General features: G+C 66.1%; 49 protein-coding genes (1 of these 49 running past the window's edge). 36 read left to right on the top strand and 13 right to left on the bottom strand.

Annotated features, from left to right (window positions below):
* From tsf to ACOGJB_RS05305, 19 genes are all read left to right on the top strand, one after another.
* Positions 1 to 746: the 3' portion of a translation elongation factor Ts gene (tsf, locus tag ACOGJB_RS05395; protein WP_419839787.1), read on the top strand. The gene continues 61 nt to the left of window position 1, outside the view; 746 of the gene's 807 nt are visible here — the last part of the coding sequence; its start codon lies off the left edge, out of view; its stop codon occupies positions 744 to 746.
* An 8-nt stretch (positions 747 to 754) separates the two neighbouring features.
* Complete coding sequence (pyrH, locus tag ACOGJB_RS05390; protein WP_419839786.1) at positions 755 to 1,522, top strand: UMP kinase; 768 nt, start codon at positions 755 to 757, stop codon at positions 1,520 to 1,522.
* Between the two features lie 68 nt (positions 1,523 to 1,590).
* Positions 1,591 to 2,157 (top strand): ribosome recycling factor, encoded by a 567-nt coding sequence (gene frr, locus ACOGJB_RS05385; RefSeq protein WP_419839785.1) that lies wholly within the window; start codon positions 1,591 to 1,593, stop codon positions 2,155 to 2,157.
* Between the two features lie 20 nt (positions 2,158 to 2,177).
* The gene (locus ACOGJB_RS05380; RefSeq protein WP_419839784.1) at positions 2,178 to 3,629 is read left to right on the top strand and encodes a phosphatidate cytidylyltransferase; all 1,452 of its coding nucleotides are present in this window, start codon (positions 2,178 to 2,180) and stop codon (positions 3,627 to 3,629) included.
* Positions 3,630 to 3,698: 69 nt separating this feature from the next.
* Positions 3,699 to 4,853, top strand: coding sequence for a 1-deoxy-D-xylulose-5-phosphate reductoisomerase (dxr, locus tag ACOGJB_RS05375; protein ID WP_419839783.1), 1,155 nt, complete (start codon positions 3,699 to 3,701; stop codon positions 4,851 to 4,853).
* A complete protein-coding gene (locus tag ACOGJB_RS05370) occupies positions 4,850 to 6,091 on the top strand; it encodes a M50 family metallopeptidase (protein ID WP_419839782.1) in 1,242 nt (413 codons plus the stop codon). Before dxr ends, ACOGJB_RS05370 begins: the two co-directional genes overlap by 4 nt.
* 129 nt (positions 6,092 to 6,220) lie before the next feature.
* Entirely contained in the window at positions 6,221 to 7,432 is a 1,212-nt protein-coding gene (gene ispG, locus ACOGJB_RS05365; RefSeq protein WP_419839781.1) for a flavodoxin-dependent (E)-4-hydroxy-3-methylbut-2-enyl-diphosphate synthase, read from the top strand.
* Between the two features lie 176 nt (positions 7,433 to 7,608).
* The gene (rimP, locus tag ACOGJB_RS05360; protein WP_419839780.1) at positions 7,609 to 8,229 is read left to right on the top strand and encodes a ribosome maturation factor RimP; all 621 of its coding nucleotides are present in this window, start codon (positions 7,609 to 7,611) and stop codon (positions 8,227 to 8,229) included.
* Positions 8,226 to 9,488, top strand: a complete 1,263-nt coding sequence (gene nusA, locus ACOGJB_RS05355; RefSeq protein WP_419839779.1) for a transcription termination factor NusA — start codon at positions 8,226 to 8,228, stop codon at positions 9,486 to 9,488. The genes rimP and nusA overlap by 4 nt, the downstream gene beginning before the upstream one ends.
* A 99-nt stretch (positions 9,489 to 9,587) precedes the next feature.
* Positions 9,588 to 12,455, top strand: a complete 2,868-nt coding sequence (infB, locus tag ACOGJB_RS05350) for a translation initiation factor IF-2 (RefSeq protein WP_419839778.1) — start codon at positions 9,588 to 9,590, stop codon at positions 12,453 to 12,455.
* A gap of 15 nt (positions 12,456 to 12,470) precedes the next feature.
* Positions 12,471 to 12,914, top strand: coding sequence for a ribosome-binding factor A (locus ACOGJB_RS05345; protein WP_419839777.1), 444 nt, complete (start codon positions 12,471 to 12,473; stop codon positions 12,912 to 12,914).
* 5 nt (positions 12,915 to 12,919) lie between these two features.
* Positions 12,920 to 13,798: a tRNA pseudouridine(55) synthase TruB gene (gene truB, locus ACOGJB_RS05340; RefSeq protein ID WP_419839776.1), complete on the top strand. Its 879-nt coding sequence runs from the start codon at positions 12,920 to 12,922 to the stop codon at positions 13,796 to 13,798.
* 138 nt (positions 13,799 to 13,936) lie between these two features.
* A complete protein-coding gene (locus tag ACOGJB_RS05335; RefSeq protein ID WP_419839775.1) occupies positions 13,937 to 14,881 on the top strand; it encodes a bifunctional riboflavin kinase/FAD synthetase in 945 nt (314 codons plus the stop codon).
* Between the two features lie 195 nt (positions 14,882 to 15,076).
* Positions 15,077 to 15,349, top strand: coding sequence for a 30S ribosomal protein S15 (rpsO, locus tag ACOGJB_RS05330; protein ID WP_419839774.1), 273 nt, complete (start codon positions 15,077 to 15,079; stop codon positions 15,347 to 15,349).
* A 177-nt stretch (positions 15,350 to 15,526) separates the two neighbouring features.
* Positions 15,527 to 18,079, top strand: a complete 2,553-nt coding sequence (locus ACOGJB_RS05325; RefSeq protein WP_419839773.1) for a polyribonucleotide nucleotidyltransferase — start codon at positions 15,527 to 15,529, stop codon at positions 18,077 to 18,079.
* A gap of 171 nt (positions 18,080 to 18,250) precedes the next feature.
* Positions 18,251 to 19,018, top strand: coding sequence for a 4-hydroxy-tetrahydrodipicolinate reductase (gene dapB / locus ACOGJB_RS05320; RefSeq protein WP_419839772.1), 768 nt, complete (start codon positions 18,251 to 18,253; stop codon positions 19,016 to 19,018).
* 43 nt (positions 19,019 to 19,061) lie between these two features.
* Positions 19,062 to 19,373, top strand: a complete 312-nt coding sequence (locus ACOGJB_RS05315) for a hypothetical protein (protein WP_419839771.1) — start codon at positions 19,062 to 19,064, stop codon at positions 19,371 to 19,373.
* 237 nt (positions 19,374 to 19,610) lie between these two features.
* On the top strand, positions 19,611 to 20,393 hold the full coding sequence (locus ACOGJB_RS05310) for a hypothetical protein (RefSeq protein ID WP_419839770.1): 783 nt from the start codon (positions 19,611 to 19,613) through the stop codon (positions 20,391 to 20,393).
* A 153-nt stretch (positions 20,394 to 20,546) separates the two neighbouring features.
* Positions 20,547 to 21,023, top strand: a complete 477-nt coding sequence (locus tag ACOGJB_RS05305) for a hypothetical protein (RefSeq protein WP_419839769.1) — start codon at positions 20,547 to 20,549, stop codon at positions 21,021 to 21,023.
* Positions 21,024 to 21,046: 23 nt separating this feature from the next.
* On the opposite strand, the gene ACOGJB_RS05300 is transcribed toward ACOGJB_RS05305, so the two are convergent.
* From ACOGJB_RS05300 to ACOGJB_RS05270, 7 genes are all read right to left on the bottom strand, one after another.
* Positions 21,047 to 21,385: a DUF5615 family PIN-like protein gene (locus ACOGJB_RS05300; RefSeq protein ID WP_419839768.1), complete on the bottom strand. Its 339-nt coding sequence runs from the start codon at positions 21,383 to 21,385 to the stop codon at positions 21,047 to 21,049.
* On the bottom strand, positions 21,382 to 21,603 hold the full coding sequence (locus tag ACOGJB_RS05295) for a DUF433 domain-containing protein (protein ID WP_419839767.1): 222 nt from the start codon (positions 21,601 to 21,603) through the stop codon (positions 21,382 to 21,384). Before ACOGJB_RS05295 ends, ACOGJB_RS05300 begins: the two co-directional genes overlap by 4 nt.
* A 77-nt stretch (positions 21,604 to 21,680) precedes the next feature.
* The gene (locus tag ACOGJB_RS05290; RefSeq protein ID WP_419839766.1) at positions 21,681 to 21,869 is read right to left on the bottom strand and encodes a hypothetical protein; all 189 of its coding nucleotides are present in this window, start codon (positions 21,867 to 21,869) and stop codon (positions 21,681 to 21,683) included.
* Between the two features lie 5 nt (positions 21,870 to 21,874).
* Positions 21,875 to 23,611, bottom strand: coding sequence for a ribonuclease J (locus ACOGJB_RS05285; protein ID WP_419839765.1), 1,737 nt, complete (start codon positions 23,609 to 23,611; stop codon positions 21,875 to 21,877).
* Entirely contained in the window at positions 23,608 to 24,492 is an 885-nt protein-coding gene (dapA, locus tag ACOGJB_RS05280; protein WP_419839764.1) for a 4-hydroxy-tetrahydrodipicolinate synthase, read from the bottom strand. The genes ACOGJB_RS05285 and dapA overlap by 4 nt, the downstream gene beginning before the upstream one ends.
* A gap of 72 nt (positions 24,493 to 24,564) precedes the next feature.
* On the bottom strand, positions 24,565 to 25,332 hold the full coding sequence (locus ACOGJB_RS05275) for a transcriptional regulator (protein WP_419839763.1): 768 nt from the start codon (positions 25,330 to 25,332) through the stop codon (positions 24,565 to 24,567).
* 7 nt (positions 25,333 to 25,339) lie between these two features.
* Positions 25,340 to 26,965 (bottom strand): long-chain fatty acid--CoA ligase, encoded by a 1,626-nt coding sequence (locus ACOGJB_RS05270; protein WP_419839762.1) that lies wholly within the window; start codon positions 26,963 to 26,965, stop codon positions 25,340 to 25,342.
* A gap of 219 nt (positions 26,966 to 27,184) precedes the next feature.
* Here ACOGJB_RS05270 and ACOGJB_RS05265 point away from each other — a divergent pair, with 219 nt between their 5' ends.
* Positions 27,185 to 30,319: a sacsin N-terminal ATP-binding-like domain-containing protein gene (locus ACOGJB_RS05265; RefSeq protein ID WP_419839761.1), complete on the top strand. Its 3,135-nt coding sequence runs from the start codon at positions 27,185 to 27,187 to the stop codon at positions 30,317 to 30,319.
* Between the two features lie 282 nt (positions 30,320 to 30,601).
* Here ACOGJB_RS05265 and ACOGJB_RS05260 read toward each other — a convergent pair whose 3' ends face one another.
* Positions 30,602 to 32,305, bottom strand: a complete 1,704-nt coding sequence (locus tag ACOGJB_RS05260) for an IS1634 family transposase (protein WP_419837700.1) — start codon at positions 32,303 to 32,305, stop codon at positions 30,602 to 30,604.
* A 188-nt stretch (positions 32,306 to 32,493) separates the two neighbouring features.
* On the opposite strand from ACOGJB_RS05260, the gene ACOGJB_RS05255 reads away from it, so the two are divergent.
* The 5 genes from ACOGJB_RS05255 (at position 32,494) to ACOGJB_RS05235 (ending at position 38,932) form a co-directional block, all read left to right on the top strand.
* Positions 32,494 to 33,879 (top strand): HNH endonuclease, encoded by a 1,386-nt coding sequence (locus tag ACOGJB_RS05255; protein ID WP_419839760.1) that lies wholly within the window; start codon positions 32,494 to 32,496, stop codon positions 33,877 to 33,879.
* Between the two features lie 245 nt (positions 33,880 to 34,124).
* Positions 34,125 to 34,892 carry a hypothetical protein gene (locus ACOGJB_RS05250; RefSeq protein WP_419839759.1) on the top strand — a complete coding sequence of 256 codons (768 nt, stop codon included), beginning with the start codon at positions 34,125 to 34,127 and terminating at the stop codon, positions 34,890 to 34,892.
* Positions 34,893 to 34,948: 56 nt separating this feature from the next.
* Positions 34,949 to 37,351, top strand: coding sequence for a DNA translocase FtsK 4TM domain-containing protein (locus ACOGJB_RS05245; protein WP_419839758.1), 2,403 nt, complete (start codon positions 34,949 to 34,951; stop codon positions 37,349 to 37,351).
* Positions 37,352 to 37,504: 153 nt separating this feature from the next.
* A complete protein-coding gene (locus tag ACOGJB_RS05240) occupies positions 37,505 to 38,071 on the top strand; it encodes a Uma2 family endonuclease (protein WP_419839757.1) in 567 nt (188 codons plus the stop codon).
* Positions 38,072 to 38,398: 327 nt separating this feature from the next.
* Entirely contained in the window at positions 38,399 to 38,932 is a 534-nt protein-coding gene (locus tag ACOGJB_RS05235; RefSeq protein WP_419839756.1) for a Uma2 family endonuclease, read from the top strand.
* Between the two features lie 111 nt (positions 38,933 to 39,043).
* Here the strand turns inward: ACOGJB_RS05235 and ACOGJB_RS05230 are convergent, their stop codons facing one another.
* Positions 39,044 to 40,282 carry a cytochrome P450 gene (locus ACOGJB_RS05230; protein ID WP_419839755.1) on the bottom strand — a complete coding sequence of 413 codons (1,239 nt, stop codon included), beginning with the start codon at positions 40,280 to 40,282 and terminating at the stop codon, positions 39,044 to 39,046.
* 113 nt (positions 40,283 to 40,395) lie between these two features.
* Between ACOGJB_RS05230 and ACOGJB_RS05225 the strand changes: the two genes are divergently transcribed.
* From ACOGJB_RS05225 to iolG, 8 genes are all read left to right on the top strand, one after another.
* The gene (locus tag ACOGJB_RS05225) at positions 40,396 to 41,340 is read left to right on the top strand and encodes an MBL fold metallo-hydrolase (protein ID WP_419839754.1); all 945 of its coding nucleotides are present in this window, start codon (positions 40,396 to 40,398) and stop codon (positions 41,338 to 41,340) included.
* A gap of 208 nt (positions 41,341 to 41,548) precedes the next feature.
* Complete coding sequence (locus tag ACOGJB_RS05220; protein ID WP_419839753.1) at positions 41,549 to 42,478, top strand: sugar phosphate isomerase/epimerase family protein; 930 nt, start codon at positions 41,549 to 41,551, stop codon at positions 42,476 to 42,478.
* A 27-nt stretch (positions 42,479 to 42,505) separates the two neighbouring features.
* Positions 42,506 to 43,537, top strand: coding sequence for a substrate-binding domain-containing protein (locus ACOGJB_RS05215; RefSeq protein WP_419839752.1), 1,032 nt, complete (start codon positions 42,506 to 42,508; stop codon positions 43,535 to 43,537).
* A gap of 6 nt (positions 43,538 to 43,543) precedes the next feature.
* A complete protein-coding gene (locus ACOGJB_RS05210) occupies positions 43,544 to 45,823 on the top strand; it encodes an ABC transporter permease (protein WP_419839751.1) in 2,280 nt (759 codons plus the stop codon).
* Complete coding sequence (locus ACOGJB_RS05205; protein WP_419839750.1) at positions 45,820 to 46,611, top strand: ATP-binding cassette domain-containing protein; 792 nt, start codon at positions 45,820 to 45,822, stop codon at positions 46,609 to 46,611. The genes ACOGJB_RS05210 and ACOGJB_RS05205 overlap by 4 nt, the downstream gene beginning before the upstream one ends.
* A gap of 78 nt (positions 46,612 to 46,689) precedes the next feature.
* Entirely contained in the window at positions 46,690 to 47,907 is a 1,218-nt protein-coding gene (locus tag ACOGJB_RS05200; protein WP_419839749.1) for a Gfo/Idh/MocA family protein, read from the top strand.
* A gap of 47 nt (positions 47,908 to 47,954) precedes the next feature.
* Entirely contained in the window at positions 47,955 to 49,880 is a 1,926-nt protein-coding gene (iolD, locus tag ACOGJB_RS05195; protein ID WP_419839748.1) for a 3D-(3,5/4)-trihydroxycyclohexane-1,2-dione acylhydrolase (decyclizing), read from the top strand.
* A 33-nt stretch (positions 49,881 to 49,913) separates the two neighbouring features.
* Positions 49,914 to 50,936 carry an inositol 2-dehydrogenase gene (gene iolG / locus ACOGJB_RS05190; protein ID WP_419839747.1) on the top strand — a complete coding sequence of 341 codons (1,023 nt, stop codon included), beginning with the start codon at positions 49,914 to 49,916 and terminating at the stop codon, positions 50,934 to 50,936.
* A 73-nt stretch (positions 50,937 to 51,009) separates the two neighbouring features.
* Here the strand turns inward: iolG and ACOGJB_RS05185 are convergent, their stop codons facing one another.
* The 4 genes from ACOGJB_RS05185 to ACOGJB_RS05170 form a co-directional block, all read right to left on the bottom strand.
* Positions 51,010 to 52,026 carry a LacI family DNA-binding transcriptional regulator gene (locus ACOGJB_RS05185; protein WP_419839746.1) on the bottom strand — a complete coding sequence of 339 codons (1,017 nt, stop codon included), beginning with the start codon at positions 52,024 to 52,026 and terminating at the stop codon, positions 51,010 to 51,012.
* A gap of 76 nt (positions 52,027 to 52,102) precedes the next feature.
* Complete coding sequence (locus ACOGJB_RS05180; RefSeq protein ID WP_419839745.1) at positions 52,103 to 53,026, bottom strand: SMP-30/gluconolactonase/LRE family protein; 924 nt, start codon at positions 53,024 to 53,026, stop codon at positions 52,103 to 52,105.
* Positions 53,027 to 53,087: 61 nt separating this feature from the next.
* Positions 53,088 to 54,194 carry a hypothetical protein gene (locus ACOGJB_RS05175; protein ID WP_419839744.1) on the bottom strand — a complete coding sequence of 369 codons (1,107 nt, stop codon included), beginning with the start codon at positions 54,192 to 54,194 and terminating at the stop codon, positions 53,088 to 53,090.
* A gap of 4 nt (positions 54,195 to 54,198) precedes the next feature.
* Entirely contained in the window at positions 54,199 to 55,005 is an 807-nt protein-coding gene (locus ACOGJB_RS05170; RefSeq protein ID WP_419839743.1) for an SDR family NAD(P)-dependent oxidoreductase, read from the bottom strand.
* 142 nt (positions 55,006 to 55,147) lie between these two features.
* Between ACOGJB_RS05170 and ACOGJB_RS05165 the strand changes: the two genes are divergently transcribed.
* From ACOGJB_RS05165 to ACOGJB_RS05155, 3 genes are all read left to right on the top strand, one after another.
* On the top strand, positions 55,148 to 55,240 hold the full coding sequence (locus tag ACOGJB_RS05165; RefSeq protein WP_419839742.1) for a hypothetical protein: 93 nt from the start codon (positions 55,148 to 55,150) through the stop codon (positions 55,238 to 55,240).
* A 232-nt stretch (positions 55,241 to 55,472) separates the two neighbouring features.
* Positions 55,473 to 55,991, top strand: coding sequence for a hypothetical protein (locus ACOGJB_RS05160; RefSeq protein ID WP_419839741.1), 519 nt, complete (start codon positions 55,473 to 55,475; stop codon positions 55,989 to 55,991).
* 182 nt (positions 55,992 to 56,173) lie between these two features.
* Positions 56,174 to 57,271 (top strand): DMT family transporter, encoded by a 1,098-nt coding sequence (locus tag ACOGJB_RS05155; RefSeq protein WP_419839740.1) that lies wholly within the window; start codon positions 56,174 to 56,176, stop codon positions 57,269 to 57,271.
* The last annotated feature ends 400 nt before the right edge of the window (positions 57,272 to 57,671 follow it).

Below are 57,671 nucleotides of genomic sequence, written 5' to 3'. Positions count from 1 at the left end.
TGGATGCAAAGAACGCGCTGACGCGATGCGATGGAGATGCCGCTGCGGCGGCGCAATGGCTTCGAGAGAACGGCATCGCCAAGTCCGCGGCACGATCCGACCGCGACAACAGCGACGGTGTCGTCGTGGCTCGCGTGGTCCGCAGCGGGGACGGTTCTGTCGGCGCCATCGTGGAGTTGCGCTGCGAGACAGACTTCGTCGCCAAGTCCGAAGGATTCCTCTCGATGGCCGACACATTGCTCGGCGACGTGATCGCCAGCGGCCCCTCAGCCGTTGCCGACGCCGCGGGCGTCATCGACGATCTCAAGATCACCCTCAAGGAGAACATCGCGATCGGCACGGTCGAGCGCTTCGCGGCCCCCAGCGGTTCGTGCATCGACGCCTACGTCCACCAGCAGAACGGCCGCGGCGTCAATGCCGTGCTCGTGGAGCTCGAAGGGGGGACTCCGGAGCTTGCGCACGATGTCGCGCTGCACATCGCGAGCAATCGCCCCACCTATACCCGCCGTTCCGATGTGCCGACGGGAGTTCTTGATCGCGAGAGGGCCACCTTCGAGGCCATCAGCCGCAATGAGGGCAAGCCGGAGGCGGCGCTGCCCAAGATCGTCGAGGGCCGCCTCACGGGCTACCTGCGCGAGCACACGCTCATGGAGCAGAAGTTCGTGAAAGACGAGAAGCGGACGATTGCCGATCTCCTCGGGTCGGCCAACGTGACACGTTTCGCCCAAGTCGAGATCGGCCGCTGAGCCCAGCCGTGGCTGCGGCTGAGTCCACCGACCCGCGGCGGGCCCGCCGTTGGGAAGGCCCGCCGAAGTGGAGGCGGGTGGTGCTGAAGCTGTCGGGCGAGGCCCTCGCCGAGGCTGGTGGTCACAACGTCAGCGCCTCGATCGTCGATGCGCTGGCTTCGGAGATTGCCGAGGTGTGGACTTCGCTGGAGGTCGACATCGCCGTCGTCGTGGGGGGCGGCAACATCTGGCGCGGCATGGCGGGTTCGGTCGGCGGCATGGACCGCGCGCAGTCTGACCACATGGGAATGCTCGCCACCGTCATCAATGCGCTCGCGCTCCAAGATGCGCTCGAACGCTCCGACGTGCCCACCCGGGTGATGACCGCCATCGGCATGGCGCAGATCGCAGAGCCGTATATCCGGCGCCGTGCCGTGCGTCACCTTGAGAAGGGCCGCGTGGTGATCTTCGCGGCCGGCACCGGCAACCCGTTCTTCACGACCGACACGGCAGCAGCGCTGCGCGCCGCGGAAGTCGACGCCGATGTCGTGCTCAAGGGCACTCATTCCGGTGTCGACGGCGTCTACACGGCCGATCCGCAGACGGATCCGAGTGCTCAGCTCCTCAGCGAGGTCACGTTTCTCGAAGTGCTGTCGCGGGAGTTGGCGGTGATGGACTCGGCCGCGATCGCCGTGTGCAAGGACAACGCCACGCCGATCGTGGTCTTCGATCTGATGACCAGGGGCAATTTCCGCAGTGTCGTCGAAGGCGAGGCGCTCGGCACGCTTGTGCGCTGAGCGCCGCTGCACTCCCGATGTCTTGTGAGTGACGGCGACTTCCGGCAGGTCGTCGCTACGCTGGACAGGTGAGCGAATTCGCTGCCGAGATCTGTTCGGATGCTCGCGAGCGGATGCGCAGCGCTGTTGAACACGCCCGTGGCAACTTCGCCACCGTCCGCACGGGCCGCGCAACGCCGGCACTGGTCGAGAAGATCCAGGTCGACTACTACGGCGCAGCCGTTCCTTTGCAGCAGCTGGCGGGATTCTCGGTGCCCGAGGCACGCATGCTGGTGATCCAGCCGTTCGATCGGGTCGCGCTCGATGCCATTTCCAAAGCCGTCATGGAGTCCGACCTCGGCATCAACCCGTCGAGCGATGGCCATGTCCTGCGGCTGGTCTTCCCCCCGCTGACCGAGGACCGGCGCAGAGATCTGGTACGAGTGGTGAAGCAGATGGCTGAAGACGGGCGCGTTGCGGTGCGCAACCTGCGTCGCAGTGCTCGCCACGATCTCGATACCCTCGAAAAGGAGAAGGAGATCTCCGCCGATCAGAAACGAAGCTTCGAACAGGAGCTCGACGCCGACACCGCCAAGTTCGTCGGAGACATTGATCGGGCGTTGGACGCCAAGGAGCAAGAACTCCTCGAGGTGTGACCGAGCAGGTGTGAAGGTAGATGTCCGAAACCAGCGAGCATCCGCCGAAGCCCTCCGGCCCTGATCCCCGTGATCCGGCGGCCACGGGCGATCCATTGGGCTCCACCCAACCCTTGGTGAACTTCGACACCGACGACGCTTCGCCGACCGCAGAACAGGCAGAGCCGGCTTCGCCTCCCGCTCCGGATGTCGGCGACGCGGGGCGAGAGCGTCGCGGGGGTTCGCGCCTGTTCCCGCAGCTGCCCGATGATCCACGCCTGGCCGGCGAAGCTCCCGCAGCGGCCGACGACGGGGCGCAAGCCGGCTATGAACCGCTCTTCGACTCACCTGACGAGGTGCCGTCCATCCCGCGCGCGGACCTCGCGTCAGCTCCTGCGAGCACGCCATCGACGCCGACCGAGATGGCGGAGGTGCCAGCGGCTGAGGCTGCCGCCGCATCCGTGCCGGTTGCAGCGACCGCAGCTCCGACGGAAGTACCGTCGGAGGCTGGCGCGCCGACATCTGAACCTGACCGCTTCGCTCAATGGGCTCGGCTCGACGCGTCCGCGTCGCACTGGCGCGAGGGGAGCCAGGACTACGAGGAGCGTGGAGTAGTGAGCGACGAAGCCCGAACGGTTTTGCACAACGGTGCCGCTGATGCAGGCCCCAGCGGCCGCAATCTGCCTGCCGCCATTGCGGTAGGCGCGGTGCTGGCCGCGCTGTTCTTCGGCGCGCTCCGCATCGGCGAAGCTGCCACCGTTGCGCTGGTCGTCATCGTGCTGGTGCTGGCCGCGGCGGAGTTCTACCGGGCCGCTCGACCGCTCGGCTACCGGCCGGCGACGCTGGCAGGCCTCGTCGGAGTCGGCGGCTTGTCGGTCGCAGTGCACCTGCGTGGTGTCGAGGCCTATCCCATCGTGCTGGCCGTCTCTGCGGTGACCATCTTCTGTTGGTTCCTGCTCGGCGTCGAGCGAGATCATCCCACCGCGAACTTGGCCATCACGATGCTCGGTTTGGTGTGGGTCGGCGGCTTGGGATCGTTTGCGGCGCTGATCCTGCGCGAGCCGAACGGCGACTCGATGCTGATCGGCGCGGTGATCGGGACAGTCGTCTACGACGTCGGCGGGTATGTGATCGGCCGAACGACAGGCCAGAGTCGCCTCGCGCCGCGGATCAGCCCCAATAAGACCCACGAAGGCCTCATCGGCGGCATCGTGCTGTCGGTCGTGATCACCACGCTCGTGCTGAATCGCTTCCCTGGCGTGTTCCCGTGGACCGGAAGCCTGCTTGATGCGCTTTGGCTGAGTCTCGCCGTCGCGTTCGCGGCGCCACTCGGGGACCTGACGCAGTCGATGGTCAAGCGCGATGTGGCCATCAAGGACATGGGCAGCCTGCTGCCCGGTCACGGCGGCGTCTTTGATCGCTTCGATGCGCTGCTCTTTGCCTTGCCGGCGGCGTATTTCGCCGGCACCGTCGTCTTGGGATCCGCCGCATGAGCGTCAGTTCTCCGTGGGAGAGAACGCGCCCTCATGCGGCCCGGAACACCTGCGTCGTCGGCTAGACGCGTGAGCGCGACGACCGTCGCCGTGCTCGGTTCGACGGGTTCGATCGGCACCCAAACGCTGGAGGTGATGCGCGCGGAGCCGGACCGATTCCGGGCGATCGCGCTGGCCGCCAACAGCTCGGTCAGCGAACTCGCCGCTCAGGCCGCTGAATTCGCACCGGCAGCGGTCGGCATCGGCGATCCGGAGCTCGTGCCGCAGCTGAGGGCCGCGCTGCCCGGCGCCATAGAGGTGCTCGCGGGCCCTGATGCATTCGCAGGTCTCGCAGCCATCGCGGATGTCGTCGTGAACGGTGTCGTGGGATTCGCCGGCTTGGGCGTCACGCTGTCGGCACTGCGGGCCGGTCGCCGGCTCGCACTGGCGAACAAGGAGAGCCTCATCGCAGCGGGACCGCTGGTGCAGCCCCTCCGAACCGTGCCCGGCGCCGAGCTCATCCCGGTTGACAGCGAGCACAGCGCCCTGCACCAGTGCCTTGCTGGACAATCTGCGCCGCCCGAGCGGTTGATTCTCACCGGCAGCGGCGGACCTTTCCGCGGCCGCAACAGCGCCGAGTTGCGCGAGGTCACCGTCGCTGACGCCTTGGCACATCCGACGTGGTCCATGGGGCCCAAGATCACGGTCGATTCGTCGACACTCATGAACAAGGGCCTCGAGGTCATCGAAGCTCATGAGCTGTTCGATGTGGGCTACGACCAGATCGAGGTGGTTGTCCAGCCGCAGTCGGTGATCCACTCGATGGTGACTTTCGCCGACGGTAGCACCGTCGCGCAGCTCTCCCTGCCGGATATGCGGCTGCCGATCGGCTACGCATTGGCATACCCCGAGCGCATCAAGACGCCGTTCGGCGCCGTGGACTGGTCGGCGATCGGCGCCCTTGATTTCGAATTGCCCGACACCGAGACCTTCGGTTGCCTGCGCTTGGCGTACGACGCAGGCCGAGCGGGCGGCACTGCGCCTGCGTGGCTGAACGGGGCCAACGAGCAAGCTGTAGAGGCATTCTTGGATGGCCGACTGCGTTGGCACGAGATCGAGCGAGTGATCGACCACGCGATGCAGCATCACGATGGAGCAGCTGCGGACAGCGTGGAGGCGGTCATCGCAGCCGATCAACAGGGACGCCGCCATGTTGCTGGCGCAGTGATCGGCCTCCGCCCATGAGGGGTCACGCCGACGAGCAGCACACCCCGGCGCCCAGAGCGGGTTCGCGCACCGTCGGCCGGCTTGCGGCACTCGTGGTGCTCGCATTGCTGGCTTGGAGGTACCCGTTCGCCTTCGGTGCAGCGGCAGTGCTTGCGGGCGTGCTGTTCATGCACGAATTCGGCCACTTCGCCGCTGCTCGCGCCGTCGGGATGAAGGTCACCGACTTCTTCTTGGGATTCGGCCCGCGGCTGTGGAGCTTTCGGCGAGGTGAAACGGCCTACGGATTGCGGGTGCTGCCGCTCGGGGCGTATGTGCGTGTCATCGGCATGTCCAGCAGCGATGCCGTCGAGCCCGGCGATGATCATCGGGCGTACCGAAACAAGAGCTATCCCCGCCGCCTGCTGGTTGTGTGCGCGGGTTCGCTCATGCATTTGGTGATGGCGCTGGTTGCCTATGTGGTGTTGCATGCAGCGCTGGGTGCGCCCGCCCTGGAGGAGGGCCGTTGGCAGGTCGCCGAAGTGATGAGTCAGCGAGATGGGGTGACACTTCCCGCCGCCATCGCGGGCATCTCCGCGGGCGATCGCATCGTGGGCGTCAACGGAACCGTCACCGAAGACTGGGATGTCTTCGTGTCCGAGGTGCAATCCCGGCCCGGCGAGCGGGTGCTGTTGGAGATCGAGCGAGACGGTGCGCTCCTGAATCTGGAGACGACGCTGGCCGCAGATCCCGAGACAGGACGCGGTCTGCTGGGAGTCCGTGCCGGGCAGGCGATCACCTATGAGACCGCCGGCCTGCCCACAGCGATCGCTCGGGGATTTGGCGACCTCTCGGGAGCGATCGTCGATTCGGTGCGCGGCATCTGGTCGTTGTTCGTGAACTTCGGCGATGTGATCGACCGAATCGTGTCACCGCCGGGCGATCCGACTGCGAATGAGAATCTCGGCATGCGGCCATTGGGAGTCGTCGGCATCGTCGACCTGGCGTCGGACGCCTCGTGGGGCTGGTCCGAGCGAGTGCTGATGTTCGCGATGGTCAATGTCTTCCTCGGTGTGTTCAACATGTTGCCGGTGCCGCCGTTCGACGGAGGCCACGTGGCGATCGCGACCTATGAACGCTGGCGCGAGCGCGGGGGACGCGGCCGCTACCTGAGCGATCCTCGGGCGTTGGCGCCTGTCGTGGCCGTCGTGGTGACGGCGCTCGTGTTGCTCGCAGTCGGCTTGCTTTACCTCGACATCGCCAATCCGATCGATCTGTAGCAGGCTGAGCCGAATGGCGAAGCCGTGGCCCGAGCCGGCCCGTGAGCGCAGCGAACAAGAGCGGGAGATGATGAGTGTTGTGACGAGGATGCGAACGAAACAGCGGACGCTGTAGGAAGCTGAACTGCGATGAGCACGCCCGCCAGCTACGCCCGACGGCCCTCGCGCCAGGTGCTCGTCGGTTCGGTCGCCGTGGGTGGGGGGGCACCCGTTTCGGTGCAGTCGATGACCACCACCAAGACCGCTGACGTCGACGGCACCCTTGCTCAGATTTACGCATTGGCCGGTGCCGGAGCCGACATCGTGCGCTGCACGGCGAACGACCTCGCAGCCGTCGAGGCGCTCGCGCACATCGTGCCCCGCTCGCCAGTGCCCCTCGTGGCCGACGTCCATTTTCAGTACCGGCTCGCGCTGGCAGCTCTCGATGCCGGAGTGGCCTGCCTGCGGCTGAATCCAGGCAATATCCGCAAGCCCGACCAGATACGCGCCGTGGCGTCAGAGGCTCGGGATCGTGGTGTCCCCATCCGTATCGGCGTCAACGGCGGCTCCCTCGATCCCGACATCGAGGCGCGCTATGGCATGACCCCCACCGCATTGGTCGAATCGGCCAAACGAGAACTCGGCTACTTCACCGAGGTGGGTTTCGACGACGTCAAGATCTCGGTCAAGGCCAGCGATGTGACGCTGATGGTGGAGTCCTACCGGATGCTCGCCGACGAGGTCGATTTCCCGCTGCACCTCGGCGTAACGGAAGCCGGCCCCCCGCCTGCGGGTCTGGTGAAATCGACCGCGGGAATCGCAACCTTGCTCAATGAAGGCATCGGAGACACGATCCGTTACAGCCTGACTGCCGACCCGGTCCAAGAGGCCCAGGCCGGTCAGCAGTTGCTGCAGGCATTGGGCCTGCGGGAGCGTTCGGGCACTGATCTCGTTGCGTGCCCGTCGTGCGGCCGCGCCGAGGTGGACGTGATCTCGGTGGCCCAACAAGCCCAGACGGCCTTTGAGAAGCTTGACCTGCCCGTGCAGGTGGCGGTGATGGGCTGCGTGGTGAACGGACCGGGTGAGGCCCGCGGCGCCGACCTGGGGATCGCTGCGGGCCGTTCCCGCGGTCATCTGTTCGTCAAGGGCCAAGTCGTGTCCGTGGTGCCCGAGGACGAGATGGTCGCGGCCTTGGTGAGATGGGCCGAGATTGTCGCGGGTGACGGTGTTGAAGCTGCTCTCGCCAGGGCGGAGCACGGCGCTGCCGCAGCAGCGGCAGCCGACCGCGCCGTGCTCGTGAGCGAGCAGGGCGACGACGTCAATCACGCCGCTGAACGCGTCGCCCTCATCCGGCGACGCTGACGGCGAGCAGGTGCGCCGGCGCGCGTCCGATTCACATGCGCTGGTAGCCTCGGCCTCGCAGGACAGTTCCGGCTGGTCGTGGCTCTGCGCACGCGCCCTTGCAGTTCGATTGCAAGCGCTCATTCCGCAGGCACAGCCCCGAGGCCAGCTGGGGCGACGCGGACAGGGAGGTTGCGATGACTCACACCGCTGCGGCCTCGCGCGCCTGCGAAAGCGCCCATCCCTCCGAGATTGCGAAGCTCACCGGTCCCGTGGCGGCCAACGCCGGCTGTGTTCTCTATGACGTGCAGTGGAGAGGCGGAACGTTGGTAGTTCTGGCCTCCGCAGCAGGCGGAAATGCCATCGGCGTCGATGCTCTCAGTCAGCTGAGCCGACAGCTGTCCGCGGCACTTGATGCGGCCGACATGATTGACGGGCGCTACGTGCTCGAAGTGTCCAGTCCCGGACTCGAGCGCAGCCTGCGCCGGCCGGAACACTTCTCAGGCGCTGTCGGCGAGCGGGTGGTGATCCGCACGAGCGGCCCGCTGCGCCAGCGCATCGTCGGCGAGATTCTTGGCGCTGACAGTTCTGCTGTCTCGATTCGCATCGAGGAGATGTCCGCAGATCCCTCGGTTCATTCCGGGGCCCAGCCGGGGATCGGCCAGACGCTGTCGGTGCCGTTCGACGGCATCGCCAAGGCCCGCACGACATTCGAATGGGGTTCACAGCCGCGGCGCAGTCAGGGTGCGGGCAAGGCGCCACACGCCAAGCGAGGCCAGACACCACGCCAGACATCCACAGAAGGGCAGCGACGATGAGCGACGCAGCAACACTCGACAGCCGAGAGATCATGGAAGCGCTTCAGGCACTCGCCATTGAGAAGGGCATGACCGTTGATGTGCTGCTCGAGGCGGTCGCGAACGGCCTTGAATCGGCCTACAAGCGCCGGGAGGGCGCCGCTGAGCAGGCCTACGTAGAAATCGACGAGTCGTTCAACATCACGGTCTACGCGCAGGAGGTCGACGAGCTCGGCAATGTCCTGCGGGAATGGGACGACACCCCCCATGACCTCGGGCGGATCGTGGCCCAGACCGTCCGTCAGGTGCTCAACCAGCGCATCCGCGAAGTCGAGCGCGACATGAAGTACGACGAGTACGCCGGGCGCGAGGGCGACATCGTCACGGGCATCATCCAGCAGAACGACGCTCGCTACACCCTGCTCGACTTGGGTCGCGTCGAGGCGCTGCTCCCTCAGTCCGAGCAAGTGCCCTATGAGCGACCCGAGCCGAACAGCCGCCTCAAGGCGTACATCGTCGAAGTGCGCAAGACCGCCAAGGGGCCGCAGATCGTCGTGTCGCGCACACATCCAGGACTGATCCGCGAGCTGTTCAAGCTGGAGGTTCCCGAGATCTCCGACGGCGTCGTCGAATTGAAAGCGTGTGCGCGCGAGCCCGGCCACCGCACCAAGATCGCCGTCTGGTCGAATGATCCCAATATCGATCCGGTCGGGGCGTGCGTGGGTGCGCGCGGCAGCCGGGTCCGACAGGTCGTGAACGAGCTGCGGGGCGAGAAGATCGACATCGTCCCGTTCTCCGACGACCTGCATGACTTCGTGGCCAAAGCGCTGTCGCCGGCTCGCGTCCGGGAGGTCCGCTTTCACTCCGAAGAGGGCGTCGCAGAAGTCGTCGTGCCCGACCATCAGCTGTCGCTGGCCATCGGCCGCGAGGGTCAGAACGCGCGCTTGGCGGCCCGGCTGACTGGTTGGCGCATCGACATCAAGAGCGAGACGCAGATCGCCGAGGAGGAGGCCGGCTACTCGGGAGAGGAGTGGGCCGAAGGGGAGTGGGTCACCGACGCCGAGACGGGCGAGCAGACCTGGGTGCCTGCGGACGGCAGCGAGGCAATCACCGCAGGCCAGTGGTCTGAAGCTGTCACCGAGCAGCACGATGCCGACGAGACACCCGCCGAGGTTGCGCAGGCCTCCGGCGACGAGACGGCCAGCGACGGCACCGACGAGACGCCCGCAGAGGCCCGCACCGACCCCAGTACCCTTCCATCGGACTCGACGACGCCTTGAGGCCGATGGCCCGTCTCGTCGCGTCCCCGTTTCATTCCCTGAGCCCCGCCGGGCGCCCCATCAACTCTCGACAGCTCTCCCGACAGAAAGACCGACCGCTTGCCGAAAAAAGTCCGCGTTCACGAGCTCTCCAAAGAGCTGGGCATGACGCTCACCGAGGTGCTCGACGTATGCGAGTCGTTGGGCATCGGTGTGAAGACGCACTCGTCCAGCATGGAGGACGCGCAGGCTGACCGCGTCCGGCGCAAGGCCCAGCGCGAGGGACTGATTCGTGACGAGCCGCAGCCAGAGGCCCGCAAGGCCAGCAAATCGCCTGCGAAGTCCGCTGCGGCGACATCGCGCGCGGTACCGCGGGACAACTCCGCTGAGGCGCAGCGATCCCGACCGCCGACCCGGCCCGCCCGTCCGGCCCCGGCTGAGCCGAAACCGCCTCGAGAACCAGCGCCGACCCCGCAGGCCGCCCCGCAGAGCCCCACGCCCGATGCCGAGACGCCCTCCCCAGCCGCCCCTCGACCTGCGGCGCAAGCCCCCTCGGCCCCGCCGCGCCCGCCCGATGTTCCGCCGCCAGGCACCCCGCCGCCGCCGAGCACATTGCCGTCGGCGGGTGCCCCGCCGACGGTGCCGCCGCCGCGGCGTCTCGTCACTTCGAGCGGCCAGGAGTCCGCGCGGCCGGTCCTGCCACCGGCGGGGCGGCCCGCAGCACGAGTCGAAGAACCGCCGACACCTTCTCGGCCGGCGTCCGACGATGGCGCCGGCACGGCGCTGCCGCCGCCGCCTCCCCGTCTGCCGATGCCGCCGCAGTCGGCCGATGGCAAGGCGATCCCGCCTCCGCCCGTGCCGCCCCGTTCCGGATCCGGCAAGCCGATTCCGCCGCCGCCGGGCCCTCCCCGCACATCCAATCGCAGCGGCGCCCCCTATCGCTCCGGTCCTCCTGGTGGATTCCGCCGTCCAGCGGGCGGCGGTGAGCGCCCCCACGGCGGGGCGCCTGGGGGCGGGCGCGCACACGCCGGTGCTCCTCCTGCCGGCGGACGCCCAGGCGGGCCTCCCGGCGGCGCCCGTCCCGGAGGACCGCGAGGCGCACCACGAGGCGGTCCGCGAGGCCGCCCCCGTCGTCGTCGCCGTCGCCAGCGCGAGGAGCTGCAGCCCCAGCAGCTCACCGCCTACACGCCGGTGGACGCACCCGTTCCCGACGGCGAGATCGTCGTCGAGCGAGGGTCGACCGCACAGGAAGTCGCCGCTCGGCTGAATCGCTCAGCCGCCGACATCGTGCGGTTCCTGCTGCAGCAGGGTGAGATGGTGACTGCCACCCAGTCGCTCAGCGACGACATGATCGAGCTCTTCGCCGCTGAGCTCGACGCCGAGGTACGCATCACCGAGCCCGGCGCGGAGCAGGAAGAGGAGCTGCTGCGGGCGCTCGAGGTCGACCTGACCGACGACGGCGCCCAGATCCGACCGCCGGTGGTGACCGTCATGGGCCACGTCGACCATGGCAAGACGCTGCTGCTGGACCGAATCCGATCCTCCAACGTCGTCGAGGGTGAGGCAGGTGGCATCACCCAGCACATCGGCGCGTACCAGACCAAGCGGAAGGATCACCGGATCACGTTCATCGACACCCCTGGTCACGAGGCCTTCACGGCGATGCGCGCCAGGGGGGCCCAAGCCACCGATGTCGTCGTGCTGGTGGTGGCGGCCGATGACGGCGTCATGCCCCAGACTGCCGAAGCCATCGACCACGCACTTGCAGCCGATGTGCCGATCATCGTCGCCATCAACAAGATGGACCGACCCGGCGCCGATGCCGACCGCGTGCGGGCCCAGCTCGCAGAGCGGGGCCTCATTCCTGAGTCCTACGGCGGCGACGTGATCACCGTTCCCATGTCGGCCATGACAGGCGACGGCATCGACGAATTGCTGGATCAGATCCTGCTGGTCGCGGAGCTCGAGGAGCTCAGTTCCCCGGCGAGCGGTCGGGCGGTCGGCATCGTGCTCGAAGCCCATCTCGACCGCGGCCGTGGTCCGGTCGCGACGGTGTTGGTGCAGCGAGGCACCCTGCGCATCGGCGAGCCGATGGTCGCCGGCGCGGCGTGGGGCCGCGTGCGTGCGATGACCGATGATCGAGGGGCCCCGCTCAGCGAGGCGGGTCCAGCGATGCCTGTGCAGGTGCTCGGCCTCGGCGAGGTGGCGCGTTCAGGCGACATGTTCGTCGTGGCACCCGATGAGAAGACTGCAGGCAAGGTGGCGGAGACTCGCGAGCATTGGCAGCGCCAGGCCAGCCTCGCCGGCACCGCGGGCGGAAGCGGTGGCGGCGCGCGGCTCGAAGACATCTTCAAGCAGGTGCAGGCCGGCGAGACAGCCACCCTGAACCTGGTGCTCAAGGCCGACGTGCATGGCTCGCTCGAAGCCGTCACCGACAGCCTGCGCAAGCTCGAACGCCCCGACGTCAAGCTCGCCTTCGTCAGCCGAGGCGTCGGCGGCATCAATGAGAACGATGTGCAGCTCGCTGCCGCATCGGAAGCCACGATCATCGGCTTCAACGTGCGCCCCGACCGCAATGCGCGCCAGACCGCCGAGACCGAGGATGTCGAGGTCCGGCTCTACGAGATCATCTATGACCTCATCTCCGACGTGGGCAACGCCATGGTCGGCCTGCTCGAGCCGGAATTCGAGGAGATCGTCGCGGGCGAGGCGCAGGTGCGCCAGGTCTTCCGCATCTCGGGCGTCGGACCGGTTGCGGGCTGTGTCGTCGAGCATGGGAACGTGCGCAGCGGCGCCAAAGTCAGGTTCCTGCGTGACGGCGCGATCATCTGGAAGGGAGCGATCAAATCCCTGCGTCACTTCCAGGACGACGTTGCCGAGGTGTCTGCGGGCATGGAGTGCGGTATCGGTCTCAGTGACTTCTCTGACCTCAAAGAAGGCGACGTGATCGAGACGTACACCGAGCGCGAGATCGCCCGCGTCGCCTGACGGAGCACATATCCGATGGCACGTCGCTCCCGCCGCCGGCGGCGTTCGATGCCCGCCGCGCACCCCTACGAGCGGACCGATCGCGTCGCGCAGCTCGTGCGCGGCGTGGTCGCCTCGGAGATGGAGCGGCTCGACGAGGCGTTCGACGGCATCGTGATCACCGGGGTGGATGTCGATCGTGAGCTGAGCGTCGCGGTCGTGCACTACGACGTGCGCGATCAGGAATCCGATGAAACCGCAGCTGCAGCCTTCGAAGCCCACCACCACCGTCTCCAACGAGCCTTGGGCACGGCGACCAGCTTGAGGCGCACGCCTGCGCTTCGCTTCCGCCGGGACCGGGGAGTGATCGACGCCGAGCGAATCGAAGACCTGCTGGCCGCACTGTCGGACCCCCAGCCCGAACCGCCGCCCTCAGACCCGCGTTTGGACACTGCCGCAGAGCGGGACGAGGGGTCCTGACGGCCGTGGCGCGACGACGCCCCGCGACCACCCACGGCACCGTCATCGTCGACAAACCGCCCGGTCCCACGTCCCATGACGTGGTGGCCATGCTTCGGCGTCGCTTCGGGGAGCGACGCATCGGCCACGCGGGCACGCTCGACCCGTCCGCGACGGGCGTCCTCGTCGTCGGCATCGGCAATGCGACCCGCTTGCTGCGATTCGCCACTGCAGGCCGCAAGAGTTACGAGTGCGAGATCGTGTTCGGGGTGGCGACCAGCACACTCGATGCCGCCGGCGAGACGATCGAGACATGGAACATGGATCTCGATCCGAGTGAAGTTGCCCGCGTGGCGAAGGGTTTCGTCGGCACCATCTCGCAGCTGCCGCCGATGGTGTCTGCGGTTCGCGTCGGAGGCCGTCGCCTGCACGAGATCGCCCGCTCCGGGCAGACCGCGGAACGCGAATCGCGTGTCATCGAGGTCTTCGGCTTCGAGGTGGCGGCCACCAGGGATCCGCGGGTCTACCGGGCCTCGGTCGACTGTTCGGCAGGCACCTATGTGAGAACGCTCGGAGCCGATCTGGGAAGTGCGCTGGGAGGAGGCGCACACATCCGGGCGCTGCGGCGCACACGCAGCGGTACGTTCTCGCTGTCGGAGGCCGAATCTCCCGACGATGCTGTGCTGCGCCCACCCGGTGAACTGGTGCGAGATCTGTCTCAGCTCCATCTGTCCGACGACGAGACAGCTCAGGCCCGCCAAGGCGCTCACCTGGCCGCTCGTCGCTACGAAGGCCGCGGCCCTTGGGCACTACTCGATGCCGCCGGGGGACTCGTGGCGGTGCATGAACGCATCGACGGCCGCCTGCGCGCCACGGTCCTGCCGTCTTCGGACTCGAGCCAGTAAGCACAGATGCCATAGCTGTGGAGGCGGCAGGGGACTCTGCGACGTTGCGACCTGCCGGATCGCTGGAGCAGAGTCCCCTGCCGCCTCCACAGCGGGCGCACCTAGTCGCAGAAGTCTGTCGTGAGTAGCGTTGCACCCATGGAGGTCATTCGCGACTTGGATTGGTGCCCGGTGCTCGAGCACGGCTGCGTCGTGACCGTGGGTGAGTACGACGGCGTCCACCGGGGGCATCGAACCGTGATCTCCGAGATGCATCGCCTGGCAGCCGAGCGTGGCTGCGCGACCGCGGTCGTGACGTTCGACCGCCACCCGGCCACGGTGGTACGGCCAGAATCCGCACCGCTGCTGTTGTGCGATCTCGACCACAAATTGGAGCTGCTGGCCGAGACCGGGGTCGATTTCACCTTGGTCGTCACGTTCGACGAAGCCCGCGCAGCGGTGCCTGCCGAACAGTTCGCCCTCGAGATCCTCGTCAACTGCCTCACGGCACGCGCTGTCGTGGTCGGTGCCGACTTCCATTTCGGCAAGGGGCGCCGGGGCAACATCTCCACGCTGCGCCAGGTCGGCGCCGAACACGGTTATGAGGTGGTCGGCCTCCCACTGGTCAAGCAGATGACCGGCGACGGCGAAGTCATCTCATCCACGTCGATCCGCGAAGCGCTTGGCGCAGGCGACGTGGAACGGGCACACCGGCTGCTCGGACGGCCGTTCGAGGTACGCGGCGTTGTCACGCTCGGCGACCGCCGTGGCCGCCAGATCGGGGTGCCCACCGCGAACTTACCCACCACCGCTGACCTGCAGATTCCTGCCGACGGCGTATATGCCGCGTGGTACGTGCGTCCTGACGGTGCCCAATACCCGGCGGCCGTCAACATCGGTCGTCGCCCGACGTTCTACGACTTCGCCGAGCGTTCGCTGATTGAAGCGCACTTGATCGGCTTCCGCGGAGATCTCTATGACGAGACGGCCAAGGTTCGCTTCGTCCGCAGGCTGCGACCCGAGCGACGCTTCGATGGCATCGACGAACTGAAGGTTCAGCTTCGCCGCGACATCGAAGACGCTGCGAAGTGCCTGCATACCTAAGAGGCGGAGCCGTGGCCTGAGGGGTCGCCGACGGTCCCGCTGGTAGCCTGCACGATTGACAAGAGACAGAACAGCGCGGCTGGGTCGCCCAGCCGAGACGTCGCAGCAAACCTCGCAAACGCAGTCTGCGTACTCGCAGCAATCGACAGCGCAGCATTTGCTCGGCGCCACAACGACAGGGAATACAGCAACGGCATGAGTGCCAAGAGATCAAGTCCAGCGGCCTCGGTGATCGACGAACATCGCCATTCGGAGGCCGACACCGGATCGCCCGAGGTGCAGGTCGCTCAATTGAGCGCCCGCATTGAGCACCTCACCGAACACCTCCAGACCCATAAGAAGGACCACCACAGCCGCCGAGGGCTGTTGAAGCTCGTCGGACGCCGGCGCAGGTTGCTCGATTACCTGAGCGCCAACGATGTCGAGCGATACCGAGCTTTGATCGCAAAGCTCGGCCTCCGGCGCTGAAACGGTCCTGGGCGACAACGGTCATTCCGCGCACCCCAGCGTGCGCCATGAATTCGTCGCCGCCTCACGCGCCCTGCTGGGGCGCACGTCCCATGGCCAAACGAGACCTCATCATCATCAACCAACAGGCGGGCCGGAACTCGTTGAAGCAGTCCCGCCACCACAACAGGAGCAGACATGGCTGAAGCCATTTCGGTCACCGGTCCCATCGCGGGCACCGACAAGACCATCACCTTTGAGACCGGCGTGCTCGCCGGCCTCGCAAACGGGGCGGTCACGTCCCGCATCGGCGACACGCAAGTGCTCGTCACCGCAACTGCGTCAAACCGTCCACGCGACGGCGCGTCATTCTTCCCGCTCACGGTCGACATCGAGGAGCGCATGTACGCGGTGGGCCGGATTCCCGGTTCGTTCTTCCGGCGAGAGGGGCGTGCATCCGACGATGCGATCCTCACCTGCCGGCTGATCGATCGCCCGCTGCGACCCAATTTCCCCAGCGACTACCGCCACGACACACACATCGTGGGCACGATCCTGGGCGCTGACCACGTCAATCAATACGACATCGTCGCGTTGAACGGAGCGTCGGCGGCCCTGTGGCTGAGCGGCATCCCGTTCGAGTGCCCGATCGGCGGCGTGCGGATCGCCTACTCCACCGATGGCGAGTGGATCCCGTTCGCCACCCATGAAGAGTCCGAGGCCGCCACGTTCGAAATGGTCGTGGCCGGTCGCCAGCTCGACAGCGGCGACATCGCCGTGATGATGGTCGAGGCCGGCGGCACGGAGAAGTCGTTCTCGTACTACGAGCAGGGCGCACCAAAGGTCACCGAGGACGTGCTCGCTAACGGTCTCGAGGCCTCCAAGCAGTGGATCGACGACATCATCGAGATGCAGAAGTCGCTGCGCCGGCTGGTCGAAGAGCAGTCCGGTCCGATCCAGCAAATGGAGTACATCTCCACCAGGGACTATTCCGATGAGGTGCTCGATCGCGTGCGCGAGGTCGCCGGTGATCGCATGCGTGAAGTGATGGCAATAGCCGACAAGGCCGAGCGCGAGGCCGCACAATCGGTGACCAGCATCGCCGTGATTGACGAAGTTGCCGCAGAATTCGCAGACCTCGACGGCGCCAAGGACCAGATCCGTGAGGCGGTCAGGTCGCTGTCGAAGGAGATCGTGCGCGAGCGCATCGTGGCGGACGGGTTCCGCATCGACGGGCGGTCAACCGATGAGGTTCGGCCGCTCTCGTCGGTCGCGGGCTACCTCGGGCGCACCGCTCACGGCTCGGGTCTGTTCCAGCGCGGCGAGACCCAGGTGCTGAACGTCACCACCTTGGGAATGTCCCGGATGGAGCAGATCGTCGACACCCTGAATCCTCAGGACCGGCGCCGGTTCATGCACCACTACAACTTCCCGCCGTTCTCCACCGGCGAAGCGGGCTTCATGCGTGGCCCCAAGCGGCGCGAGATCGGCCACGGCGCACTTGCTGAGCGTGCGATCTTCCCGGTCGTACCGTCCAAGGAAGACTTCCCGTACACCATCAGGCTGGTGTCCGACGTGCTCACGTCCAACGGGTCCACGTCGATGGGGTCGGTGTGCGCATCGTCGCTGTCGCTGATGGATGCCGGCGTGCCGATTGTGGATCACGTTGCCGGCGTGGCCATGGGCCTCGTGTACGCCGACGGCAAGTATGTGACGCTGACTGACATCCTGGGCGCCGAAGACGCATTCGGAGACATGGACTTCAAGATTGCGGGTACCGAAGACGCCATTACCGCGCTCCAGCTCGACACCAAGATCGAGGGCATTCCCGCCGAGGTGCTGACCCAGGCGCTGGCCCAGGCACGGCAGGCTCGCCTGCAGATCCTCGAGGTCATGCGTGCGGCGATCGCCGAGCCGAGGCCCGACGTCGGCGAGACCGCGCCGAAGATCACCAGCTTCGAGATCCCGATCGACAAGATCGCCGAGGTCATCGGCCCGCGGGGCAAGGTCATCAACTCCATCCAGGAAGAGACCGGCGCCGACATCAACGTGGACGACGACGGCACGGTGGGCACCGTCAGCATCGGTGCCACCGATCGCGAGGTCGTGTCGGAGGCCGAGCGGCAGATCCGGCTGATCGTCAACCCGCCGACTCCCGATGTGGGCGCCACCTATGAGGGTCGCGTGGTGAATATCACCAAGTTCGGCGCGTTCGTGAACGTGCTGCCCGGCACCGACGGGCTGCTGCACATCTCCAAGCTGGGAGGCAAGCGCCGGCTGAATTCGGTCGAAGAAGTGCTTGAGCTGGGCGACGTGATCAGCGTCATTGTCGAGGAGATCGATCCCAACGGCAAGATCAGCCTCACGCCGGCTGATCCGACTCAGGTCGGAGGCACCGAGGGTGACGACGATGGATTCGGCGACGACGTCCGCGTGCCGCAGCGTGACCGTGATCGCGCCGATGGCCGTGATCGCGATCGCGGGCGTGACCGGGGAAGCAACGGCAACGGCACACGCCGGTCTCGCACGCCTGCACCCGTCGCCGCGTCGGCGGGGACGTCGGGTGAGGCACCCGCTGTCAGCAGGGATGACGGCGACGACGCTGCCGCACCGGCGCGCAGCGGCACAGTCCGGGAGGACGTGTCGTTCGGCCAGCACTTTGAGCAGATCGCCAAGGGCGTGTACGGCGACCTCGGGCCCGAGCTCGAGCAGTCCGGACGGGGTTCGGGCCGGCGTCGCGGCCGGCGTTGACCAACGCAGCCCGGCAGCCTCGTTGCTGCCGGGCTGACTCGAACGCTTTGCAGCAGCAGCGTCCACCGGCGGGCCTACTCGCCGACGAACCCATGCGCGTCGGTCTTGTTCGCTGCGCTGGCGGGCTGCCGGGCCCCGGCTCGGCCTCCGGGCGCTACTAGCGTGGCGACCGTGAGGGTGCTGGTCTTCGGTGCGGGCGGGCGCATGGGCGCCACCGTCTGCGAGGCGGTCGACGCCGACGGAGGCTTGGAACTCGCGGCCGGGGTGGACCCCGGTGCTCCAGGCCAGCGCGACGTCACCGACAGCATCGACATCGTGGCGTCTGCCGCAGAGGTCGATCCGGCTGCGGTCGATGTCGCAGTGGACTTCACAGTTGCCGCTGCGGCGCGGGAGAACTTGGCATGGTGTGCGGCGCATGGCGTTCATGCGGTGGTCGGCACCAGCGGTCTCGACCCCGACGACTATGAGCGGTGTCGGGAGGCGTTCACCGCGAGCAACTGCCTCATCGCCCCCAACTTTGCGATCGGTGCGGTGCTCATGATGCGGTTTGCTGAGCTGGCCGCGCCGTTCTTCCCGACCGCTGAGATCATCGAGCTCCACCACGACAACAAAGTCGATGCGCCCTCGGGTACTGCCATGCAGACCGCGCGTGCCATGGCGGCGGCCTCGGGCGACTGGGCCCCAGATCCCACCCAGGACGAAGTGCTGCCGGGCGCGCGGGGCGGCAAGGGTCCCGGCGGCATTCCGGTTCACTCCGTCCGGCTGCGAGGCCTCGTGGCGCACCAGCAGGTGATGCTGGGCACGGCGGGCGAGACGCTCACCATCCGCCACGACAGCATGGATCGAGTGTCGTTCATGCCGGGCGTGCTGCTGGCCTGCAAGGCAATTGCCGACTACCCCGGCGTCACGATCGGCCTCGATTCCTACCTGCAGCTCTAGTTGGTGCCATAGATGACCTGTGCCACCGAATCGTTGAGGGGCCGTGGCTCAGTCACTTTCGGCTGAATGCCGTGCCGTCCACCACTTTGTGCTGGTCACCGAGGGTCGTGACCTGCTTGACGACGCCAATCTCGAGGCGCTCTACCTGGCGGGCTGCACCGACGCCAGCATCGGACACCGCACCGTGGAGTTTGATCGCGAAGCCCCGACCCGTTGGGACGCGATACAGCAGGCGATTCGAGATGTCGCGGCCGTCTCGGGACTTCGGGTCGTCGATGTCCGTGACAGCATTGACACCGTGCCAACAGGACCGACTGCACCTTCCCGTCGTCGTTCCCGTTTCGTCTCTCAGTGACGACAACTACTCCTGTGATGAGCCGGCGGAGTCAACGCTTCGCGCCGAGATGCAACGGGCCCTCCGACTGTGAGTTTCGACGAACTCCGGCGAGAGTGCCGCCGCGACGGAATCGGGCCACTGTTTTGGGAGCTGCTTCTCGCTGTCTGTGGCCGGGTGGCGCGCAGGTACCCACCAGTGACCTTCAACCACGGCGAGGGGTGGTCGCAGGAGTCGCTACGCGACCTTGCCTAAGAGGTGACCCTTCAGCGCCTGCTCGTCGAGAACCAGCTTGAGTACGTCCTCGACCTTGCCACGGACGAGGACTCGCTGGCGCGCCTGCTTGCGTTCCAAGTCCGGAGAGTATTGACGCGCCGACGGTCCATAACAGTGGTTGACCGGCTCTTGATGCGAGTCGGCGAGGTGCTCCAAGGCGACGCAATCGAGACCCGTCGGCTCGGCACGGACAGGTTTATCCAGGTCCGGAGCATCGACCGCGAACTTCGCGCCCTCACGGAGGCAGAGGTTCAGCGCGCTGTGGCGCTCATTGGGTACGTGCCCCGGATTCCATCCAACCCGAGCGGCGTACGCGAGTCGAAGGTCTACGACGGCGAGAACCTGCGCCTCCTTCTCGTGGAGTTACTCAACGAGTTCGGGGGCATCCTCATCTCCGAGCTTCGCAGGATTCTTGAGGTTGCGTTGACAGCCTGGCTGCCAACGATCCTTCGCGAAGGCGAGGACAACTACCGCTCCCAGTCGACGCCAGATATCGAGTTCCAACGTGCCGTCATGCCAACCCTGATCGACGAGCTCATCGCACAGCTCGACGACATCCACCGGGTCGTCCTGCTCGGCAAGAGCCAAGACATCTCCGATGGAGAGCTGGCCCGTCGCACAGGCCGTTCGCGGCCATGGATCGCCGACCGCAAGTCCGAGGTCCTCGCGATTGTCGAACGCCAGCTCATTGCAGAATTTGCCGGAAGAGCTTCACGGCGAAGCTACGCGGGTGCTCCTCGAAGAGCTGGCACGGCTCAACGATGAGCCCGATGGACTGGAGGACAGCACGCCATGACCGAAATCCCCGCCGTCGTCAAGTCTGCGGCTGAGGCCTATCGCGGAAGCCAAGGATTTCAGGTGGCGCGCTCGCGCCGCGATAGCGCTACGCATCGGGTCGCAAGAGGCGACTTGCGTATTGTGGAGCCTCCAGTCCGAGAGGCTGCAGCCGGAACGCGGCGACTGTGCCTCGTCGTCGGTGTCGATCCGGCTGAAGATTTCGCGGAGGTCGTGCTGGTCCACAGCACTCCGGAACTCGCAACGAGCGTCGACGGCGTCGTCCCGAGTTGCACGACCGGGGCGCCTTACGACGCCGTCGTCCAAACGGACCTTCGAGGCGTCGCTTGGACCTTCCAGCTTGGTCGTTTGGTCGGCCGCCTGGACGAAGCATCTCTTGAGGCATTGAGCTCAATTGCACTCGGCAATCCGGCAACCGAGCTTGCCCAGGGCAACGAGATCTGGAGTGGATCGGCTCTCACTGGAGCAGGCGACGGCCGATGGACATTCAAAATCGATGAGGGGTCTGCGCTTCGCTCGCTGACTCGCGAGTGCACAGCGGCATTCCTTGACTGCGGCACCGTCGGGGAATTCGACCCTCGCCTGCTGCATCAGGGCTAGCAACCCCGGGGCCGCGCTACCCCTCAGTCGAATGGCAGCACGAGCAGCGCACCCTCGGCGTCGCCCTCGAATTCCTCGATGAGCCCGCGATGCCGAAGCAACAACTCAAGGATGGCGCGAGTCGACGCGTTGCCGGCCCGGACCCAGATCGCCTTCGGCGGCGGACCGTGCAGGAATGCAAACTGGCGAAAGTCTGAGCCTTTCGAGACGATCATGTAGCCATGAGAGGCCGCGTGATCCCAGATCTCTCGATCCGTGGCGGTGTCCAAGCCGTAGTCGACGACATGACGACTGCCCGGGAACGCTGAGTCGACCAAGGCAACCAGCCGGTGCGAGAGGTTCTGATCGAAGAGAAGCCTCACACAGGCGCGACGAGGCGGCGCTCGCGCATTGCGGCGAATTCAAGCGTCGCCCGGATGTGCTGCTCGGTGAGCTCGGGGAAGTCGTCGACGATTTCCTGGCTGGACATGCCGGATGCCAAGTATTCCAAGACGTCGTATACGGTGATGCGCGTACCGACGAAGCATGGTTTCCCGCTCCGTACGTCGGCTCGAGTGACTATTAGCGACGAAGCATCCATCGACCTCCATAGTAGTGACAGCAGCCCGGATGTCTGAAGCCGATTTCTCGACTGACGGGCAAGTACGTCGGCGCGAGTCAAGCGCTGTCTCGGCGCTCAGCGAGGCCGTCCGCTGCCGCTGGGCCCAGCCGGTTGCTCTTGGGCAGGTGCGCGGCCACCTTCGCAGCGTCAAGGTCGTCGAGTGCGTCGCGAATCGAGTCCCGCCGATCGTCACGATTCAGCCGGTGCATGGCTACGGCATGAATGGCAGCCTGCCGTCCGTTCATACTGGTCAGGCGAGTGAGAGCACTGTGGCTGAGATTGCGGGGCGGCGTCGGGTCCGGGTGCCGACGAAGCTGCCTGTGGCGCGGCGGACGATCCGCTCGACTTCGTCAGGGTCGGGACGCTTCCGCGCTGGCTTGACGGTTCGCTCGACCCGCTGTGCGATCTCGTCGGACAGGGCTTCGACCACGTCAGCGTGCTTCGTCACGTCGAGCCAGCCTCGCGAGGCGATATCGGGTGGTGCCGCGAGACGGCCCCGCCCGTCGAGCACGACGGTGACGTGCACGAAGCCTGCTGTGAGGGCCAAGCGCTCGGCGATGACTTCGGCGTCGGGGTCGTCGAGCGTCCCGTCTACGTAGTGATAGGGCGCCGGCACCCCGGCACGGACCTGCAGCTCGGGACCCTTGAGCGTGATCTGCGCTCCGTCGGTCAGAGTCAGCACCCGCTTGGCCTTCATCCCAAGCTCGCGGGCGAGCTGCGCGTGGCGAGCCAGCATGTGGAATTCGCCCTCGATCGGCACGAACCAGCGCGGGCGGCACGCCTTGTGCAGCTCACGCAGCTCGTCTCGCTGCGCATGGCCGGACGTGTGCACGAGCTCGTGCCCGTCGTGAATCACTTCGGCACCTCGGCGAGCCAATCCGGACACCATGCGAAAGACCGAGCGCTCGTTGCCTGGGATCGGGTGGCTCGACAGCACGACCGTGTCGTCGGGGCCGACACCGATCTCGGGGTGATTGCCGTGAGCGATCAGTGACAGCGCAGCATTGGGCTCGCCCTGGCTGCCGGTGCACACGATGCAGACTTCCGACGGGTCGAAGCGGTCGAGCTGCTCGACGCCGAACAGGGAACGCTCGGGAACGTCCAGCACCCCGAGCTGGCGAGCGATGCGCACGTTGTTCACCATCGAGCGGCCGACGGGCACGACGGCACGGCCCTGCTCGATCACGGCGTCACAAATCTGCTGGACTCGGTGCAGGTGGCTGGCGAAGCAGCTCACGATGAGTCGGCGGTCGGGGCGCTGCGTGAACAGCCGCCGGAGGGTGGCGCCGATCTCGGTCTCCGACGCGCTGCGTCCAGGACGGTCGGCATTGGTCGAATCGGCCATCAGCAGGGCGATGCCTTCGGTGCCCAGCGCTCGCAACCGATCGAGGTCGGTGAGACGGCCGTCGACCGGCGACTCGTCGATCTTGAAGTCCCCCGTGTGCACGAGTGCGCCGGCTGGCGTGTGCAGCACGATGCACAGGCTCTGGGGTACTGAGTGGGTGATGGGCAGCGCTTCGACGTCGAACGGGCCGATCTTTCGCCGCTCGCCGTCGCCGATGACATGAAACGACGTGCGGTCGGTCAGGCGGGCCTCGGTCACCTTGTGCTCGGCCAATGCCATGGACAGCGCCGAGCCGTACAGCGGAACCTCGATGTTGCGCAGGAAGTGGGGCACGCCGCCGAGGTGGTCCTCGTGGCCGTGCGTGACGACCAGCCCGACGACATCGCGGGCACGCGAGTTGAGCCAGCCCATGTCGGGCAGCACTTGCTGAACACCGGGCATGATCGCCGGGTCGGGGAACATGACCCCGAAATCGATGACCAGCAGCTTGCCGCCGGACTCGACGACGGTGCAGTTACGCCCGACGTCGCCGAGCCCGCCGAGGAAGGTGACGGTGACGGGCTGTCTCGATGCGCCGTCCGCCGGAGCGCCCGACCGCGTCGAAGTGCTGGACGCCGCAGGGCGCCGCGTGCGCCGACTCAAGTCTGCTTCAGTCGGGCGTAGACCTCGCGGGCGCGATCTTCCAAGCCGTCGGGCGTCGGGCCCATCGGCAGGCGGGGCTCGCCAACCGGCAGGCCCAGTGTGCGCAGCATGGCCTTGGTCGGCACCGGATTGGGCGCCGCATCACCGGTCTCGAAGTCGTAGCTCTCGAGCAGGGCAGCGTTGATCTCGCGCGCTTTGGTGGCGTCGCCAGCCTCCCAGGCATCGAACATGGCGACGTGCTCGGGGATCGACCAGTGTGCTGCGACACTGATCACGCCCACCGCGCCAACGGCCAGCAGCGGCAACGTGAAGCTGTCGTCGCCGCTGTACACCTCGAAGCCCGCCGGAGCCTCGGCGATGACCTTGGCGGTTTCGCCTGGGTTCCCCGCCGCGTCCTTCACCGCCACGATGTTCGGAATCTGCGCCAGCTCCAGCAGCGTCCGCGTGTCGATCTTGCGCCCCGTGCGGACCGGGATGTCGTACATGACGATCGGCAGGTCGGTGGACTCGGCCACAGCGGCGAAGTGCCCCGCGATGCCAGCTTGGGAGGGGCGGTTGTAGTACGGGGTCACCGCCAGGATGCCGTCGACACCCAGCTCGGCGGCCTTGCGAGTCTGGCTCACCGAATGTGCTGTGTCGTTGGTGGTGGTGCCGGCCACCACCGGGACCGTGACGGCCTCGGCGACGGCGCGCCAGAGCTCCCAGTCTTCCTCGTCGGTGATGGTGGGTGCCTCACCGGTGGTGCCGGTGATGACAAGACCTTCGGCGCCCTCGGCTACGAGCCAGCGCGCCAATGCCACGCTTGCGTCCACATCCAGCGAGCCGTCTGCCGCGAACGGCGTGATCATCGCCGGAACAACCCGTCCGAATCGAGCGCTCATGGGGTCGAGACTACTGCTGAGTCGCCGCGACAAGGGTCTTGATTTTGCTGCGGGCGCTTGGAAGCGATGAGGTCAGACGCTGCCCTCGTCGGCCCGATTGATGCCCAGCGTTGCCAGCAAGTCTTCGTGCAGCTCGAACCACACCGTGTGGTAGCTCGGGATCATCGGCTTGGTGAGGTAGTCGAGATCACCGGCCTGCAGTCGGCTCAGGGCTTCGGCGAAGCGTGGCGCATAGTTGTCGTAGCGAGCCATCACGCTGCAAAGCGCTTCGAGCACTCCCGACAGTTCGCTGTGCAGCACTTCGAGCCGCTCGATGATCGCTGCGTCGTAGTCGGGGTCGCTGTGGTCGTTGAGCCGCCCGCCGTCGCCGGGTCCGGCATCAGCCGCAGCCGGATGATCGGCGGGCCAGACCTGCCAGTCGGTGCACAGCTGCAGCATCTTGGGGTTCAGTGCCAGGAACTCCCGGTAGGCCGCCGTCACGGCATCGCGGGCGTTCGCCTCGTCGAGCTCGGCGGCCAATGCGGCCTCGCCGTCGTCCCGGCCAGTGGGCGTCAGGATGAACTTCGGCACCCCGCCGACCTCGCGGAACATGCAGTGGCCTGCCGCATCCAATTCAGCCAGCAGCCACTCGGTGTCGTCGGGCTCGAGTCCGTGGATCGCCGCGACATCATCGATCTCGCCCAGACCCTTGAGCCGCAGTGCCAGCCAAACCAGCAGGCGCGGCTCGGAGCGGTGTGCGCCGCTCGCATCAGGCTCGGAGCGGTGTGCACCGCTCGCATCAGACTCGGAGCGGTGTGCACCGCTCGCATCAGACTCGGACGTGTGTGGGGTGCCGCTCACGCCCGGCTCACTCCACGACGAGATCGGCGAAGCGGTCGCGCAGGGTCTTCTTGGAGAACTTCCCCGTCGAGGTCTTGGGAACCTCGTCGATGATCCGGGTTGCGCTGGGCAGCCACCACCTCGCCATCCGCGGGGTGAGGTATTCGATCAGCTCGTCATGGCTGATCGTCTCGCTCTCGACAGGCACCACGCACGCCATCGGGCGTTCCATCCAGCGCTCGGAGGCCACCGCTACCACCGCGGCCTCGGCCACCTTGGGATGGCTCATGATCTCGTTCTCGATCTCGGCGGAGCTGATCCACTCGCCCCCGGACTTGATGAGGTCCTTGGTGCGGTCGACAAGCCGGATGTAGCCATTCGGGTCGCACGTGGCCACGTCGCCGGTGCGCAGCCAGCCGTCGTCGGTGAAGGAATCGGCCGCGTCGGGCCGGTTGTAGTACGAACCGGTCACGTACGGGCCTCGCACCTGCAGCTCGCCGGAGGTCTCGCCGTCGTGCGGCAGCTCGTTGGTGGTGTCGGGTTCGCAGATGCGGAACTCCACGGTCGGCAGGATCGTTCCCACCGTCGTGCGCAGGTCGGCTTTCGCGTCGTCGTCGAGGTCTTGCTGGCCCGAGCGGACGTGTGCGATCGAGCACAGCGGGCTCGTCTCGGTCATGCCCCACGCCTGCAGGATGGGCAGCCCGACTGTCTCGCGGTACCCCTCCGACAGCGCCTTGGGCACCGCCGAGCCGCCGCACGGGATGGCGCGCAGGCTCGAGGTGTCGCGCCCTTCGAGCTCGCCGAGCACGCCCATCCAGATCGTCGGCACGCCAGCGGCGAGGGTGACCCGCTCGGTCTCGATCAGCTCGGCCAACGGCTTGGGTGCCAGGTTCGGGCCGGGGTTGACGAGCTTCGCCCCTGCTGCGACGGCCGCGTGGCTGAGCCCCCAGGAGTTCGCGTGGAACATCGGCACGACCGGCATGACCACATCGCTCTCGCACACGCCGGCTGAGTCGACCAGCATCGCGGCGAGCGTGTGGAGGTAGGTCGAACGGTGGCTGTAGACGACGCCCTTGGGCTCGCCGGTGGTGCCGCTCGTGTAGCACATCGATGCTGCTTGGCGTTCGTCGGCCACCCGGAATCCGGCAGGCGATGCCGCAGCCAGCAGTTCCTCGTAGTCGATGATCCGCGGGTCGTCGGGAATGTCCGACCCAGCGCCGTCGCCTGAGTCGTCCATGACCACCACGTGACGCACCGTGGTCATCTCGTCGACCAGCGGCCACAGCGCCCCCAGCAGCGACCGGTCGACGAAGATCACCTCGTCCTCGGCATGGTTCGCGATGTAGGTGACCTGCTCGGCGAACAGCCGGATGTTGAGCGTGTGCAGCACCCGCCCCGAGCACGGCGCTGCGAAGTACAGCTCGAGGTGGCGGTCGGTGTTCCAGGCAAACGTCGCTACGCGCCCATCGGGGGAGACGCCCAGGTCGTCGAGCGCTCCGCCCAGCAGCCGGGTCCGTTCCGCCCAGCGGCCGTAGTTGGTGCGTTCGATTCCGGTAGCGGTCGCCGTGACGATCTCCTTGTCGGCAAACAGCGACTCAGCGCGTTCGAACAGCGGGTCGAGGGTGAGCGGCACGTCCATCATCGTCGAGTCCATGACGCCGCAGGCTAGAGGCCACGGGGCGACCGGGCGAATGACTCAAGCCGGCAGTCGTACCCTCCCTCAAGCTGGCCTCGTTGGCAGCGGCTACTCTGCGCGCCTCACCGTCGGCCCGCAGAATCCAGTAAGGGACCAGTTATAGGTCTGTTGCCTCGTAGCCGCAGCAGCTCGAGGTGTGGCGAGGATCTGCGCAACAGCGAACGGAGTGTGCCACCGATGACTTGCGACTACGACGCAATACGTCAAGAGAACCAACGACGATATGGCACGGACATCGGCAGAATAGGACCACTATTGCTTGCTAATCGGTATGGAGACCGTACGCATTTCATCTACGAGTTGCTCCAGAATACGGAAGATGCACTCGGACGTCGGACGAATTGGGATGGATCACGAGGGGTTTCGTTCGATCTTGACTCTCGCGGGCTGCGCGTATCGCACTTCGGAGTACCTTTCGATGAGGACGATGTACGCGGAGTGTGCGGAATCGATGAAGGTACCAAGAATCTCACGGAAATCGGACGGTTCGGGATCGGATTCAAATCCGTTTTTGCGTTCACTGATCGGCCGGAGATCCACTCGGGCACGGAGGCGTTTGCTATCGAGAGCTTCGTGTTACCGGCGGCGGTAGATCCTGTGCAACGTGGAAAGGATGAAACCGTAATCATTATCCCGTTTCTTGAGAGCGACAACGCCGGCAAGAATGAAATCGCGGATGCACTCTCGGGCTTGGGTACGGCCTCGTTGCTGTTCCTCCAAGAGATAGAAGAAATCCGCTGGAGCGTGGACGGCGTCCCGACGGGCCTCTATTTGCGAGACGCTGTGCCGAAAGCATCAGACGTCCGTCGTGTGAATATAATCGGTCAGAAATCCGGAGAGGCAGAAATCGACGACTCATGGTTGGTGTTCTCGCGACCGGTCCGCACCGAGGGCGGGGTGTTGGGTGGGAACGTAGAAGTAGCGTGGTGGACCGAACAGAGTGATGAAGGTCGCAGCACGATCCGACCGGTGAAGCGTTCGCCTCTTGTTGTGTTCTTCCCAACCGTTGTAACAACGTATCTCGGATTTCTGATCCAGGGACCATACCGTACGACGCCCAGTCGAGACAACGTGCCGGAATCTGATGAGTGGAACCGGATGTGTATCGAAGAAACTGGAGTGCTTATTGTCGACAGTCTGAAGTGGTTGCGGGACAAAGAACTGTTGGACGTGACCGCGCTCGCTTGTCTCCCGATACAGTCCCATCGGTTCGAGGAGACAATGTTTGATCCGCTGCTGGAGACTACGAAATGCGCCCTGATGAACGAGGAATTGCTACCAGCGGTCGGCGGCGGGTACGCGAGCGGCCAACACAGTCGCTTGGCGCGTACCGAGGAGCTGCGGGAATTGGTACTGCCTACTCAACTTGCCGAGTTAGATGGTCACTCGGGAGAATTGCATTGGCTTGATAGGACCATCTCCCAAAACAGGACGCCTCAACTATATGAATTCTTGAACCGTGAACTGGGGATTCGAGAGTTCACGCCGATAACGCTCCTGCAGCGCCTGACGACGACATTCCTGGAAGCGCAAAGCGATGACTGGATTGCAAGCTTGTACCAATTCCTTGGCACTCAGCGAGCGCTGCGCGGACGAGTGAGGTCCACGCCAATCGTTCGGCTTGCCGATGGCTCGCATGTGCCCCCATGGGTTGATGACGAACCGCAGGCATTTCTTCCAGGTCCAGTGGAAACCGGCTTCTCCACTGTGCGAACTGCAGTGTGCCAGACGGAAGAAGCACGAGAGTTCTTGGAATCGATCGGTCTTGCGGAGCCCGATCCGGTGGACGATGTGATCCAAAATGTGCTTCCAAAGTACTCGGATGAACGGGTTGAGTATTCCGAAACTGAATACTCGGCAGATGTCAACTCACTGCTTGACGCTGCCAAGGCGGATTCGATATCGCATCTGGAAAAACTATTCGAGGCGCTTAGGCATACACCATGGGTAAGGGCCATAGACGGCACAGGCAGCTTCGGGTTGTGGGCGAAACCCGCTGAATTGTACTTGGCGACGGATCGACTTCGAAAGCTGTTCCGAGGCATCGCTGAAGTACAATTTGTGGATAATGATGTCGCCTGTCTAAGAGGAGAAGAAGTTCGCAATCTCTTGGAGCGCGCAGGCGCGTCACGGAATCTGCGAACCGTCGAGGTCGATTGTGACTTGTCGGCCAATGAACTAACTGAGATACGAAGAAATAATGGTCTGGAGCCTATAAGCTGGGGTAGGCCTGCGGACAAGTCGATTTGGGGGTTGGACGCGCTGCTGGACATGCTCGTTACGCTTGAGCCTGCTGAGCGATGTCAGCGCTCAAGTGATCTTTGGGATGCTTTGATTGACCTGCACGAGCGGCGAGGTGCGAGAGCTTTTGATGCCACTTATATCTGGGGTTGGCACAGCCAAGACAAGAGAGCGTCATTCCATTCGGTGTTTGTGCGAATGCTCAACAAGCAGTCTTGGGTGGCGGATTCGTCGGGCGAGTTACGGCCGCCAGGAGCGGTCATCTTCGAGGGGACCGACTGGAGGCCGAACAGCTTTCTCCAGCAGAGGATCTCATTCAAACCGCCTGCGCTACTGCTATTGGCTCGGGAGGTCGGGATCGAACCCGAGGTATTGGACCTGCTCCGAGAGTTCGGCGTGACTAGCGAAGCTGAACTACGAGCGCGTCTCGGTATCAACCAAGACGCTGAGGAGATGGAGCAAACGCAAGAGACCGATAGTGATCAGCAGAGATTAAGAGAGCGCAGAGCCATGAGCTCAGACGGCGAGATGTCGAATGGCGGTGGATCCGAAGATGGGACTGACACCTACGGCATCCAGGCAGAGCGGCCACCACCCGAAACCGTTCCTCCTCGCCAGTTCTATTCCTATGTCAGCGTCGTCCCGGACAACGAGGGCGATGTCGACCCAGATGGGCTAGGGCACGCTGGCCGAATGGACTTGGAGCGCTTGGCAATTGAGTTCATCCTGGATAATGAGCCGGACTGGCAGCGGACCGAGGTCAACAACCCGGGCTTCGATCTTTATCGCGGGTCCACAATCGATGCTGCGACCCATTGGTGCGAGGTCAAGGCGATGACAGGCTCACTCGATGATCGACCTGTGGTGATTTCGAGAACACAATTCGAACTCGCGCAAGACAGCGGTGACGCTTACTGGCTATACGTCGTGGAGCGAGCGGGAGGCGACGACCCTCACTTGGTGCGAATCCACGATCCGGTGGGCAAGGCGCAGAAATTCACGTTTGACCGTGGTTGGCGCTCCGTCGCGGATGGCGGTCCCGAACGGAGCTTCGACCCGGGAGTTTCCTAACGAGTCGATTGTGGCGACGAGACTCGTCGTGCAATGCCCGACCCAGTGGTGCTCGAGTCTGACCTGTTGGGGTTGGAACGGATGCACTGCTGCACAACGCCGTATAGGCCGATTTTGCGACTCTGCATTTGGAACATGGATATGGATGGAGATCATCTGTCATCTATTTGTAACGAATGAACACCTCTGGCCCGAATTTGGCGCGTGTTTTGTGTTTGTGCTGGTCAGCGGGGGCGCGGCGGGTCGGTGTTTCCACTACATCGTCTCGGAAGGGGGGGTGCGTCAGCCGATGCGGGCTTTGTCCCAGTGGCGGGTGGGGGTGTCGGTGGCCGCGAGGATCTTTGTCTGCAGCGGGCTTCGGCGGGTGGTGACGGTGACGGGTTGGTTGTCGGCGCGCAGGCGGACTTCGCGGATGCGGTCGAGCTCGCGCAAGGCGCGGGCGGCGCTGAGATGCTGGCCGGCTATGTCGGGGTCTTCGATTGCGGCGGTTTGGAGGTCGCGTGTGATGAGGGTCTCGGCGACGGCGGCGTGGACGCACACGGCGATGTGGCCGCGGACGCGTTGTTCGGTCCAGTGCCGTATGGGGCGCAGCCGCAGGAAGTCCTTGAGAGTGCGGAAACGGGCTTCGACGTCGGCGAGCTGCCGATAGGCGGCCACCACGCGTTCGGCGGAGGCTTGCTGGGCGGTGAGGCTGGTGGTGAGCACGTATCGGCCCGCGAGCAGCTTTTCGTAGGCGTGGGCGTCTTCGTCGTAGTGATAGACGAAGCGTCGGTCGCTGATCTCGAGGTCGAACAGACGCCCGACGCCGCTTGGGCCGATGATGCGCTGAGCGGCGCGTCCGATCTTCGCGGCATCGGTGAGCCGGCCGGCTCTGACCCTGTCTTCGAGAGCGAGCAGCGCGGTTTCGGTGCGGGCGACGAGCTCGGCGGTGCGCTTGGTGTCGCGTCGCATGCGGGCGTCGGATTCCACGATCACCGCGCGGGTGCCGTCAGCGAGAATCGCTTCGGCAGCGCGGCACCTCAAGCCGGGCACGTCGGCCCATTCGGTGTCGTCGTCGATGGTCTCGAGGGCCTCTTGGCAGGCTTTGTCGCGATGCAGGCGGGTGGCCAAAACGTGATCGCAGCCGGCCTCTGCGACCGCGGCGACGTTGTCGGCGGAGATCAGGCCCCGGTCCGCGACCACGCAGATCGGGCCCACAGCGAACCGTGCGGTGAGATCGGCGAGCACGTCGGGCAAGGTGGACGCATCGGCGGTGTTGCCGGCGAACACGTGATGCGCGATCGGCACTCCGTCGCCGGTGCACAACAAGCCGATCACGACCTGAGGCCGGTCGGGACGGCGGTCACGGGAATAGCCGAACGCCTTGGACTCGAACCGCTCCGAAGGCGCGGTCGCGCCCTCCAGATACGTCGAGGTCAGGTCGTAGCAGACGAACCGCAGATCCATGCTGGTCAGGTCGCACAGCCGTGAGAACAAGAACTCCTCGGTGTCTTCTTTGAGATCGGCGACTGCGTCCAGGGCCCGGTAGTACTGCCACGGCGACGGCGCCTGCCAGCTCTCGGGCATGACCACATCGGATCGGGCCCACTCGGGCAGCCTGCGCTTGGAGCACGGCGCGACCAGACGGTTCGCGGCCATCGCGAACACCGCGTCGGACAATCGGCCGGCGTCGCGCTCGGCGCCCGCGGCCGCGAACCAGCCGTCCAGCCCGAGACGCTGCCACACAGCCGCCGCGCAAGCCACGCCGCCCGCCGCCGGCGCCGCGTCGGCTTCCAGCGATCCCGCGTCGACGCGTTCGGTGTCCAGGTGCTTCACCAGCGCCGCGACGATGCGGTCCAGCCGGCCCGAGCGGCGCAAAGCGGTGACCTCGCCCAAGCGCAGCAGCGTGCGATGACGGGTCTTCGCGCCGTCGCGCACCGACTCCACCAACGACAGGTACTCGTACGTCTTGTCGCCCCTGCGACGTCTGGTCGTCTTCACGAACATGTCCACACCATAGCGCGCAAACAGCGTCACAGACGACAATATGTCGCCCCTACATTTTCGTCACGAAACACCCCCGCAGAACACAAAACCGCAGGTCACAGGCCTGACACCCACCAAAAACCGTCCCAAGGCGCCAAATTCGGGTCTGAGAATGTCGCTGTCCGACGTTCGTTCGTTAGAATGAACGTATGTTCTCGTGTTTGGAGCAAGTTCTTGAAGACCTCGGTGCTGCGCTCGATGGTGTCGAGCAGACTTCCACCGAGGAACTGCGCCGCACACTCGGGCTTGCGAAACGGCTGCGAATCCGTGTGGAGTTGCTCGAGACCAAGGCGGCCGCGCTGATTGCGCAACGTGAACGCCACGGCGATGGCGGTGCTGGTCTACTGCGCGAGCACAGCGGCCTGTCGCGTTCGGAGGCGGCGCGCAATGTGCGTATTGACGCCGAGTTGACCTCGATTCCTGACGCGCACGATGCCGTCGCAGAGGGACAGATCAGCCTCGCGAACGCCGCAAAGCTCGTACAAGCGGCTCGTCGCACCAGCCCCGACGCGGTGCAGGGCGATCCTGAGCTGATAGCGCTCGCCAAGTCGCTGCCTGCTGACGAGTTCGCCCACGCTGCGCAGCGCTGGGAGGCCCAGCACCAAGACACTGCTGATCTGGCAGCGCAGCATCGCCGCAACCGACGCAATCGCAGTGTGCGGTTCTGGAACGGCGACGACGGCTCTGTGCAGATGCGCGGTTCGTTCGATGCTGAGATGGGTGCGCGCATCCAGAATCGGCTGCGCCGCCACGCCGAGCAACTCCGCCAAACCGACCGGCGCAGGCAGGTCCAGCACCAACACCTACACGAAGCCGACGCGGGGTCCGCAGCCGCCGACACTGCTGCGCGTACCACTGACCAGCGCACGGCTGACGCACTCGACGCGCTCCTCACCACCGTCACAGACGCATCGCACTCTCCAGCCGGGGTTGCACCGCAATCCGCTACGACTGGATCGGAAGCGCCGCCGACGGCTTTGCGCAGACCGCCCGCAGCGGAGATCATCGTACGCGCCGACCTCGGTGCTTGTGCCGATCAGCGCAGCGGCATCGCCGAGATCTGTTGGTGTGTCGCCGAGATCTGCGGCATCGGCCCGGTCCCGCCCAGCACCGTTGAGCGGCTCGCCTGCAACTCCGACGTGTGGATCGAGATCTTCGGCGACAAACTCACCCCGCTGTACGAGACGACGGCCAGCCGGGCGCCTACCGCAGGACAACGCCGCGCTCTCATCGCACGCGACGGAGCGTGCATCGGCTGCGGAGCACCGCCGGACGACTGCGAAGCCCACCACATCCTCCCCTGGAAACGCGGCGGCAAGACACGCGTCGACAACCTCGTGCTCGTCTGCTGGTCCTGCCACGACCGCATCCACGACCACAACTGGCAGGTCACCATCCGGGACAGACGCTTTCGGCTCATCCCCCCAGGCACCACACATCCACCGAACCCGGCACCCTCACGCAAACCCAAGCACCGCCCGTTGCAGCAGTCGCTACCCGAGACCACGCCACGAGGGGCACAACCCGCAGCCTGATCACGGTGGACGAGACCCCCACCGCGATATCAGTTTCGTAACCGAGCCAAGCGATAGCCGAGGACTAGCGATGGGAAACGCAAGCCGAGCATCGAATCGTGCCGGTGTCGAATGTCCCATGTGAGGAACGTTCCGGGCCGCATTTCGTGCCGCGAGCTCCATCAGCCGACAGATGGTCGTTGAACCGATGCACTTGCTGTGCACTGAGTTCTTCTCAAGCGTTTGCGTGCGTAGCCTCGGCGGAGGTGGTTGACGACGGCCGGGACGAATCAACGACGGCCGATGCTGTCGAGGCCGACCCGGCATCGTCGGGCCTAGCGATCACTGACGCAGACCGTCGCAGGATGCAGTTGCTGGCTGCGGTGCCGGTGGGCTTTGCCTTGGCGGCCTACGCCGGGCAGATCTTCTTCGCAGCCCTCATCGCACGCGCGCCGCTGGCGTTGCTGTCGCTCAACGCGACCGACCCGATCCTGCTCGGCGTGGCCCACCAAGCCCCGTTGTGGGCATTCATGACCATCGGCGTGATCCGGCTGTTCATCACCGATCCGTTCCTGTACCGGCTCGGCTATGACTACGGCCCCAACGCCAAGGCCTACCTGGCGGCCGAACTGGGACCCCGCAACCGCATCATCCGGACCATGGACTGGCTCGAGCGCTGGTTTCCCCGTGTGGGGTGGTTGCTGCTGTTCGCCATTCCTGGCTATCCGATGTGCTTGCTGTCTGGAATCGCGCGGATGCGCCAGCTGCCGTTCGTGGTGGTGAACTTGGCCGGTACGGTCACCCGTTTGGCGCTGGTGTGGTGGGTCGCCGATCTGTTCTCGGGGCCGCTTGGCTCGGTCATCGATTTCATCAATCGCTATTCGATTCCGTTCACCATCGTGATGTTCGTGCTGGTTGCGATCCAGACAGCCCGCAATCAGCACCGGGCATCCACTGCCGAGCGAGCCCGCCTTGAGCACGAGGACGAATCTGCCAGCACGCTACGCAGCGAGGCTGACCCTGAAGTCAGCTGAGCGACGGACTCACTGGGTCTCCGAAGACACTGCGCCGCCTCGGTACTCTCGCTGAGGTGAGTGCGCGCAGCGCTGCCGAAGCCAATGGCTCAACCGAAGCGTCGAAGTCGTCGACGCCGAACGACGCTCGCAGTGGGTTTGCCCGCGTGGTTCGCAATGCACTGAGCGGGCGATCGCGCGAGATCGTGGCGCTGTCGCTGTTCGCACTTGCCGTGATCTGCGCATTGGGCCTGCTGGGCGACCGGGCGGGCGTCGTGGGACGCATCCTGGAGAGCGCGCTCGCGGTGCTCGTCGGGGTGTTCCGCTTTGTGGTGCCGATCCTGCTGGTCTGGATCGGCGTTGCGCTCGCCCGCATGACCGCCTCGGAGCGCAGCGGCCGTGCCGCTTTCGGGCTGAGCCTGCTCACGATCGCATTCGCCGCGGCCGCGCACCTGTCGGGCTCCGCCGACGGATTCGGGTCGTTGGAAGACCTGCGAAGCAGCGGGGGAGTGCTGGGCGCTGCCGTCGCAGAGCCATTGCGTCGTCTCATCGACGATCCGGCGACGTGGGCAGTCCTGCTGCTGGTGATGCTGTTCGCCGTGATGATCGTGGCCAACATCGGTCTCGGGCAGATCTTGCGATGGATGTGGACCGGGCTGGTTGCGTTGGGACGAGTGCTGAGCGGCTCGCTGTCGAAGGGTGCCCGCAGCTTGCAGCGCGTCGGTGAGGACCCGGAGCCGCCCTCGTTCGGCGAAGAGCAGTACGACCTCGACTCTCACGACGCCGAGATGGCGGCCGAAGCGGGAGCAGCGATCCCAGGTCTGGATCCGGCCGACCCAGACCCGTATGCAACTGCTTCCAGCGAGACGGTCTCCGACGAAGCAGTCTTCGAGCCGTCGCCGCCGCAGTTCGTGGCGCCTCGGGCCGACGATGGCGTCCCGACACCGGTGCCGACGGCACTCGCCGCTGCAAAGGGCGCCCCGAGCGGCAGTCAGCGGCCCCGCTGGAAGCTGCCGAAAAAGACTGTGCTCAAGCGAAGCGGCGCCCAGCAGTTCGACAAGGCAATGCTCTCAGCAGGTGCCGAGGCCTTGGTGGCTGCGCTCGCGAGCCATGGCGTGGAAACGCAGGTGACCGGATGGGAGCCAGGCCCGACGGTCACCCGTTACGAGCTGAAGCTGGGCCCGGGCGTGAAGGTGTCTCGTGTCACCGCCTTGCACAAAGACATCGCGTATGCCATGGCGGCTGCCGATGTGCGCATCCTCGCGCCGATCCCCGGTCGATCGGCGATCGGCATCGAGGTCCCCAACTCCGACCGTCACCTCGTGGCGCTCGGTGACATCCTGTCTGCCAAGGCGGCAGCCGAGGCCACCCATCCGCTCGAAGTCGCCATGGGCAAGGACATCTCGGGTCGTGAGGTCATGCTCAACCTGGCCACGATGCCCCATGTGCTGATCGCCGGCGCTACCGGCGCAGGCAAGTCGTCGTGCATCAACTCGATCATCACGTCGCTGCTCATGCGTTCCACGCCCGAACAGGTGCGCATGATCCTCGTCGATCCCAAGCGGGTGGAGCTCGGCCAGTACGACAGGCTGCCGCACCTGCTGACTGCTGTGGTGACCGAGCCGCGCAAGGCCGCCAATGCGTTGGCGTGGGCTGTCAAGGAGATGGAGCGCCGTTACGACGTGCTGTCCGAGGCCGGGTTCCGCGACGTCACCGGCTACAACGCCGCCGTGCTCGACGGAGCGCTGCACAGCGAAGAGAGCGAGCTGCTCGGGAACGATCAGCCCTATGAGCAGATGCCGTTCATCGTGGTGGTCGTCGACGAGCTGAACGACCTGATGATGGTAGCGGCCCGCGATGTCGAAGAGTCCATCACCCGCTTGGCGCAGATGGCCCGAGCGGTCGGCGTGCACCTCGTCGTGGCGACCCAGCGCCCGAGCGTGAACGTCATCACCGGCGTGATCAAAGCCAATATTCCGAGCCGGCTGGCATTCGCAGTGTCGAGCCTGGCCGACAGCCGGGTGATCTTGGATCAGCCTGGCGCTGAGCGGCTGGTCGGCCAAGGCGACATGTTGCTGCTGTCGGCGAACTCCAGCATCCCGCGCCGCATCCAGGGCAGCTGGGTGAGCGAGTCGGAGATTTCTCACGTGGTGGCTCACTGGCGCCGCCAGGCGCCAGAGGTCAGCTATGTCGAGGGTGTGGAGGGCACTGCCGATTCTGATGGCGCCAGCACCCTGCCGGGCGGCACCACAGGCGATGCCGACGACGACGAGCTGCTGCGCCAGGCGATGGCGATCGTGGTCGAGACCCAGCTCGGCTCGACGTCGATGCTGCAGCGCAAGCTGAAAGTGGGTTTCGCCCGTGCCGGACGGCTCATGGATCTGCTCGAGCAGCGTGGTGTCGTGGGCCCCTCGCAGGGCTCCAAGGCCCGCGACGTGATGATGACGCCCGAGGAACTGTCGGACGCGCTGGGCGAGTGAGCCCGCGGTCAACGTGCAGGCTGTTCGTCGAGAATCGGTTTCGCCGGAGGCCGAGCGGGGTGAGAGAATGCTGAGCCAGTGCTCCGTCCGCTTTCGCGGTGGCACTCGCAGGGCACATGTGGTGCCTGAAATCATGAAAGTGCTCAAAATAATATGACAACAGCGATTCAATCCTCTCCGACTACGTTGCTGACCGCCGCCGATCTGCTGCTGCTCGGCGACGAGAAGCGCGGCGAACTCATTCGGGGAGTGTTCTGCGAGATGGCGCCACCAGGAAGGGAGCACGGGCGGATCGCCGCGTTGGTGACCCATGAGCTGGTCGCTTATGCACTGGCCGAGCGTGCGGGCACCGTGGTGGGTGAGTCGGGTGTGCAGCTCGAGCGGGACCCTGACACGGTACGCGCTCCCGATGTCGCGTTCACCTCATACGCGCGTTCACCAGCGGGCAGTGTCACACATCGCTATGCCCAGGAAGTCCCCGAGCTGGTGGTGGAGGTTGTCTCTCCGTCCGACCGGCATGCCGCTGTCCACGACAAGGCGCGCATGTGGCTGGGCTTCGGAGCGCAGTTGGTCTGGGTGGTGTTCCCGGCCTCACGCACGGTTGAGGTTCACCGCGTCGGCACCGACCCGATCGAGACGCTGAACGAAACAGATGTGCTTGACGGTGCCGACGTGCTGCCCGGCTTCAGCTGCCCGCTCAGCCGCTTGTTCGCCGACTGAGCGGATCAAGTCGGCCGGCATCTCCCTGCGCAGCAGGCCGGTGTCTGGCGTCGCCGAACGCTTTGGCAGCAACGCCTCGCCGAGTTCGGCCTCAGGTCGAAGTTGCCGCGGCGACACACATATCCCGCGGCGCGCTCGGCGGCGGTGCGAGGCCCCCAGCGTCGTTCGTCGAGAATCCGGTTTCTCGGCGGCATGCAATGGTGCGAGAATGCCGGGGCAGCACGCCGTCCGCCGCCGCCAACGTGCTCGCAAGGCACGTCTGTTCTCCGAACCATTGAAAGTCAATGAAATAAAATGACGACAGTCGTTCAATCCTCCCCAACTACGTTGCTCACGGCTGATGAGTTCATGCGCCTCGGCGAGGGCCTGCGAGGTGAGCTGATACGGGGAGTGTTCTGCGAGATGTCGCAACCCGGACTGAGGCACGGCCAGCTTGCGATGCGGCTCGGCATTCACGTCGGCAACTTCGTTGAGTCACATGACCTCGGCGTCGTTCTCGGCGAGTTCGGGGTGCTGCTCGAACGTGGCCCTGACACGGTGCGCGCCCCCGACGCTGCCTACATCTCCTATGACCGGTTGCCGAAGGGCCGCGTGACCGATCGCTACGCCGAGACCGTCCCGGAGTTGGTGGTGGAGGTGGTCTCGCGATCGGACCGTCGCTCCGAGGTGCACGACAAGGCGCGGATGTGGCTGAGCTTCGGAGTCGTGCTGGTGTGGGTGGTGTCCCCGGCGTCGCGCACTGTCGAGGTTCACCGTGCCGGTGCCGAGGCAGTCGAGACGCTGACTGAGGTAGACAGCCTCGACGGAACGCCAGTGCTTTCTGGGTTCGCGTACCCGCTCAGTCGGCTGTTCGCCGACTGAGCGCAGAAGCTGCGCCCGGCTCGATGACTCGCTTCGGACGCGAGTGACGCAAGGCGACGCAGATCGCCGCCTCGCGTGACGCGCCGTACGGCGGCGCCGTTTGCCGCTGGCTCAGATGCCGACGCGGATCTGCAGGTTGCGGGGGCCCCGCACCTGCACGCCGCCCCATTCCACGCCGCCGCGGCCGACGTTGGTCGCCAGCTCGAAGTTCGGGAACCGGGCCAACCACTCCTCGATGGCGACCTTCAGTTCCATGCGGGCCAGGTTCGAGCCCAGGCACCGGTGGATGCCCAAGCCGAACGCGAAGTGGCGATTCTCGGCACGGTCGATGATGACCTCGTCGGGACGGTCGAACTTCGCAGGGTCGCGGTTGCCGGCGCCGAAAGGCAGCAGCACCTTGTCTCCGTGGGCAACCGGGCAGCCGCCGATCTCGGCATCGTCGGTGGCGGTGACCCGGGCCATCGTGACCGGTGCATAGGCCCGCAAGAACTCCTCGATAGCAGTGGGAATGAGCTCGGGCTCGGCGACGAGCCGCTCACGGTCCGCAGGGTTCATGGCCAAGTGCATCAAGCTGGCCGAGATCGAGCTCCACGTGGTGTCGATGCCCGCGAGCAGCAGCAGGAAGCTGGCGCCGGTGATGTGATGGTTGGCCAGCGGGTCGCCGTTGGGCAGCCGCATGTCGAGCAGCTTGGAGGGCAGATCGTCGGCCCGTTCCTGGCGCCGTTGCTCGGTGAGCTCGCCGAAATAGTGGAGCACTTCACGGGTAGCGTCTGCCCGCCGGTCGAACTCGTCGCCCTTGGACTGCAGCACGTCGACCGCCCAGCGCGTGAACTTCGGCTCGTCGGACTCCGGGAGCCCCAAGATGCGGGCGATCACCCGGACCGGGATGTGCTTGGAATAGGTGTCGGCTGCGTCGGTGATCCCGGAATCGCCCCGATCCGCACCGGTCTCGGCTGCGATGGCATCGAGGCGCTCACGGGCGATGCTGCGCGTGACCTCGACCATCTCGTCGACGGCCGTGGGCCCGAAGAACGGAAGCAGCAGGCGACGGGCGTCGGTGTGGAACGGCGGGTCCGAGGTGATCGGCGGGGCGGTCAGCAGCCCGACGCCTTCGGGTGTCGGCGCCACGGCGATGTCGCGGGAGCTGAAGTTCTCGGTGTCGTAGGCGACTGCTGCGATGTCGTCCCAGGTGGTGGGCATCCAGTGTCCGCCATTGTGGCTGCTGTGTGCGACAGGGCACTCCGGCCGCAGTTCGTCCCAGACATCGGCGGCACCTTGGATGTACTCGTCGCTGTAGACGTCGAAATCCCGCTCTGGCGAAGAACTGTCAATGTCAGCAGTCGTGCTCATGGTGGCTCCCTTGAGTCCCCGCGGGCGCGGTTTGAAGCGCCCCCCAGCGTAGGCGACGGGTTCTACGCTTCGCCGTAGTAGCGGAGCCTGTTCGAGGGACTCAGGGGGCGTACATGTCGGGACATGCACCACACGCAGCCGTCGAGGCGGCACAGCTCAGCGAGGTGGCACCGGGCGTGTACAGCTACGTGCAGCCCGACGGCACATGGTTCATCAACAACATGGGTTTCGTCGTCGGAACCGACAGCGTCATCTCGATCGACGCGACCTCCACCGAGCGACGCACGCGTGCCTACATCGACGCGATCGCGTCGGTGACGCCGAACCCGGTCACGATCCTGGTCAACACGCACCACCATGCCGATCACACACACGGCAACTACCTGTTCGCCGACGCCACGGTGGTTTCCCATACGGCGTGCCGTGAGGTGATGGTGGCGGCGGGCATCCCCGACTACAGCGCCGTCTTTCCCGGCGTTGACTGGGGGAGCCTGCAGTTCCGGGCCCCCGACGTGACCTTCGAGGGCTCGACAGTGCTGCATCTCGGCGATCGTCGCATCGAGCTGTCTGACTTGGGCTTCGTTGCCCATACCGACGGCGACATCCTGGCGTGGCTGCCCGATTGCCGGGTGCTCTTCTGCGGCGACCTGATTTTCCACGGAGGCACGCCGTTCGCGCTGTTCGGATCGGTGTCGGGGACACTCGACGCTCTCGATGTCATCGAGAGCTACGGGGCGGACGTCATCGTGCCCGGCCACGGCCCGCACTTCGGCGGCGATGACATCGCGCGAGTACTCGGCGAGCAGCGCTCATACCTGCGATTCGTGCAGGACGCTGCGGCCGAAGGAATCGCCGCAGGACGCTCGCCTCTGGAGCAGGCTCAGGCCAGTGACCTCGGTGCCCACGCCCGCTACACCGACCCCGAGCGGCTCGCCGGCAACCTCCACGTCGCCTACCGCGAGGCCGCGCCTGAGGGCTACGAGTTTCCCGGCGTCCCCCAGGCGATCACGGACATGGTCGCCTACAACGGCGGCGCCATGCCGCGCTGTCTGGCGTAGGAATCGGCGCCGGCGGGAGGCAGCCCCTCACAGGCCGTGTCGACGACGGCCGCACCATGCAGCGCTGTCTGGATTAGGGCATGTGCGATCAGGCCGTGTCGCCTCCGCAGCGAGCGCATCTCAGCGCGCGGCCTGTGGAGTCGAGTGGAACGGTTGACTTGGATCAGCCCAGCGAGCACTCTTTCATCGCACTCCAAAGGAGATGAAGATGGGAACGTCACTGCGTGATCGGCTGGCCGCCGCGCCGATTACGTGGGGAGTATGCGAGGTGCCCCAGTGGGGTCACCAGCTCACTGTCCACGAAGTGCTCTCCGACATGGAGGCTTTCGGCTTCGCCCGCACAGAAATGGGTCCGTTCGGATTCCTGCCGACGGGCGGCAGCGCCCTCGCGTCGACGCTGGACCGGTACGGGCTCTCGCTGCTCGGCGGGTTCGTCGCACTCGTTGTGCACGACCCTGAACGACTTCGCGTCGAGATGGATCGGGCGGAAGCGATCGCAGCACAGATGGCCGAGGCCGGCGCTGCCTGGTTCATCAGCTGCCCCATCAGCGATCACGACGACTGGCAGCGGCCGCCGCTCTCTGCCCAGCAGTGGAACCAGATGGTCGAGGCGTTCTCGCAACTCGACAAGATCGCGACGGCACATGGGCTCAGCCATGCATTCCACCCGCATTTCGGCGCGCTGATTCAGGACGACGCCGAGACGTGTTTCCTGCTGGAGAACACCGCCACGCAGCTGGTGCTCGACACAGCCCACCTCACCCTCGGCGGCAGCGACCCTCGGGCCCTCGTCGACACCCATGCCGAGCGGATCGGCCTCGTCCATCTCAAAGATGTCGACGCGGCTGTGGCCGCTCGCCTTCATCGGGGCGAGATCAGCCTGATGATCGCCGTCCAGCTCGGCCTGTTCCCCCCGCTCGGACAGGGGGCAGTGCCCTTGGGTGACCTCATCGAGACGCTCGAGACGGTGCGTCCGGATCTCTGGTACGTCCTCGAGCAGGACGCTGCCCTCGACGGCCCGGATCCTGCCGAAGTGGAACGGTTGCGGGATCGGGTCACCACGAGTCTCGAATTCGTGCAAGACTGCGGCAATTCGCCACATCCTCCCCGGGGGGTTCAGGATTCGGCGTCTACATGAGTTCATGCACCTGGGAGGGAGCACAATATGAGGAAATCCCTGAGACTGTTGGCCTTGCTCGCGGTCATGGCGCTGTTCGCTGCGGCTTGCAGCAGCGATGACGCCAGCGACAGCGCGGACGCCACGGAACCAGCGGCGGCTGAGACCACGCAGGCTGCGTCCGACGCGACCGAGGTCATGCTGACGCAGAGCGACTGCGACAACACCTATCACGTCATCACCCACGGCGACAGCGGCACTTTCTGGTCTGTCGTGGAGGTAGCCGTGCGCGATGCCGCCGAGGCAACCGGCTGTGAAGTCGTCTACTTCGGCGCCAACAACGACGCGCAGGCGCAATCGCAGGCCATCGAAGGCGCCATCGCCGACGGTTCGGCCGGCATCGCCATCTCACTCGCCGACCCCACTGGTCTTGAGGCCGCGGCACGCGCCGTGGTCGCAGCAGGCATTCCGCTGTACACGCTGAACTCTGGCGTCAACCAGTACAAGGATCTCGGCGGTGTCACCCATATCGGCCAGACCGAGGTGGTGGCAGGCAACGGCGCCGGTGAGCGGTTCAACGCACTCGGTGCGAGCCATGTGCTGTGCGCACGCCAGGAGCAGTCAAACGTCGGCCTCGACGAGCGCTGCCAGGGCCTTGCCGAGACGTTCAACGGCCAAGTCACCTCCGAGTTCATCGGGCTCGACGCCACGCCGGACGAGCAGCAGGCCACCATCGCAGCGCTGCTGACGGCGGACTCCAGCATCGACGGAGTGCTCGGCACCGGGCCGAATGTCCCGCTGCGGGCATTGGATGCCGCTTCGGACGCGGGCCGCACGCTCATCATCGGCGGCTTCGACCTGTCGGGTGACCTCATTTCGGCCATCGAGGCCGGCGACATCGCGTTCACCGTCGACCAGCAGCAGTACCTGCAGGGCTACCTGCCGGTCATCTTGATGCACCTGCAGGCCACCAACCAGAACACTGCCGGCGGCGGTCTTCCGATCCTGACCGGACCGGGATTCGTGACGCCCGACAACGCGGCTGAGGTCGCGGCGTTGGTGGACGCAGGTACGCGGTAGCACGTCATGGCGGCAACCACCGCCGGCGAGGTCGACGAGCGGCTCGCGCATCGCGGGCCCATCCAGCAGCTCCTGACTCGTCCCGAGATCGGGGCGCTGCTCGGCCTCGCCGGCGTGTGGCTGCTGTTCTGGCTGACATCCGAAGCGTTCGGCACCGTCGGCGGCACGGCCAACTACCTCGACGTCGCAGCGCTGCTGGGCATCATGGCGGTGCCGGTGGCATTGCTCATGATCGGTGGCGAGTTCGACTTGTCGTCGGGATCGATGACCGGCGCGACGGCCGTCTTCGTGATCCTCATGAGCCGCGAGGTCGGCGAGCTCGGCGGTGCCGGCTTCAGCCTGCATCTGGCTGTTCCGCTCTCGCTGTGCTTCGCGTTGGCGATCGGCTGGTTCAACGGGACGCTCGTCGAACGGACATCGTTGCCGAGCTTCATCGTCACCCTGGGGACGTTCTTCATCCTCATCGGGGCGAAGCTCGGCTTCGGCAAGCTGTTCACCAACAAGGTCATCGTCGAAGGGCTCGACGATGCCCAGGGATACGTCTTCTGGGACGACATCTTCGGGGCGGAGTGGATCCGGAACTCCCATGTCTGGGACGGTCGCGACTGGGCCTGGGCAGGCTTGCTCGTCGTCGCAGGCGTCTCATTGCTGATCGGCCTGTTCGAGATGAGTTATGCCCGCCGCGTGGACCCACGCCCGTGGCATGCCGCCGGCGGCCTGTTGGGCGCTCTCGTGGTGCCGCTGTTCGGCTTCGTCATGCTGCTGCGAACAGACGGCACTGCGGCGAACTGGACGTGGGGCGGTGTCATCGCTGTCGGGACGCTGTCAGGCGTGGCTATCTGGTGCAGGGCGCGATATGAGCCCGCGCAGCACACTCATCGCAGACCGGACGCCCGGGCTGCCCGCATGCTGGTGATCGGCACCGCGGCGATCGTTGCTGCGGTCGTTCTGGTGCTCGTGATGAGCGCCGAAAATTCCGACCAGCTTGGCTTCCTCGGCGGCGGTTTCGGTCGTGCGGTATTCGGGCTCGGCATTGCAGCAACAGGTGTGCTGGCAGTGCTGGCGGCCACCGGGCGGGTGCGGACCAGTGCGCCGGTGATCGGCGTCATCGTCGCGATGCTGCCCACGATCAGCTACATGATGACCATCCAGGGAGCGCGAGCAGTGCTGTTCGCGGGCCTCGCCGGCGCCGGCGTGCTCATCTTGACGATGGTCGGCACACGCACTCAGCCGTCGATGTGGATCCCGTTGGCGGTGGCCGTCGCCGTCGCGGTGCTCGCGTTCGTGGCCCAGTCCGAAGCGGAATCACGCAAGCTGCGCGTTGAGCTGTTCTCGACATTGCTGCTGGTGGCGCTCGCGCTCGCTGCTCTGGCCGTGGCCCGCTCGCTCGCTCGACGGCGAACGAGTGCGGTGCCCGCGCCGGAGTCGGGCGCCTGGACGCGCATCGGTGCTGCCGCCGGAGGCGCCGCCACCGCGGTCTTCGGCATCATCGAGCTCATCGACGGCGACGGATTCCTGTACGCCCTCACCACCGGTGCCGCCAAAGGCGCCGTCGTGACGCTCGGCATCTATGCCGTGGGCACCCTGTACCGGATGCTGTTCACCGCAGACGAGGGCGTAGGCCGGGGGCTGATGTACGTCGGGCTCGCGGCTGGCGGCCTCGCGCTCGCGTCGAAGCTGCTGTTCATCACCGCGGCCGAGGCTGAAGCGACACAGGCCGTGACCCGCTTTCGGGTCTCGGTGCTGTTCTACTTGCTCTTCGCCGCTGCCGGAGCGTGGATGCTGGCCCGAACCCGTTTCGGCAGCTGGACCTTCGCAGTCGGAGGCAACAAGGAAGCGGCACGCTCCATCGGCGTCCCTGCGGCCCGGACCAAGACGACCCTGTTCATGCTCGTGTCGGTCTGTGCATGGATGGCCGGCATGCTGATCGCATTCCGCCTGAACTCGGTGCAGGCCAACGTCGGCGACGGTCTCGAGTTCCGCTACATCATCGTCGCCGTTGTCGGCGGCAACTTGCTGACCGGTGGCTACGGCTCGGCAATCGGCGCTGCGATCGGTGCGCTCATCTGGGGAATGATCAGCCAGGGCATCGGATTTGCGCACTGGAACACCGACTGGCGGTTCCTGGTGCTGGGCGGCCTGCTGGTGGTGGCGGTCATCGTCAACAACTACGTGCGCCAGCGTGCCGAGCGTTCGCAGTCTCATGTCGTCGACGAAGGCGAGCCTCCTCCTGAACCACCGCCGCCGACCGAGCCAGAGCCGGCAACGACAGGCGGCCAGTCATGAGCGACACAGCCAACTCGCACCCGCTCATCGAGTTGCGGGGGATCTCGAAATTCTACGGGAACATCATCGCCCTGACGGGAGTCTCCACGACCGTCAATCCGGGCGAGGTGACCTGCGTGCTGGGCGACAACGGTGCCGGCAAGTCGACCTTCATCAAGATCCTCGCCGGCGTGCATCAGCACGACGCCGGCGAGCTGCTGATCGAGGGAGAAGCCGTCCGCTTCGCTTCGCCTCGCGAAGCTCTGTCGCAGGGCATCGCGACGGTGTATCAGGACCTGGCCATGGTGCCGCTCATGTCCGTGTGGAGGAACTTCTTCCTCGGTGCCGAGCCCATGAAGGGGTTCTGGCCGTTTCGCCAGATCGACATCGAGAGCGCCAAGGAGATTGCCAAGGCGCAGCTCGCCGAGATGGGCATCGACATTCGCGACACCGAGCAGCCGGTCGGCACGCTGTCGGGCGGAGAGCGGCAGTCCGTTGCCATCGCCCGAGCCAGCTACTTCGGGGCCAAGGTGCTCATCCTCGATGAGCCGACCTCGGCGTTGGGCGTGAAGCAGTCCGGCGTGGTGCTGCGGCGCATCGTGGAGGCTCGTGACCGGGGCCTGGCGGTGATCTTCATCACCCACAACCCCAATCACGCCTATCCCGTCGGTGACCGCTTCGTGATCCTCAACCGTGGCCATTCGATGGGCAACTTTGCGAAGGCTGACATCAGCCAAGACGAACTCACCCAGATGATGGCTGGCGGCGCCGAACTCGAGGCATTGCAGCACGAGCTGGCGACGCACTGAGGTGATGCTGCCCCAGCGCCGCCCCGGGGCGGCGCGGCAGATGACGACACTGCTTCCGAAACCCGCGCGAGGTGGGATGTGACAAGACAACTGGGCATTGCGGTGGTCGGCTTCGGCTGGATGGGCCAAGCGCACTCCCGGTCGATGATGCGCATTCCGAGCCTGTTTCCTGAGCGGAGCTACGCGCCGAAGCTGGTGGTATGCGCCGAGTCAGTGCACGAACGGCATCAGCTTGCGACTGGGGGATTCGGATTCGCGGAGTCGACAGCCGACTGGCGCGCTGCGGTGGACCGGCCTGACGTCGACGTCGTCTACGTCACTGCGCCGAACATGCTGCACGAAGAAATCGTCACTGCCGCGGCGGCGCTGGGCAAGCACGTGTTCTGCGAGAAGCCCGTGGGCGGCACGCCGGCGCAGACGGTGCGCTGCTGGGACGCCTGCAATACAGCGGGAAGCGTGACCGGCGTCGGCTACAACTACCGCTTCGCCCCACTGGTGCAGCACGCCAAGGGGCTCATTGAGCGCGGCGATCTCGGCACCATCACCAACTACCGGGGCAGGTTCTTCTCGATGTTCGGTGCCGATCCGCTGGGACTGCTGTCGTGGCGATTCGAGTTGGACTCCGCGGGTCACGGCGTGACGAGCGACATCCTCAGCCATGCCATCGATCTCGCGATGATGCTGAACGGCCCGATCACCAGCGTCGTCGGCTCCGGCGCCGGTTTCATCACGCAACGACCGGTGGCAGGTGCGGGCGCAAGCCACTATGCACGGGGCGCCCAAGGCGATCCGACGGGTCCGGTCACCAACGAGGACTATTTCGGCGCGCTGGTGATGTTCGCCAACGGTTCACGGGGAACCTTCGAGGCCAGTCGCACCATTGTGGGACCCGAGAGCCAGATGGCCTTCGATGTCTATGGCACCGGGGGCGCTGTCAACTGGAACTTCGAGACGATGAACGAGTTGGGCGTGTACCTCGCGGACGCGCCTGAGCGCGGCTACACGACGGTGCGAGCGGGAGAACGCCACCCCAACAACGCCGCTTTCGTGCCTGGCGACGCCAACGCCCTCGGATTCGAGGATCTGCTGGCGATCGAGGACCATGAGTACCTGACGGCGGTATCGCAGGGCCGCCCGCACAGTGCCGGGTTTGATGAAGCAGTGGCGTACGTCAGCGTCCAGGCGGCGCTGTTGCGCAGCTGGAGCAGTGGGTCCTGGGAAGAGGTCATTCCGCTCGACTCGACCAACGTTGCAAGCCTCGTGCCTGCCGACGCGGCCGCCCTGCTCCAGCGATGATCTCGTGCTTGGCGAGGCGGTGACGGCTCCAAGAAGGAGGACCTGGTGTGACTGATGTGAGGCTGACAACGGCCGGCGCAATCGTGCGCTACCTCGCTGCGCAACGCATCGCAATCGACGATGGCGACCCCGGCGGTGACGCTCTGGGCGACCCTGTGCCGCTGTTCGGTGGTGTCTATGCGATCTTCGGACACGGCAACGTGACCTGTCTGGGTCCCGAACTCGCGTCGGCGCGCGACGTCTTGCCCATGTGGCGTGGCCAGAACGAGCAGGGCATGGGCCTGGCCGGTGTCGGCTACGCACGGGCGACGCGCCGCCGCCGGATCATGGCGGCGACCAGTTCAGTGGGGCCGGGCGCCACCAATATGGTCACCGCCGCTGCGGTCGCGCACGCCAACCGGATGCCCCTGCTGTTGCTGGCAGGCGACACGTTCAACCATCGCCTGCCGGATCCCGTACTGCAGCAGGTCGAGCACTTCGGGGATCCGTCGATGACGGTGAACGATGCGTTCCGACCCGTCGTGCGTTACTGGGACCGGCTGACCTCGCCGGCACAAGTGCTGGCGAGCCTGCCCAATGCAATCGCGACCATGCTCGATCCCGCCGATTGCGGGCCGGCCTTCATTGCCCTGCCCCAAGACGTGCAGGGCGAGGCATATGACTTCCCCGAGAGCTTCTTTGACCTCTGCGTTCATCGAGTGCGGCGGGCCCGCCCTGATCGCCACGAGATGGCGGCCGCGGCCCAGCTCTTGGCTTCGGCGCAGCGCCCGCTGCTGATCAGCGGGGGAGGCGTGCGCTGGTCGATGGCCGAAGCGGAGCTGTTGCGCTTTGCAGAGCGGCACGACATTCCCGTTGTGGAGACCGTGGCGGGGCGAACCAGCTTTCCCTCGAGTCACCGACTGAACTGCGGGCCGCTGGGTGTCAGCGGCTGTGTGTCCGCCAATGCCATGGCCGCAGCTGCCGACGTCGTGCTCGCCGTCGGAAGTCGCCTGGGCGACTTTGCAACGGGATCGTGGACGGTGTTCGACCGCGCTTCATGCCTCATCGGCCTGAACGTGGCCCGGTTCGATGCCACCAAGCACCGGGGGCTGCCGCTTGTCGCCGACGCCCGGGAAGCGCTCGCCGAGTTGAGCACGGCCCTGGGTGACTACCGAGCGCCCGCGGATTGGGCCGCACGAGCCCCCTCAGAGACGGCCCAGTACCACGCCTACATCGACAAGATCGCTGCGCCCGAGGCGGTGGCATCGTCGAGCGACAGCCTTCCGACGTATGCACAGGTGGTGGGCGCCGTCGCCCGGGCTGCCGACCGCCAGACATATGTCGTCACGGCGGCCGGCGGGCTGCCGGGCGAGACCGTCAACGGCTGGCGCAGCGACGTCGAGCACTCCTTCGACTGCGAGTTCGGCTATTCGTGCATGGGCTATGAGATCTCGGGCGCCTGGGGAGCGAAGCAGGCGATGCCCGACCGTGACGTGATCGCGCTCGTCGGGGACGGCTCGTATCTGATGATGAACTCAGACTTGTACAGCTCGGTGCTGAGCGGTCACAAGATCACCGTGGTGGTGTGCGACAACGGCGGCTACGCCGTCATCAACCGCTTGCAGCTCGCGCAAGGCGGCGAGTCGTTCAACAACTTTCTTGCCGAGACCATGACCCACGAGCCCGATGGCCCAAGCGGAGCGCGCTTGCGAGCGAACGCAGATCGGCCCCGCGTCGACTTCGCTGCGCACGCAGCGTCGTTGGGGTGCACCTCCGAAGCGGTGTCGTCAATTGCGGGACTTGAGGTTGCGCTCGCGCGGGCTCGCACCAGCGATCGAAGCCATGTGATCGTGCTGTCCACCCATCCGACCGAGTGGACCGAAGGCGGTGCAGCCTGGCAGGTCGGCGTGCCCGAGGTCAGCGACCGCCCCGAAATCAACCAGGCAGCGTTGGCGATGGACGAAGCAATGTTGTCACAGCGCCCAGGCCTGTGAGCGCGGGCCAGTGATTCCTGAGCGAGCGCCGCAATGACTGCTGCAGCAAAGACCTTCGGCATCGGTTTGATCGGATGCGGGCGCATCGGGCGCCTGCATGCGGAGCTCCTCGTTCGCGGCGTCGACCGATTGCATCTCGCAGCGGTCTGCGACGCAGTCCCGCAGGCTGCTGCGGTCTTGGGCAGCGAGCTGGGCATTGCGGTGGCAGATTCGCCGGCGGCATTGCTGGGGCGTGCAGATGTGGACGCCGTCGCGATCTGTTCGACGACCGAGAGTCATGTCGATCTGCTCGTCCAGGCCGCCGCTGCGGGGCTGCCCGCATTCGTCGAGAAACCGGTTTCCCTGTCGTTGCCCGAGATCGATCGTGCCATCGAGGCCGCTGAGCGATCAGGCACAGCGGTGCACGTCGGTTTCAATCGTCGGTTCGACCCGTCGCACCGAGCCGTAGCCGATGCAGTGCACGTCGGCGACATCGGCGACCTGCACCTGCTTCGTATCACGAGCCGGGATCCCGCGCCCCCTCCGTTGGAGTACCTCGCGGGCTCGGGCGGCATCTTTGCCGACATGACGATCCATGACTTCGACATGGCGCGTTTCGTGTCGGGCGCAGAGGTCGAGCGGGTGTATGCCGCCGGTGCGGTTCGGGTCGATGCTGCATTTGCCGAACACTCCGATTGGGACACCGCGGTCATCGTGCTCACCCATGCCGATGGCACGATCACGACGATCGACAACAGCCGCGAGGCCGTCTACGGCTACGACCAGCGCGTGGAGGCGTTCGGCTCTGGGGGCGCGATTGCCTCGCAGAACCCGCCCGAGCATGCAGCAGTCCGCTTTGGGCGGGAGGGAGTGACCGCCGCACCGATGCCGTGGTTCTTCACCGAGCGGTACGCCGATGCGTACTGGGCCGAGTGGAGAGCCTTTGCCGAGGTCGTCGATGGTGCGCCGTCACCGGTCACGCTTGCCGACGGCAGAGCGTGTGCGGTGATTGCCGAGGCGGCGACGCGATCTGCGCGAGAAGGTCGTGCCGTGGACGTCGCAGAGCTCGATATCTGAGCGCATCCTGAAGCACCTGCTCAAGCTGAGCGTCGTCAACAACGGCGATCGATGGGCGCCGTGCGGTGGGGATTCAGCGAGCAGGCCCGGTTGAGTCTCGCTCGACCAATTCGGGGCGGAGCACAGACACGAGCGCCGTATCGCGACCGTTGAGGCGGTCGCTGAGCATGCTGACTGCTGTCTGCCCGATGTCTGCTCGGGGCAGCCTCACCGTCGTGAGCCGGGGCACGCCGGCAACTGCGTACAGCGAGTCGTCGTAGCCCGTGATGCTGAGGTCCCCGGGCACGCTCAGGCCGGCATCTGCCGCTGCGAGCACTGCGCCGCGGGCCTGCGCGTCGTTCACACAGGCAATCGCAGTCGGCCGATGCGGGCGGCGCAGCAGCTTGTCGGCTGCTTGGTAGCCGTCCGACTGCAGGAAGCCGGCCGGCTCGAAGGCGATGCAGTCGCCCCACCCGCGACTGGTCATTTCCTCGGTGTAACCGCGGGCGCGCGCCGCAACGTTCGGCAGTTCGGCATCACCGATCAGGGCGATGTTGCTGTGCCCCAGGTCGGCGAGGTGCCGCACGACCGACGCCATCGCCGATGCATCGTCAGTCACCAGCGTGTCGTAACGGTCTGAGCGCAGGTCGTACATGAGCGCAAGCACCGGCAGGACGGCGGCGTAGGCCTCCAGCTCGGCGGCATCGCGACGACCCAGCAGGCCGAGTGCGAGTCCGTCGACGCGGTACTCGAGCATCCGTTCGATGACTTCGAGCTCGCCTCCGCTCTCAGGTGGGCTGGACAGGTACAGGGTGCGCATGCCTCGACGGGCTGCCTCTTGGTCGACCGCGTACATGACTTCGCCCCAGAACGCATCGAACAAGCCCGTGACGACGAAGCCGAGCGTGCCGCTGCTCAGGCTTGCGAGAGCGCGCGCACCGGCGTGCGCCCGATAGCCCAGTTCCGCTGCGGATTCGAGGATTCGTTGGCGGGTGCTTTCGCGTACGGCGCCCTCGCCCCGCAGCGCGCGCGACACCAAGGACTTCGACACGCCCGCGTGCTCGGAGACATCCTTGATCGTCGGGTATCCACCCTGCCGTTTCGCCGTCATGAAGTCCCTCGGTCCCGCGCCGCGTCGATGGTACCGAACCGAAATTCGGGGACGGGAAGCGTTGCCGCGCTGCGGGCTAGAAGGGCAGCTTGAGGCCGGGGCGGGGCCACTCGCCGACTGCGAGGCGGCCGGTGCCCGACAAGGTGACGTAGGCCGTTCGCATGTCGTCGCCGCCGAAGCAGATGTTGGTGGTGGCCGAGTCGTCGGTGGGAGCGAACTCGAGCTCGTCGCCGTCGCGGGTGAAGGTGCTGATGCCGCCGGTGAGGATGGTTGCCACGCTCACGTTGCCGTCGGCGTCCATCGCCAGCGAGTCGAAGTACTTGCGGCCGGCGGGCCGAGCCAGGAACCAGCCCCGTGCCGGGACGCCAGCGGCCACCTTGCCTGGTGCTTCGAGGTCGAAGGCGAACAGGGCGCCCTGGAAGGTCTCGGCGACATACACCCGGTCTTCTTCGGGGGAGATGCCGACGCCGTTCGGCCCGTCCATCGGGAAGGCGATCTCTTCGATGTGGCTGCCGTCGGCCTTGGCGTAGTAGAGCCCGCCGCGGTCGCGATCGCGGGTGCGGGTCTTGCCGTGGTCGGTGAACCAGAAGCCCCCGGTGGAGTCGAACATGATGTCGTTCGGCCCCTTGAGCGACACGCCGTTCACGTCGGCATAAATGATGTCCACCTCGCCGGTTTCGAGGTCGATGCGCTCGATGCGACCGGTCGTGTAGTCCGACGCCACCTCGCCAGGAACCGTCCGCCCGCGCACGGTGATCCACTCGAAGCCGCCGTTGTTGCACACGTACAGCGCCCCGTCAGGACCGAGCGCGGCGCCGTTCGGTCCGCCGCCCGGTGCGGCCAAGATGTCCTTGCGGCCGTCGGAGACGTCGACGCGGGTAATCGTGCCCCGTCCGATCTCGACGACGGCCACCGAGCCGTCGGCCAGCACCACCGGGCCCTCCGGGAAGATCAGGCCGTCGGTGATGGTCTCGAAGTGGTCAGGTCCGAAAAAGCTCATGGCCGCCGACGCTACTGCGCGAGCGTGCCCGGCTTCCTGCCTAGCCAGCGCTGCGGAGTCGTCAGTTCAGCGCGTCTCGCCAGGGACTGGCGTCGATGCCGGGGTAGCGACGCTCGAGGGCACCCACGAGTTCAGGCGTCCAGTAGGGGTGGCCGGGCAGCGGGGCGCCGAACAGGGCCAGCTCGTCGGGTGTGCAGGTGGCAGCGAAGGAGATCCACGACTCGCCGACCGTGACGGGCTGGACGCTGTCGTAGCCGATCCAATCGGCGCCGCCCGGCTTGAACGAGGCGCTCATCAAGAAACGGCTGCCGCCGGGCCGGCTCAGGTCGACGCCCCGATGCCAGACATCGGGCCGGTACGCCAGAAACGATCCCCGCACTCCGGCCGCGCAGATGCGCTCGCCTGCAGGCGGACCGACGTAGGGCCTTGCCGCATCCGCGGGACCTCCGGCCAGCTCTGTCGGTGCCACGTCAGGCTCGACATCGCTCAGGTACAAGAACCCTTCCAGGTTCCACCAGCCGGGTTCGAGCCGGTCGGGCACCACGTTGTGGTTGCGGTCTTGGTGGAAGGGCTGCTCGTAGTTGGTGACGCCGGTGTACTTGCCCCAGATACGGGCTTGGTAGATCCGGATGTCGTCGAGGCCCATGGCCACACGGGCGAACCGGGTCACGTCGGGATGCACTTGGAGCCGGTTCAGCCGAGGCGATTCGTAGGGGAACAAGATGTGCCCCAGGAACTGCTTGGCGCGAAACGCCGGGCCGTCGTCGCCGACCTTGCCGAACTTGTGGCCCTGGTCATGGCTGGTGCCGACGAAGCGATTTCGATGTTCCGCAGCGCCGCCGTGGAACTCATCAGGGCGGGGGTACAGATTCCAGAGCTCTTCGACGGCATAGTCGATGTCGGCGGTCGGCACGAGCCCGTCAACGAGCACCCAGCCGTGGTCGCGCCAGTGCTGCGCTGCTTCCCCGCGGTCGGCAATGCCGATACCAGCGGCGTCGGCATCAGTGCGATCGCCGATGCTTGTCGGGGCCGCATGGGTGCCGTAGTCAGCTCCTGTGATGGCAGTGCCCGACGCATCGGGGCGTGTGGGGATCGCGCCTGCGGCATCTGCGCCGACGCCATGAGGGCCTGCGACGCCTGGGCCCGCGACGTTTCGGGAGGCAGCCACGGTGTCAGCCGGCGCCCTGGGCGTCGTCGACGGTGATGCAGGTGCCCGACACGAAATCTGACTGCGGCGACACCAGGTACAGCAGCGTCGAGTCGAGCTGGGAGGCCTTGCCCAAGCGGCGGCGCGGGAACATCTTGGTGATGTCGCCCATGCGCTCGAGCATGCCGTCCATCATCTCGCTCTCGAAGGCGCCCGGGGCAATCGCGTTGACGTTCACGTGGTAGCGGCCGAACTCTTGGGCCAGCACCTCGGTCATGCGCACCACGGCGCTCTTGGTGATCGCATACATGGCGGTTCCGATCGGCGCCCTGAACGCTGCGCCTGAGGAGATGTTCACAATGCGGCCCGGCAACTCGGCAGCGATGAGCCGCCGAGCCACCTCGCACGACAGGTGGAACAGCGACGTGAGGTTGGTGGCGACCATCTCGTCGACGAACGCCGGGTCCATCTTCAGCGCCAGGCGAGCGTCGGGCTTGCCGGCGTTGTTCACCAGGATCTGCACGGTGCCCAGCTGGTCTTCGGCGGCAGCCACCGCTTCGAAGAGCGCTTCGGTGTCGGTGACATCCAGCGGGATCGGCAGCACCGTGGCGCCACCGCTCTCCAATTCGCCAGCCAGCGCGTTGAGCCGGTCGACGCGCCGCCCGCAGATGGCGACGCTCGCGCCGCACGCCGCGAGCACCGTGGCAAAACGGCGACCCAGCCCCGACGTCGTGCCGGTCACGAATGCCGTCTGGCCGCTGAGATCTGCCGACCACTGCGGCGGGAGGCTGATCTCAGCTTCCGGGCTGCCGGCCCCGGCGTCGTCATTCATGGTTGCCTCCTCGGCTGCCCGGTGGACAGCCCTGCTCCGTGCTCGAGTTCAGCTTCGCAGCGTATTGGGCGCTCGCGACACGCCTCGCGGATGGCGACCCGAGTCTGGTTCTCGCTGCCGATGAGGGGGCGCGTTCGCTGCTGTGGCCTCAGGCGGCGAGCACTCGTGCGGGCTGAGAGCCGATGCCACTGTGGCCTGCTGGAGCCACCGGCCCGCCGACTTCGCCTCGCGTTGACGGGCCGCACGAACCCGGACGCGAGGACGCGGCCGGTGCGGCTCTTGCTGTAGTGTCATGCATTGCTGCTGCGGGACGGCAGCGATCTCGGAGGTCTTGAGCATCATGTTTGGTTTCGGAACGAGCCCCTCCCCCCCCCCCCCCCCCCCCTGCGAGCGGCCGCGGTGACACTGCTTGGGGCGGGCTGACCGCCACACGCAGGCGTGGCCGAAGCCGGCGCGGGTTCGCGGCGGTGCTCGCGCTGGGGCTGGTGTCGGCAGGGTTGTTGGCGGTGACGGCTGCCCCAGCCGCCGCTCAGGACAGCGCAACACACCAAGCCGACCGCGCAACACGCGAGGTGCTCTGCGCCGGCGGTCTGGACACCACGACCGACGCCTACCTGACGAGCGCTGCCTATCTGACATGCCTCGGTGACGACCGCGGAGCACGCGAGGCGGTCTGCGCCGGCGGTCTGGACACCACGACCGACGCCTACCTGACGAGCGCTGCCTATCTGGCGTGCCTCGGCCGCCTCGCAGGCGGAGGGGTCCTCTCGCCTTCCGCCTATACAAGTTATCCGTGGGAGAATTTGGGGCCGAACAACCCAGTGCATTTCAGGCACGACTCGAATGGCAAAGGTCTCACTCGCGGTACCAGCACCAGCGCGCACGGAGCCGCGTTTGAGGGCGCGGTGTCCACATACGTCTACGACGACGAAGGCCGAGGGCATGTCTGCACCACTTGGCCCAGCGGGTGGAGCGACTGCCCCTGACACGCCACACAGGCCGTACTGCTGTTCCCCGGTGCCCGATCCTACGCGTTGCAAACGAGGCTCGCTGCCGCGGCTGCCCTCGGCGTCTGCGTGACCCAAGTCTGGCTGCAGCCCGGTGCCTGCACGCTCACTCGTCGCTTACCACCACTAACCCTTGGAGCTAGCCATCTAGCCTCGCTCTGGTGAGGGGCGCGGGTCGGCCGGTCGGGGCGCGTGACAGTGTGCGCGCTGTTTCGGCGAGCGCGGGCACCGTCTTCGGGGTCGCGCCGACCATCGGTCGCTCTGGCGGAATGGGCGAGTCGCCTGACGGCGCAGCGACGCCAGAACTACGTGCGCGCACTGAGGGCCTGCCGACAGGCGCTGCTGCGGTTCAGCCCATCGGCGGCGGCCTGCCGCTGCTCGTGATGGGCCTGGTCGTCATCTCGTGGGGCCTCGGGCCGCCGATCTCCAAGCTGCTCACGGCGCCGCCCATGGTGAGCGCCTTCATCCGTTTCGGCATGTCCACGCCGTTCCTGCTGTTGGTGCTGGCACTGCGGGGCCGCTGGCTGTCCCGGCGGGTGTTCTTCCAGACGGCGCTGCCGGGGCTGTCCTTCGGCATCAACATGGTCTTCGTCTTCGCTGCAGTGCAGGAAGTGACCATTTCGGTGATGTCGGTGATGATGGCGCTGCAGCCGGCCATGCTGCTGGCGCTGGTGGGGCCGATCTTCGGCGACCGGGTCAGCGTTCGCCAGATCGTCTTCACGCTGATCGGAGTTGCCGGCGCCGCCGGTGTGATCATGGGTGCTGGCGGTGAATTCCGTGCCAGTGGATTCGGCCTGTTCCTCACGGCCATGTCGGTGCTGACGTTCACGGTGTATTTCGTGCTGACCCGGATGGCCAGATCGACCAGCGCAGTCGATCCGATCGAGTGGATGGCGGGCATCAACTTCTGGTCGTTCGTTGCGGCGGTCCTGCCCACGCTGCTGCTGGTGACGCCCAGCCAGTTCTTCGAATTCGGCGGGCTGGACTGGCTGTGGATCGTGATCGTGGCTTTCGTGACCGGGGTGTTCGGACATGTGCTGATGACGTGGTGCCACGGCCACATCGAGGTGGCCCGATCCTCGCTGTACGTGCTCGCCATGCACATCGTGGCTGTGGGGACTGCCTGGCTGATCCACGGTGAGCCGGTCACGCCCATGCAGTTCGGGGGCGGCGCCGTCGTGCTGTTCTCGGTGGCCATGGTGATCCGCACGCCGGCCGGATCGCGCTCGGAGCCCGGAACTCAGGGGAAGCGCCGATAGGTGAGTCCTTCCGTTGCTGCACCTGTCGTTTCCCGCTCTCGTTCGCCGTCGCTGACGGGCCGCTCGAGCCACGGCTTCGCCTATCGGCTCAGCCCCTACGGCTGCTGCACGCTGATCGAGAGCGGTCCTTGGCGCTCGGTCACGGCGCATTCATCGTCGGCGAGACGATCGCGTTCGCAGTTGCGGAGAGGACGAGATTCGCGTGCCGATCTGTTTCGACGGCTTCGGCGCAGGGGTGCGTGGCGTCGTCGGCGGAAATAGCTGCGGCCCCCGCGATCAGGACGCGGGCTGGTGACGCGCCTGACGACACAGCGTCGCGCGGACTCAGTACGCTCGGATTCAGCACAGTGATCGCGCGTCGCCTGCGGGCAGCGTGCGAATGTCGCGATTGTCCCGTCGG

Origin of the sequence: Candidatus Poriferisodalis sp. (assembly GCF_965208895.1) — a bacterium.
Classification (GTDB): domain Bacteria; phylum Actinomycetota; class Acidimicrobiia; order Acidimicrobiales; family Poriferisodalaceae; genus Poriferisodalis.
Note: the sequence above shows the minus strand (reverse complement) of the source record. Positions and strands in the feature narration are given on the sequence as shown.

Coding starts and splice junctions, on each gene's coding strand:
- ACOGJB_RS05380 (WP_419839784.1), top strand. CDS start 2,178: ATGTCCGAAACCAGCGAGCATCCGCCGAAGCCCTCCGGCCCTGATCCC.
- ACOGJB_RS05370 (WP_419839782.1), top strand. CDS start 4,850: ATGAGGGGTCACGCCGACGAGCAGCACACCCCGGCGCCCAGAGCGGGT.
- ispG (WP_419839781.1), top strand. CDS start 6,221: ATGAGCACGCCCGCCAGCTACGCCCGACGGCCCTCGCGCCAGGTGCTC.
- rimP (WP_419839780.1), top strand. CDS start 7,609: ATGACTCACACCGCTGCGGCCTCGCGCGCCTGCGAAAGCGCCCATCCC.
- nusA (WP_419839779.1), top strand. CDS start 8,226: ATGAGCGACGCAGCAACACTCGACAGCCGAGAGATCATGGAAGCGCTT.
- ACOGJB_RS05345 (WP_419839777.1), top strand. CDS start 12,471: ATGGCACGTCGCTCCCGCCGCCGGCGGCGTTCGATGCCCGCCGCGCAC.
- ACOGJB_RS05335 (WP_419839775.1), top strand. CDS start 13,937: ATGGAGGTCATTCGCGACTTGGATTGGTGCCCGGTGCTCGAGCACGGC.
- rpsO (WP_419839774.1), top strand. CDS start 15,077: ATGAGTGCCAAGAGATCAAGTCCAGCGGCCTCGGTGATCGACGAACAT.
- ACOGJB_RS05325 (WP_419839773.1), top strand. CDS start 15,527: ATGGCTGAAGCCATTTCGGTCACCGGTCCCATCGCGGGCACCGACAAG.
- ACOGJB_RS05295 (WP_419839767.1), bottom strand. CDS start 21,603: ATGGATGCTTCGTCGCTAATAGTCACTCGAGCCGACGTACGGAGCGGG.
- ACOGJB_RS05290 (WP_419839766.1), bottom strand. CDS start 21,869: ATGAACGGACGGCAGGCTGCCATTCATGCCGTAGCCATGCACCGGCTG.
- dapA (WP_419839764.1), bottom strand. CDS start 24,492: ATGAGCGCTCGATTCGGACGGGTTGTTCCGGCGATGATCACGCCGTTC.
- ACOGJB_RS05270 (WP_419839762.1), bottom strand. CDS start 26,965: ATGGACTCGACGATGATGGACGTGCCGCTCACCCTCGACCCGCTGTTC.
- ACOGJB_RS05265 (WP_419839761.1), top strand. CDS start 27,185: ATGACTTGCGACTACGACGCAATACGTCAAGAGAACCAACGACGATAT.
- ACOGJB_RS05260 (WP_419837700.1), bottom strand. CDS start 32,305: ATGTTCGTGAAGACGACCAGACGTCGCAGGGGCGACAAGACGTACGAG.
- ACOGJB_RS05255 (WP_419839760.1), top strand. CDS start 32,494: ATGTTCTCGTGTTTGGAGCAAGTTCTTGAAGACCTCGGTGCTGCGCTC.
- ACOGJB_RS05240 (WP_419839757.1), top strand. CDS start 37,505: ATGACAACAGCGATTCAATCCTCTCCGACTACGTTGCTGACCGCCGCC.
- ACOGJB_RS05230 (WP_419839755.1), bottom strand. CDS start 40,282: ATGAGCACGACTGCTGACATTGACAGTTCTTCGCCAGAGCGGGATTTC.
- ACOGJB_RS05225 (WP_419839754.1), top strand. CDS start 40,396: ATGTCGGGACATGCACCACACGCAGCCGTCGAGGCGGCACAGCTCAGC.
- ACOGJB_RS05220 (WP_419839753.1), top strand. CDS start 41,549: ATGGGAACGTCACTGCGTGATCGGCTGGCCGCCGCGCCGATTACGTGG.
- ACOGJB_RS05215 (WP_419839752.1), top strand. CDS start 42,506: ATGAGGAAATCCCTGAGACTGTTGGCCTTGCTCGCGGTCATGGCGCTG.
- ACOGJB_RS05210 (WP_419839751.1), top strand. CDS start 43,544: ATGGCGGCAACCACCGCCGGCGAGGTCGACGAGCGGCTCGCGCATCGC.
- ACOGJB_RS05205 (WP_419839750.1), top strand. CDS start 45,820: ATGAGCGACACAGCCAACTCGCACCCGCTCATCGAGTTGCGGGGGATC.
- iolG (WP_419839747.1), top strand. CDS start 49,914: ATGACTGCTGCAGCAAAGACCTTCGGCATCGGTTTGATCGGATGCGGG.
- ACOGJB_RS05185 (WP_419839746.1), bottom strand. CDS start 52,026: ATGACGGCGAAACGGCAGGGTGGATACCCGACGATCAAGGATGTCTCC.
- ACOGJB_RS05180 (WP_419839745.1), bottom strand. CDS start 53,026: ATGAGCTTTTTCGGACCTGACCACTTCGAGACCATCACCGACGGCCTG.
- ACOGJB_RS05170 (WP_419839743.1), bottom strand. CDS start 55,005: ATGAATGACGACGCCGGGGCCGGCAGCCCGGAAGCTGAGATCAGCCTC.